Raw genomic sequence first — 57,028 nt, 5'->3', positions numbered from 1 at the left:
CCAGCAGGCCGACGACCACCACCAGCACCGAGATGCTGACGATCCACACCAGGCGCGCCGAGGCGCTCTCGACGAAGGCGAACGCGGGATCGTCGGTGCCGAAGGAGCTCAGCCGGCCTGCCAGGTCCGGGTCGTCCTCTTCGAGGCGCCGCTCGATCTCGGCCAGGATCCGCTCTTCCTTCCTGCGCAGGCCCATCACAGCACCTCCGGTGAACCAGGAGCGGGACCCCCGTCCGGCGGGAGTGCGTCCCGCCCCGCCTAGTAATTGTTCTATCCACCGGAGGGGGCGTTGTCCCATCGCTTTCCAGGAAAGAGGGATCCCGGGGGGGGAACCGGGCCCGCACGGCCGGCGGTCCCGGCGCCGCGGAGGCCGCCGGAGGCGCGGCCGGACGCCCGGCGCGCCCGGCCGGGCGGAGGCGGCGGAGCGGTGTCCCGCCCTCCGGGGGGCCGGGGGCGGCCTCGGAAAGGGCCGGCCTCACCCCGGGGTGGCATCTCGGTCACCCGGCGGCCCGCTTCCGGAGGGGCCGGGGGCCGGGGTCAGTCCTCTGCGGCCCGGTCCCCGGACGCGGGGACCTCGGCGCCGCCGCCGGGGGCGCTCTCCGCCCGGTAGCGGTCCAGCGCCGTCACGTGGTACCGGTACGCCCCGGAACCGGCCTCCTCGTCGGTGAAGCCGGGCGAGCCGGCCACCCCGATGAGCCGGTCCCGTCCGGCCAGTTCGCAGGGGTCGTCGGGGGCGTCCGCGGGCAGCCGGTAGACCGCGTAGCTCCGGGCGCCCTCCACCGGCTCCCAGTCCAGTGCGACCCCGCCGGAGCCGTTCCGCTCGGCGCTGAGCCCGGCGGGCGCCTCCGGGCGCCCGTCGCCCCCGCCGGCCTCCGGGGGCAGCGCGGGGGCGGCGTAGTGGTCCTCGCCGAGGCGCTCCATCGCCTTCTCGGCCTTGCCCAGCACGTCGCGCATCCCGTAGTAGACGTCCCCGCCGACCTGGGGGTGCTCCAGGTTGAAGTCGAGCTGGCGGGCGAGCGCGTCGTCGCCCTTCCAGCCGTCCTCGCCGACCCGGTAGGCGGCCTGGCCGATGTAGAGGTCCACGCCGGTCCCCTCGACCTCTTCGGCCCACCACGGGACGAGCTCCTCGTAGTCGGCGGTGCCGAAGCCGCGCTCCCAGTAGATCTGCGGCACGAGGTAGTCGACGCTGCCCTGCTCGATCCAGGACCGGGTGTCGGCGTACTGGGCGGAGTAGGACTCCAGGCCCTTGGTGTCGGAGCCGGTGGGGTCGCTGGCGGCGTTGCGGTAGATCCCGAAGGGGCTCACCCCGAAGCGGACCCACGGCTTGGTCTCGCCGATCCGGCCGTGGATGTCGGCGAGCAGCGCGTCCACGTTGGCCCGGCGCCAGTCGGCCCGGTCGTCGAAGCCGTCGCCGTGCGCCTCCCAGCTGGCGTCGTCGTCGAAGTCGTCCTCCCCTTCGGCCGGGTAGGGGTAGAAGTAGTCGTCGAAGTGGACGCCGTCGACGTCGTAGCGGTCCACCACGTCGAGCACCACGTCGGAGACCCACTCCTGGACCTCGGGGTCGCCCGGGTCGAGCCACCCCTGGTCGTCGTAGGTGACGAGCCAGTCCGGGTGCTCCTTCGCCGGGTGGTCGTCTGCCAGGCCCTCCAGGTCGGGGTCCTTCCAGCCGACCCGGTAGGGGTTGAACCAGGCGTGCAGTTCCAGGCCGCGGGCGTGCGCCTCCTCGACGGCGAACTCCAGCGGGTCGTAGCCGGGGTCGCCGCCCTGCTTCCCGGTGAGGTAGCGGGCCCAGGGCTCCTTCTCCGACTCGTACACCGCGTCCGCGGTCGGGCGGGCCTGGAAGAAGACGGTGTTCAGGCCGAGCGCGGCGGCGCCGTCGAGGCGCTCGCGCAGCTCCTCCTTCTGCTCCTCGGCGCTCAGGTCGTCGGCGGAGGGCCAGTCGAGGTTGCGCACCGTGGTCAGCCAGGCGCCGCGCATCTGCCGCTTGGGGTGCTCGGCGGCCTCCTCGCACTCGGCGGGGATCGGCTCCGGCGCGGCGGCGTCCGCCTCCTCCCCGGTGCGGCCGCCGCCGGCCGGCGGGGCGGTGCAGCCCGCGAGCAGCCCTGCGGCGACGGCGGGCGCGGCCCACCGCGCCCATCTCCGCCTGCCCGTCTTCCGCACTCCGCATCCCCCGTTCTCCGGCGGTCCCCGGGACAGGGTAGCCGCGGCCGGGGAGCACCCGGACCACGGCGGAACGCGCCGATTCGACCCGATTGCCCCCGGCTGCTTCTAGACTCTGGTGCGTGGACGCCGCCTTCGATTCCCCGCCCCGCCTGACCGTGCGCACCGTCGAGCTGCGCGACCGGCGCGGGCTGCTGAACCACCTGCCCGCCTCCGCGCCGCTGTGCTGGCTGCGCTCCGGTGAGGGGCTGGTGGGCTGGGGCCGGGCCGCGCGGATCGACCTCCCGGCCGAGGAGGACCCGCAGGGCACCTCCCGGTTCACCGAGGGCGCGCGGAGGCTGGCCGAGCTGTTCGACGGCGCGGCCGTGGACGACCCGGTCGACCTGCCGGGCACCGGGCCGGTGGCGTTCGGCGCGTTCACCTTCGACCCGCGGTCGAGCGGGTCGGCCCTGGTGGTACCGAGCGTGGTGGTGGGGCGGCGGGACGGCCGCACCTGGCTGACCACGATCGGCGGGCACCGGGCCGGCGCGCACCCGGCGGAGCTGTCCGCGCCGCGCACCCCGCCCCGCCCGGTCGGCCCGGTCACCTGGGGCGAGGGGGCGCTGTCCGCGGATGCCTGGGGCGGCGCGGTGGCCGAGGCGGTGCGCCGGATCCGCGGCGGCGCCCTGCGCAAGGCCGTGCTCGCCCGCGACCTGGTCGCCGACGCCGAGCGCGGCATCGACCCGCGCACCCTGCTGGAGCGGCTCTCCGAGCGGTACCCGGACTGCTTCACCTTCTCCATCGACGGCATCCTGGGGGCCACCCCGGAGCTGCTGCTGCGCCGGTACGACGAGCGGCTGAGCTCGCTGGTGCTGGCCGGCACCCGGCCGCGCGGCGCCGACCCCGCCGAGGACGCCCGGCTCGCCGCCGACCTCCAGGGCTCCGCCAAGGACCTGGAGGAGCACGCCTACGCCATCGACTCGCTGCGCCGCACGCTCGCCCCGATCGCGGAGCGGGTGGAGGCCCCCGAGCGCCCCGGCCTGCTGCGGCTGGCCAACGTCCAGCACCTGGCCTCCCCCGCCTCGGCCGAGCTGCGCTCGGGCGTCTCCTCCCTGGACGCGGTGGCCGCCCTGCACCCGACCGCGGCCGTCGGCGGGACGCCCACCGCCGAGGCGGTCGAGGCCATCCGGGAACTGGAGCGGATGGACCGCGCCCGCTACGCCGGCCCCGTCGGCTGGGTCGACGGCCGGGACCGCGGGGAGTGGGGCATCGCGCTGCGCTGCGCGGAGGTCTCCGGCTCCCGCGCCCGGCTCTTCGCCGGCTGCGGCATCGTGGCCGACTCCGACCCGGCGGCCGAGACCGCCGAGGCCGACTCCAAGTTCCGCGTGATGCGCGAGGCCCTCACCGACTGACCGCCGCGCCTTCCCCCGCGATCTCGACGCTGCGGCCCCGGCGAACCGCGTCGACGAAGCCGCCGCGTCGAGATCGCCGGGGATCCGGGGGCGTTCGCCGGGTCAGTCCGGGACCGCCTGGAAGTCGGCGAAGTCGAAGCCCGGGGAGACGAAGCAGCTGACCACGGTCTCCCGATCGGAGACCGGCCGGGCGGCCTGCCAGGTGCCGGCCGGGACGAGGACCTGGAGCAGCTCGCCGTCCTCGACCGCCGGGCCCAGCACCGCGGATCCGGCCGGCTCCGGGGCCCTCCCGGCGCCGCCGAAGTCGATCCGGAGCGGCCCGCCCCGGTTGAACACCCACACCTCGTCGGAGCGGACCCGGTGCCAGCGGGACTCCTCCCCCGGGTGGAGCAGGAAGTGGATGCCGGTGGCGGTGGGCCGGGACCCCGGGTAGCCCTCCGGCCGGACCTTCGGGGCGGCGCACCAGGTCTGCCGGTACCAGCCGCCCTCCGGGTGCGGCAGCAGGTCCAGGGCCTCGGCGGTGGGCGAGCGCTCCTCCGCCGCGGTGTACTCGCCCCACGGGCCGCGGCGCAGGTAGCGCACCCCGGTCACGGCGCTCCGCCGGATCGGGCCGTAGACGTGCGGGAAGAGCACGCCGTCCGGGACGCCGGGCGGCGGCGCCGGGTCGGCGGCCTCCCAGCGGACCTCGGCGTCCAGCGCGGCGGTGTCCACGACGAGCGCGACGAGCTGCCCCGCCGCCCCGGTGTAGAGGGTGTTGGCGACCGCCAGCAGCGTCGGCTCGTCCGGGGAGGCGTGCACGAACCCCTGGGTGCGCAGGGACTCGGCTTCGACGTCGCCGCCGGCCGTCCAGCGTTCGAGTTCGGTCATGTGCAGCACATGGGCCATGCCGACGACGGTATACCAGCGCCGGGCCCCGGTCTGTGATGCTCGACACCGGAGGGCGGTCGTGCTTCACTCCCGGCCGAGGACGGGAATAGCCTGCCGTCAACGGCGATTGGTCGGACCTTTCGCCGCACAGCCACCCCGCACGGACGGGCGCCCCGGGCGCCCGATGAGGAGAGCCGACATGGCACAGCACTTCGACGTGGTCGTCCTCGGCGCAGGACCGGGCGGCTACGTCGCCGCGATCCGCGCCGCGCAGCTCGGGCTGTCCACCGCGGTCGTCGAGGAGAAATACTGGGGCGGCGTCTGCCTCAACGTGGGCTGCATCCCCTCCAAGGCGCTGCTGCGCAACGCCGAGCTGGCCTACATCCTCAACCGGGAGGCCGACGCCTTCGGCATCTCGTTCGGGGACGGCGTCAGCTTCGACTACGGCAAGGCCCACTCGCGCAGCCGCGACGTGGCCGACGGCCGGGTCAAGGGCGTCCACTTCCTGATGAAGAAGAACGGCATCACCGAGCTGCACGGGCGCGGGACGTTCACCGGCGACCGGAGCCTGCGGGTGCGCGCCGAGGACGGCTCGGAGACCGAGGTCTCCTTCGACAACGCGATCATCGCGGCCGGCGCCTCGCCGCGGCTGCTCCCCGGCACCTCGCTCTCCGAGCGCGTGGTCACCTACGAGGAGCAGATCCTCAGCGACGAGGTCCCGGAGAGCATCATCATCGCCGGCGCCGGCGCGATCGGCGTGGAGTTCGCCTACGTGCTGGCCAACTACGGCGCGAAGGTCACCATCGTGGAGTTCCTCGACCGGATGGTGCCCACCGAGGACGAGGAGGTCTCCAAGGAGCTGGCCCGGCACTACAAGCGGCTCGGCGTGGAGGTGCTCACCTCGACCCGGGTCGAGTCGGTGGAGGAGGACGGCGGCCGGGTCCGCGCCACCGTCACCGGCCCGGACGGCGCCTCGCGCACCCTGGAGGCCGACCGGCTGCTGCAGGCCATCGGCTTCGCGCCGAACACCGAGGGGTACGGCCTGGAGGCCGCCGGGGTCAAGCTGACCGAGCGCGGCGCGATCGACGTCGACGCGCGCGGCCGCACCAGCACCTCCGGGATCTACGCCATCGGCGACGTCACCGCCAAGCTCATGCTGGCGCACACCGCCGAGGCGATGGGCATCATCGCCGCGGAGACCATCGCCGGGGCGGAGACCCAGGAGATCGACTTCCGGATGATCCCCCGGGCCACCTACTGCCAGCCGCAGATCGCCTCGTTCGGCTACACCGAGGCCCAGGCCCGCGAGGCCGGGTTCGACGTGCAGGTGGCGAAGTTCCCGATCATGGCCAACGGCAAGGCGCACGGCCTCGGCGACACCCGCGGGTTCGTCAAGGTGCTCTCCGACGGCAAGTACGGCGAGCTGCTCGGCGCGCACATGATCGGCCCGGAGGTCACCGAGCTGCTGCCCGAGCTCACCCTGGCCCAGCAGTGGGACCTGACCGTGCACGAGGTGGCCCGCAACGTGCACGCGCACCCCTCGCTCAGCGAGGCGGTCAAGGAGGCGGTGCACGGCCTGGCCGGGCACATGATCAACCTCTGAGCCGGTGATCCGGACCGGCCGTCTCCGACCCCGGCGGCCGGTCGCCCCTCCCCGGCCGGAAACGGGCCGGGGCTCGGCGGGAGCACCGGGGCGGCCGGCCGGGCGCGAGGAGGCGTCCGGAGACGGGCGGGCCGCCCGCGGCCGGTCCGCTCGCCTGCCCGTTCGGCGCCCTCCCCCCCCGTGGTCGGGGCGGCGGGGACAGGTCGGACGGGTCAGCCGGCCAGGGCCCGCTCCACCGCCTCCTGCATGCGGGCGCGCAGCTCCGCGGAGTCGCTCCGGCCGGTGCGCACCTCGATCATCCGCAGCCCGTCGCCGAGCAGCGCCTTGGGCAGGTCGCTCGCCCACTCCAGCCGGGTGTAGGGGATGTCCGCCATGGCCGCCACCCGCTCCATGGACACCCCGTGCGGGGTGCCGAAGACCCGCTCGAAGTCGGGGTGGCCGGCCTGCTCCAGCCCGGAGAAGATGCCGCCGCCGTTGTTGTTGACCACCACCACGCTCAGCTCCGGCCGGGGCTCGCCGGGGCCGATGACCAGGCCGTTCTGGTCGTGCAGCAGGGCCAGGTCGCCGAGGAGGGCGTAGCCGCGGCCGCCGCCCTCGCCCTGGTGCGCCAGGGCCGCGCCGACGGCGGTGGACACGGTCCCGTCGATGCCGCTGACGCCGCGGTTGCCGATGATCCGCAGCCCGCACCGGGGCGCCATCGCCGCGTCCAGGTCGCGCACCGGCATGCTGGAGCCGGCGAACAGCAGCGACCCGGCGGGCAGCCGCGCGGCCAGGTCCCGGGCCAGCCGCGGCTCGCTCAGCGCCTCCTCCGCGTCGAGCAGCGCGTCCATCGCGGTGCGCGCCGCCTCCTCGGCGGCCCGCCAGGACGCCGCCCAGGCGGTGTCCGGCGCGGCGCCGGGCGGGGGCGCCACCGCGGGCACCGCCTCGCAGGCGGTGCGCACCGGGTCGGCGAAGTACCGCGGGTCGCCGACCGCGATGTGCCGCCGGGCGGAGCGCAGGAAGGACATCAGCTGGCGGGAGAGGCCGGGGCGGCCGACCGTGACGACCAGGTCGGGCGCGTGCCCGGCGGCGAAGGCCGGGGCGGCGAGCAGCTGCCGGTAGGCGGAGAGCGCATCGGACCGGCGCGCGTTGGAGGTCGGCTCCGCCAGCAGCGGCCACCCGGTGGCCGCGGAGAGCGCGAGGTAGGGGACGGGGTCGTAGTCGCCGTCGCCGCACACGATCGCGCCGCGCTCCACCGCGGGCAGCGGCACCGGGGCCGGCTCGCCCGGGACGGGGCCGGCCGAGGTCCAGGGGGCGCCGCCGGGGCGGCCGTCCAGCGGTTCGGGCCAGTCCGGGGTGCAGTCCGCCCCGGGCACCAGCGGCTCGCGGAACGCCATGTTGAGGTGGACCGGCCCGGGGCGGCCGCTCCCGGTCTCGGCCCAGGCCCGGCAGGCCAGCGAGCGCCAGTAGGCCGTCATCCCGGGCACCGCCTCGGCGACGCCGACCTCGGCGAAGAAGCGGACCGCGGTGCCGAAGAGGCGGATCTGGTCCACGGTCTGGTTGGCGCCGGTGTCGCGCAGCTCGGGGGGCCGGTCGGCGGTGAGCACCAGCAGCGGGACCCCGCCGTGGTCGGCCTCCATCACCGCGGGGTGGAAGTTCGCGGCCGCGGTCCCGGAGGTGCAGACCAGCACGACCGGGCGGCGCGAGGCGCGCGCCAGGCCGAGCGCGCAGAACCCGGCGGAGCGCTCGTCGATGCGGACGTGCACCCGGATCCCGGGGTGGGCGACCAGGGCCAGCGCCAGCGGTGTGGAGCGCGACCCCGGCGCGATGACCGCCTCGGCCAGCCCGCACCGGGCCAGCTCATCGACGAAGACGCGCGCCAAGGCGGTTGACGGATTCATCCAGCACTGCTCTCAAATCGTCGGGTACGGGGCGGGTATCGGAGGGTGCCCGCACCCCTTCATCCTGGACAACGGCCACCTTGGACAACGCTTCTCGCCGAGCCGACCGTACCCGCTGGGCGTGTGCGACGGCTCCCACTCAGCCGGCGGCCGCCTCCCGCGCCGCGGCCATCCGGGACCGCCACGGGCCCGGGTCGGCCTCCACCTCGGCCAGCCGACCGGGGTCGACCCGGGGGCGGCGGACCGGGAGGTACCCGTCCTCGGGCAGCAGCGGCCGGTCGGCCACGTCCCGCTCCAGCAGCTGCAGGGTGGCCAGCCCGCAGGCGTAGGGCAGCTCGGGCAGGGCGGCGGCCAGGGCGACGCCGGCGGCGAGGCCCACCGACGTCTCGACGGCGCTGGAGACCACCACCGGCAGCCCGCACGCCTCGGCCACCCGCAGTGCGGGGCGCACCCCGCCCAGCGGCTGGACCTTGAGCACCACGATGTCGGCCGCCTCGGCGGCGCGGACCCGGAGCGGGTCGGCCGCCTTGCGGATCGACTCGTCCGCGGCGACCGGGACCGAGGTGCGGCGGCGCACCTCGCCCAGTTCTTCCAGGGTGCGGCAGGGCTGCTCGACGTACTCCAGGCCGAAGCGGTCCAGCTCGCGGACCATGCGGACCGCGGTTTCGGCGTCCCAGCCGCCGTTGGCGTCCACCCGGATCCGGCCGGAGGGGCCGATCGCGTCGCGCACCGCCTCGACCCGGTCGATGTCCTCGGCCGGGTCCTGGCCGGTCTCGGCGACCTTCACCTTGGCGGTGCGGCAGCCGCCCGCGGCGACGATCCGGGCCGCCTGCTCCGGGCCGACCGCGGGGACGGTGACGTTCACCGGGACCCGGTCGCGTACCGGCTCCGGCCAGCCGACCCGGGCCGCCTCGTCGCAGGCGGCCCACCAGCGGGCGCACTCCTGGGGCCCGTACTCGGGGAACGGCGAGAACTCGCCCCACCCCGCGGGGCCGCGCACCAGCAGTCCCTCGCGCACCTCCACCCCGCGGAACCGGGTCCGCATCGGGACGGAGAACGCGCGGCCCAGCGCGTCGGCACCGGTCATCCCGGCCGCCTCCCATCGTCAGCTCTCGGCCGCGGTCGGGGGCGCGGCCGCCCCGGCCCGCGCGGGGCCGGGGCCGGGTTCTGCTAGGGCCTGCGGGGGAAGCGGTCGAACTCCGGACGCCGCTTCTCTTTGAACGCGTCCCGGCCCTCCTGGGCCTCCTCGCTCATGTAGTAGAGCATCGTCGCGTCCCCGGCGAACTGCTGCATCCCCGCCGCACCGTCGCTGACCGCGTTGATCGCGCCCTTGACCATCCGCAGCGCCAGCGGGGACTTCTCCAGCATCTCCCGCGCCCAGGCCACGGTCTCCTCTTCGAGGCGCTCCAGCGGCACCACGGTGTTGACCATGCCCATGTCCAGGGCCTCCTGGGCGCTGTACTGGCGGCACAGGTACCAGATCTCGCGCGCCTTCTTCAGCCCCACCGTCTGGGCCAGCAGCCAGGACCCGTACCCGCCGTCGAAGGAGCCCACCTTCGGCCCGGTCTGGCCGAACTTCGCGTTGTCGGCGGCGATGGTCAGGTCGCAGCAGACCTGCAGCACGTTGCCGCCGCCGATGGACCACCCGGCCACCATGCAGATCACCGGCTTGGGCAGCCGCCGGATCTGCACCTGCAGGTCCAGCACGTTGAGCCGGCCGATGCCCTGGCGGGCCACCGCGTCATCGCCCAGGTAGCCGTCCTCGCCGCGGATCTTCTGGTCCCCGCCCGAGCAGAACGCCTGATCCCCGGCCCCGGTGAAGATGATCACCCCGACCTCGGAGTCGTCCCGCGCGATGTTGAAGGCCTGCTGCAGCTCGAACAGGGTCTGCGGGCGGAAGGCGTTGTGCACCTCGGGCCGGTTGATCGTGATCTTGGCGATGCCCTCGGCGGTCTCGTAAACGATGTCGGTGTACTCGCCCGACCGCTTCCAATCGACGCCACTCACGATCTTCGTCATCTCCTCACTGGAACTCACGCGTCCGCCGCGCATCCGGGCCGCTCCGAGGGCCGGACACCGGGCGGTCGAATCACGTCAACCTTAGTAGTCCCGAGCTGCGGAACCGTACGCAGCCCCGGCGGCCGGACCCGCGCGTCCGGGCCGCGGCGCAGGCCCGCGAGCGGCCCGATACCCTTGGGGGCCGTGCAGGAACGACCACTCCAGGCCGTCATGGGCCTGGCCCCAGGGCAGCTCACCGAACTCCTCTCCGCCGCGCTCGACGGGTCCGGTCCGGCACTGCTGCCGCTCGACGCCTCCCTTCCCGAGCCCCGGCTGCGCACCCTGCTGGAGGCGATGCGCCCCTCCTCCCTGCGCACCCCGGACGGCGTGCGGGAGCTGCCCGGCGGCGAGCCGGTCGCCGGCGGCACCGCCCTGACCATCGCGACCTCCGGCTCCACCGGGACGCCGAAGGGCGCGGTGCTGCCCGCCTCCGCGCTGCTGCACTCGGCGCGCGCCTCCAGCGCGCGGGTGGGCGCGCGCCCCGGCGACACCTGGCTGTGCACCCTGCCCACCGCGCACATCTCCGGGCTCCAGGTGGTGCTGCGGGCGCTGGTCGGCGGCACCGAGGCGGTGCACGTCCCGTTCGACCCGGCCGCGCTGGCGGAGGCGGCGGCCGGGTACCGCCGCCCGCACGTGTCGCTGGTCCCCACCCAGCTGCGCCGGCTGCTGGCGCACGGCGCCGACCTGTCGCTGTTCGGTTCGATCCTGCTGGGCGGGGCGGCGGCCGAGGCCCCGCTGCTGGAGGCGGCCCGCGCGGCCGGCGGCCGGGTGGCCACCACCTACGGGATGAGCGAGACCTGCGGCGGCTGCGTCTACGACGGGGTCCCGCTGGACGGGGTGCGCGCCGAGACGGACGGCACCGGGCGGGTGCTGCTCTCCGGGCCGGTGCTGTTCTCCGGGTACCGGCTCGCGCCCGGGGCCACCGCCGAGCACCTGGTGGCCGACGCCGGGGGCCGGATCCGGTTCCGCACCGGCGACCTGGGGGAGCTGGACGCCGGCGGCCGGCTGCGGATCCGCGGCCGGATCGACGACGTGATCAACACCGGCGGGCACAAGGTGGTCGCCGGGGAGGTCGCCGGGGTCCTGGCGGACCTGCCCGGGGTCGCCGAGGCCGCGGTGGTGGGCCGGCCCGACCCGGAGTGGGGCGAGCGGGTCGCCGCGGTGGTGGTCCCCGCCGACCCGGACCGCCCGCCTGCGCTGGAGGAGCTCCGCGCCGCGGTGCGCGCCCGGCTGCCCCGCTACGCGGCCCCGCGCGAGCTGGAGCTGCGCCCCCGGCTCCCGCTGCTGGCCTCGGGCAAGCCCGACCTGGCCGCGCTGCGGGCGGCCGCCCCCGCGGAGCCCGCGGCCGAGGGCTGAACCGGCCCCGGATCCCCGGGGCGAACCGGGGGGAATCCACCGAATCGGCGGATCGAGGGAACTTCCGGCGCGCCGGAGGCGTCTATCAGGACACCCAGTCCCTGAGTCGCCCCCAGGAGGTCGGTGGTGCGAACCCCGGGTTCCCCCGCCGATGCGCGAGGCAGCGCCCTACCTGCTCTGCGGACCGGTCGGAACACCCGCGACCGTGATGTGTTCCACGGCGGACGATATCCAATCGAGACCGGGAACATTTGACTCTCTGACACGTTAGACATAATGGCGCGCCGAGTCGGCGGTTCCAGAGGTCGCCGCGCGCCTCACGTCTTGGAAGGGAGGGAGGTGCCTTCATGACGCGCACTGCCCTAGCCACTTCTCCTGCGATCACGGAGACCGGGGACGCCGCATCGGCGGCTCTCAACGAGCTGATCACCCGGGGGCGCTCGCAGGGACACCTGTCCCTGGCGGAGCTCCGGGGCGCGTTCTCCGCAGCGGGCATCAGCCCGTCCGACGGCCGCTCCATCCTGCGTGAGCTCACCGACGCCGGGGTGCGGCTCGCCAACGGCGAGGACGCCTCCGGAGTGGAGTCGGTGGACGCCGACACCGAGGACGAGGCCCTCGAAGAGGCACTGGACATGGTGAAGGCCCCCGCCGCGCGCGGCAAGGGCGCCAAGGCCTCCGGCGGCGAGGTCGAGGCCGACCTCGACGACCAGTCCCCCGCCATGGGCGACTCCGTCCACACCTACCTGAAGGCGATCGGCCGCCGCCAGCTGCTCACCGCCGAGCAGGAGGTGGACCTGTCCAAGCGGATCGAGGCCGGCCTGTACGCCGACCACCTGCTGGGCAACCTCCCCGGTTCGCCGGCCCCCGAGGCGCTCGGCGACGCCGAGCGGGCCGACCTGGAGTCGATCGCCGAGGACGGCCGCCAGGCCAAGCAGCACATGCTGGAGGCCAACCTGCGGCTGGTGGTCTCGGTCGCCAAGAAGTACAGCGACCGCGGCATGTCCCTGCTGGACGTGGTCCAGGAGGGCAACCTCGGGCTGATCCGCGCGGTGGAGAAGTTCGACTACGCCAAGGGCTACAAGTTCTCCACCTACGCCATGTGGTGGATCCGGCAGGCCATACAGCGCGGCTTCGCCGACTCCGCCCGCACCATCCGGCTCCCGGTGCACGTGCTCGAACTGCTCAGCAAGGTGAGCAGGCTGGAGCGGGAGATGCACCAGACCCTGGGGCGCGAACCCTCCCCCGAGGAGCTCGCCCACGAGCTGGACAAGACCCCGGCCCAGATCGAGGAGCTGCTGCGCGTCACCCGCCAGCCGATCAGCCTCGACTCCACCATCGGCGAGGACGGCGAGACCCGGATCGGCGACCTCATCGAGGACATCGACGCCTCCGAGGCCTCCGAGGTGGTCGACCGCCAGCTCATGGCCGACCAGCTGCGCCGGGCCCTGGAGGACCTGGAGCCGCGCGAGGCGACCATCATGTCGCTGCGGTTCGGCCTGATGGACGGCCGCCCGCGGACCCTCGACGAGATCGGCAAGCACCTCGGGCTGACCCGGGAGCGCATCCGCCAGCTGGAGAAGCAGTCGCTGTCCAAGCTCCGCCACCCCAGCCGGGCCCGGCAGCTGCTGGACTTCGCCAGCTGACCCCGCCGGAGGCGGCACAACCGAACACTCCTTAGGCCCCGCGCCCGCCCCCGGCGGGCGCGGGGCCTTTTCCGCGCCGCCCTTCCGCGGTGACCGGGGAGGGGCAGGGCCCGGGATCGGGGAACCCTGATTCTTCCCTGGTCGTCCCCTGAGCCGGCGGGTACCGGGGCCCGCCCGGGTGGACAATGGCGGCATGGAGCGACAGACCCCGCCGAAGGCCCCTCGCGACGAGGTGGCGGCCGCCCTGCAGACCAGCCGGGAGCTCGGCCCCGACTACGACGACGCGATCGCCGCCTCGCTCGTCGAGCGGATCGACTCCGCCGTTGAGGCGCGCGTCGACGCCCACCTGGCGGGCCGGCTGGGCGGGAGGGAGCCGAAGCAGCGGGTGAGCTACGACGAGCAGTGGAAGAGCCCCCGCCTCATCCTCGGGCTGATCGCGATGGTGCTGTCCATCCCGCTGACCGCGGTCTCCGGAGGGCTGCTGGGGCCCGCCGGGGTACTGCTCTCCTGGCTCGGCATGCTCATGCTCTATCTGATCGCCGTGGTCGGCCTGGGCCGCCGCTGACCTCCCCGCCGAGGCCCCTCCCCCGCCCGCCCCGGCGCGGCGCACGACCGCGGTGCAGGGCCCGCGGACCCGCCTCGGCACCGCCGCGGGATCGCGCCGCGAAACCGCGGCGGGGGCGCGGAGGCGGCGCTCCGGGGGCGGCTGCGCTAACGTAGCGGACGCCGATCCAGCCGGGGGCCGACCGCCCCCCGCGCCGGCCTTCCGCGGCACCGCGGCGGAGGCCTGCCGCGACGCACCGGGGCCCACCCGCAGCCCCTTCGCAGACCCGGGGAGAACGTGAGCGCGCACCACGCCGAGCAGCACCTCACCGCCAGGGAGCGCAACGAGCGGCGGCGGCGCGAGCGGATCACCCGGGCCGCGGCCGCGCTCGCCGCCCGCGGCGGCCTGGAGAGCGTGCACATGCGCGACGTGGCCGAGCGGGCCGACGTCGCGCTGGCCACGCTGTACCGCTACTACCCGTCCAAGACGCACCTGATGGTCGCGGTGCTGGCCGGGGAGATCGCCTCCCTGGACGCCTCGATCCGGCGGCGGCCGCTGCTCGGGGAGAGCCCCGGGGAGCGCGCCGCGGGCGTACTGGTCCGCACCGCCCGCTGGATCCTGCGCGAGCCCGAACTCGCCGACGCGATGCTGCGCGCCGCGAACTCGGCCGACGCCTCGGTGGTGGACTGGCGCTCGGCCGTCCAGGACCGGCTCACCTCGGTCGTGCTGTACAGCGCCTACGGGCCGGAGACCGCCGAGTCCCCCTCGGAGCGGGCCCGGCTGCTCGCCCGCGCCCTGCACGAGGTCTGGACCCAGGAGCTGGTCCTGCTGCTGCACGGGTCGACCACACTGGAGGACCTGGAGCGCACCATCGCCGAGGTGGCGCCGCGCCTGCTCGACGACGGCCCGCCCGGAGACTGACCCGGAACCGCGCCCCGGCGCCCGCCTCGGCACCCGGCCTGCTCCGCCGTCACCGCGCCCTGCCCTCAGGGCCCCGCGTCGGCGGCCGGGCCGCCGGCGCCGCCCGGGACCCTCCCGGGCGCGGAGAGGAGGGGCCGGCGATCGGCCCCGATGGAGCGCGCCGCCTGGCGGCGGTGCCGGGGCCGCGCCGCGGAGCCGTCGGGGAGGGGATCGGGTGTTCTCCCGCGCACGCCGGGCTTCTCCCGTCGGCGGCCTTCGGGGCGGGGAAGGGGCGCGGGGCGGTCAGCGGTCCGCGGCGGGGGTGCGGCGGTCCGGGTCCGGGACGCCGCCGGACTGGAGCAGGGCCGCGGCCACGATGTCCAGCGCCTCCTTGCGCTGCAGGCCCAGCCGGGAGACGACGTCGGCGTAGGCGCGGGCCGCGGTGACCGCCTCCGCGCGCTGGTCGTCGCCGCCGGCGGCGACGAAGGTGCCGGAGCGGCCCCGGGTCTCCAGTACGCCGGCCTGCTCCAGCTCCCGGTAGGCCCGGGCCACGGTGTTCACCGCGACCGACAGGTGCCCGGCCAGGGCGCGCACGGTGGGCAGCTTGTAGCCGACCGGGATCTCCCCCTCGGCCGCGGCGTTGGCGACCGCGGAGCGGATCTGCTCGTAGGGGGGCACCTTGGACTCTGGGTCGATGCGGATGAAATCGGGCCCGTCGGTCGCCACTGTCGGTCCTGCCGTCGTCGTCCGCCCCCGCGCGTCCGCGGGGCTTGCGCGGCCGGCCGCCGGGTGCGGGCGGTCCGGCCGGGGCGCGGCACCGGGCCGACCCCTCCCCTAGATCCTGCCATCGCGGGGAGGGGCGCGCATCCTCAGACCCCGGCGGGGCGGCGCGGAATCCGCTGCACGCCGTGCAGGCGGTGCGTCTCCCTGGCGGTGAGCAGCAGCTCGGCGCGCTCGGTGGCGGCGCGCACGTCCGGGCGGGCCAGGCGCTTGCGCCGGTAGATCCGGTCGGTGTAGCCGCGCGCCCCGACCAGCAGACGCTCCTCGGCGTAGGCGGCGCGCATCGCCGCGGTGAGCGCCGCGTCCAGCGCCGTGCCGAGCCGGTTCATCTCCTCGGCGCCCGCCCCCGCGTCCTGCGCGGCGACCAGCGCCCGCTCGGCTTCGGACACCTCCGCCAGCAGCCCGGGCAGGCGCCCGGCGCTGCGCTCGTCCTCCTCGCGGCGGCGCCGCAGGTTCTCATCGCCCTTGCGGCCGATCGGTCCCCAACCCACTCCGAGGCTCCTCACTCTCGTTCGCGGTCGACGCGCCCGCCGCGCCTCCGCGGCGTTCCCGGACGGCGGGCGCATCAACCATAGTGTGCCCGGCGTCACTTCGGGTAGGGCGTGCCGTCATCCGGAACCGGTGGCGGACTTTACGGCGTATGCCTAGGCTGATCGCTTGTGAGCCGTAACAACGCAGGTCTGAGCACCGACCGGATCATCATCGAGGCCCTCCGCATCATCGACGGCCAGGGGCTGCGCCGCCTGACCATGCGCCGCCTCGGCGACGCGCTGGAGGTGGAGGCGATGGCGGTCTACCACCACTTCCCGCTCGGCAAGGAGCAGCTCTTCGATGCGATCGCCGCCTACATCATCGACCTGGACCGCCCCGACCCCGAGGAGGAGGCCGCCGCGGAGCGGGACGGGGAGGGGGACCCGGAGGAACCGGAGGAGCGCGCGGAGGAGCCGGAGGACATCCCCTGGGACGAGCGGCTCCGGGTCTGGGCGCACCGCTACCGCTCCGCCCTGCTCCGCCACGCCGGCGCGCTGCAGCTGCTGATCAACCGGCAGCCGGACACCGTACCCGCGCTGCGCTCCACCGAGCTGCTCTACGGCGCCTTCGCCGAGGCGGGCCTGGACGGCGGCGCGGTGGTCTCCGCCGCCGCGGCCTTCGAGTCCTACGTCACCGGCGCGGTGGTCCGCGAGGTCCGCTCCCGGGGCCTGGAGAGCCCGTCGCCCGCCGCCCTGGACGGCCGGTTCCCCACCGTCACCGCGCTCCGCGACGTCCCCGTCGACCACGCCCGCCAGTTCGGCGAAGGGGTGGAGGCGCTGATCGCCGCCCTGGTCCCGGTCCGCGCCTAGCCGGCGGGGGAAGGGCGGCCGGCCCCGGAACGGCGCCCCGCCGGCCGCTCCCTCCCGCCGGTCCCGGCGCCGTCGCCGCCCCGACCGGCTTCGGGGCGGCGGCGACGCCGGGATCATCGCCCAGGGGGGCCGCCGTGCAGGCCGGGGCTCTCCTGGGCGACGATCGCGGCCTGCACCCGGCTGCGCAGGTCCAGCTTGGTGAGGATCCGGCTGACGTGGGTCTTGGTGGTGGTCTCGGTGATTCCGAGCCTGCGCGCGATCTGCCGGTTGGACAGGCCCTCGCCGATGCAGGCCAGCACCTCGCGCTCGCGGGCGGTGAGGTCGGCGAGGGCCTCCGGGGCCACCCGGGGCCGCTCCGGCGCGGCCCCGGGCCCGGGGCCGGCGAACTCGGCGATGAGCCGCCTGGTCACCGCCGGGGCGATCATCCCGTCGCCCCGGGCGACCACCCGGACCGCCTCGATCAGCGCGTCGGCCTCGATGTTCTTCAGCAGGAACCCGGCGGCCCCGGCGCGCAGTGCGCCGAACACGTACTCGTCCAGGTCGAAGGTGGTCAGCACGAGGACGTCGGTGGAGGTGCCGGCCAGCTCGCGGGCCGCGGCGATGCCGTCCTTGCGCGGCATCCGCACGTCCATCAGCACCACGTCGGGGCCGGTGCGGCGGACCGCCGCGACCGCCTCCTCGCCGTCCCCGGCCTCGGCCACCACCTCGATGTCGGGGGCGCCTTCGAGGATCATCACCAGCCCCGAGCGGACCGCCCACTGGTCCTCCGCCACCACGACCCTGATCATCGGCCCGCCTCCGCTCCGCCGCCCTCGCCGCTCCGCCCGCCGGTCCCGCCGGTCCCGCCGGTCCCGCCGGTCCCGCCGCCGCTCTCCCCGCCGCACGGCAGCTCGACCCGCACCCGCCAGGTCCCGTCGCCCACCGGTCCGGCGGAGAAGTCGCCGCCCAGCAGCACGGCGCGCTCGCGCATGCCGACCAGGCCGACCCCGGCGCCGCCGCCGTCCCACCGCTCCCCCGGCTCCCCGCCGACCGGGTTGTCCACCTGCACCACCAGCCGGTCCGGGGCCGCGCCCGGCGCCGGAGGGTACTCCACCGCCACCCCGGCCCGGGCCGGTTCGGCGTAGCGCAGCGCGTTGGTGAGCGCCTCCTGGACGACCCGGTAGGCGGCCGCCTCGACCTGGGCCGGGAGGGCACGGGGGGTGCCGCGCACCTCCGCCTCCACCTCCAGGCCCGCCTCGCGCGCGGTGCGCACCAGCAGGTCGGTCTCGCTGAGCCGGGGCGCCGCAGGGTCGGCCTCGCCGTTTCCGGCCCGCAGCACGCCGATCATCCGGCGCATCTCCTCCAGCCCCTGCACGCTGTTGTCCCGGACGATCTCCAGCACCCGGCGGGTCCGCTCGGGGTCGAGGTCGCGGCGGGAGAGCGCCGCGGTGGACTGCACCGCGACGGCGCTGAGGTGGTTGGCGATGACGTCGTGCAGCTCCCGGGCGACCCGGCCGCGCTCCTCGGTGATCGCGCCGGCGCGGTCCAGCTCGGCCAGGCGCACCCGCTGCTCGGCCTGGCGGCGGAGGAGCTCGGCCCGCTCCCGGTGCTCGCGCACGGTCAGCCCGGTGATCATCGGGGTGACGAAGAGCAGCGCGAACAGGCCGACCCCCTGGAGGAAGCCGGCCAGGCCGCCCTCGGTGCGGAAGAACATCACCCAGACGAGCAGCACCGCGGCGGTGGCGGAGAGCAGTCCGACGCCCACCGCGGCGGTCCACATGGTGCGCCGGCCGCCCAGTGCGCACGCGGCGTAGAGCAGGTCGCCGAAGCTCAGCAGCACCCCGCTGGAGGGGCCGAACCACATGTCCACCGCGAGCACCGCGAACCCGGCGACCAGGGCCGCGCCGGGCCGGGTCCGGCGCACCAGGACCAGCAGGCAGATCGCGGTGAGCGTGCAGAGCAGGACGGCGGGCTCGGTGTTGGAGTGCTGGATGTAGAGGCCCACCCGGAGGAGCAGCAGCCCCAGGGCGAACTGGCCGCACGCCCAGAGCAGGCTGCCGAGGTAGAGCCGGCCGCCGAGCAGCCGGCGGTCGGGGTCCAGGGGGCCGCGGATCGTTCTCACGGGGTCCATCCCAGCATGTCCGCACGGCCGACGCGTACTCCGAAGGTCGTACGGCGATCTCCTCGCCTCCGCCGATGACCGCGCCGGGCCCGCGCGGGAGGATCGCGGTGATCCGGTCCCCGGGTCCTTGGCGAGAGACGTGCAGGAGGCGCTTCCCGATGATCGTGGCCTTCATCCTGGCCTGCGAGGTCCTGTTCTGGGTCCTGGTGCTGGGCGGGCTGGCCGTCCGCTACCTGCTGCGGATGCCCAGGACCAGCACCGCGCTGCTGCTCTCGGTCCCGGTGCTGGACGTGGTGCTGCTGGGCGCGATCGCCCTGCACCTGGCCGGCGGCGGAACCGCCGAGCTCGGCCACGGGCTGGGCGCCCTGTACCTCGGCTTCACCGTGGCCTTCGGCCACACCGTCATCCGCTGGGCGGACGTCCGGTTCGCGCACCGCTTCGCGGGCGGCCCGCCGCCGGCCCGGCCGCCGAGGAAGGGCGCCCCCGCGATCCGCCGCGAGGCGCTCGGCTGGCTGCAGACCACCCTGGCCTGCGCCATCGGCGCCGCCGTGCTGGTCGGGCTCATCCTGTTCACCGGGGACCCGGAGCGCACCGCCGTGCTGAACGGCTACTTCACCCCGCTGGGGATCGTCATGTTCTGGAACACGGTGATCGCGGCGTGGGGGATCCTGTCCGCCCTGACCGGCGGGGACGGGGAGGAGGCCCGGGAGCGGCCGGTGCCGGTCTCCGCGGCGGCGGCCCCCGCGGGCCCCGGGGCGCCGGCGGCGGAACCGGCCGCGGCCCGTCCCGGCGCCCCCGGGAACGGCGCCCCCGAGCGCGGTGCCGGGCGCCGGGGGTCGACCACGGCGCTGTGGGCGGGGGGCGTGCTGCTCACCGTCGCCGTCCTCTCCCTCGGCGCGCAGTACCTGCCCGCGCTGTTCACCGCCGCGGCGTTCGACCCGCCCCGGGCGTTCCAGCTGGTCCAGGCCGGCGTCGGGGCGGCGCTGCTCGCCTGGGGGCTGACCGGCCGCCGGGCGAACTGACCCGGGGCCCTCGGAAGGAGAGAGGGGCGCCGCGCGGACCGGTCCGCGCGGCGCCCCTCTCTCGCTCTCCCGTTCTCCGCGGTTCCGCGCGCTTCTCCGCGGCCGCTCCTCCCCGGTGCCGGTCAGGCCGCCGTGGACTTCTCGGCCCGGAGCCGGATCCGCTCCGCGCGGTGGGCCCGCGCCTCGTCGGGGTCGAGCACCGGCGCCGCGTTCAGCAGCGAGCGGGTGTACTCGTCCTGCGGGGACTCGTACACGCTGTCGCTGTCGCTCATCTCCACGATCTCGCCCTTGCGCATCACCGCGACCCGGTCGCTGACCTGGCGGACCACCGCGAGGTCGTGGGCGACGAAGATGTAGGTGAGGTCGAAGTCGTCCTGCAGCTCCGACAGCAGGCGCAGCACCTGGTCCTGGGTGGAGACGTCCAGCGCGGAGACCGGCTCGTCGCAGATGACCAGCTTGGGGCGGAGGATCAGCGCGCGGGCGATCGCGATGCGCTGGCGCTGGCCGCCGGAGAAGGCGTGCGGGAAGCGGTTGTAGTGCCGCGGCTCCAGCCCGACCCGCTCCAGCAGCTCCTGCACCCGCTGCTTGATCTGCTTGGTGTCCTTCTCGCCCTGCACCCGCAGCGCGGTGCCGATCGAGTCGCCGATGGTGACCCGGGGGTTGAGCGAGGAGTAGGGGTTCTGGAAGACCATCTGCACGTCCCGGCGGAGCGGCCGGAGCTGCCGCTCGGAGATCCGGGTGATGTCGCGGCCCTCGAAGACGACCTTGCCCGAGGTGGGCTGGAGCAGCCGCATGACCATCCGGGACAGGGTGGACTTGCCCGACCCGGACTCGCCCACGATGCCGAGCGTCTCGCCCTTGTACAGCTCGAAGGAGGCGTTCTTGACCGCGAAGAAGTCCGAGGAGCGGCCGAAGGCGCCGCCGCGGACCTTGAACTTCATCACCAGGTCCTCGGCCTTGAGCAGCGGCTGGTCCGGGGTCCAGGCGCCGTCGCCCGCCGGGCTCGCCGCGGTCCCGGTGCCCGCCGGGGCCTCGGCCGCCTTCTCCTGCTCCTTCTTCTCCGCGTCCTCGGCCGGGAGCTCCCGCCCCTCGGCCTTGGCCCGATCGGCGCGGACCTCGGCGCGGCGCTGGGCGCGCGAGACCTCGACCCGGGGCACCGCGGCGAGCAGCGCCCGGGTGTAGGGGTGCTCGGGCTCGGAGAGCACCTGGCGGACGTCGCCGTGCTCGACCGCCTTGCCCTTCTGCATCACCAGGACCTCGTCGACCGAGCCGGCCACCACCGCGAGGTCGTGGCTGACCAGGATGAGCGACATGTTCAGGTCGCGGCGGAGGTCGTCGAGGAGGTCGAGGATCTGCGCCTGCACGGTGACGTCCAGGGCGGTGGTCGGCTCGTCGGCCAGCAGCACCGTCGGGTCGCACATCAGCGCCATCGCGATGACCACGCGCTGGCGCATGCCGCCGGAGAACTCGTGCGGGTAGGAGTTGATCCGGCGGGCCGGCTCGGGGATGCCCACCCGGTCCAGCGACTCGATGGCGCGCTTCTTCGCCTCGGCCTTGGCGGCCTTGGGGTTGTGCGTCCGGTAGGCCTCGATGAGCTGGTCGCCGATGGTGTACTGCGGGTGCAGCGAGGACATCGGGTCCTGGAAGACCATGGCGATCTCGTTGCCGCGCATCTGCCGGATCCGGTCGTTGGACGCGGTGACGATGTCGGTGCCGGCCACCGAGATCTCGCCGGTGATCTTGGCCTTGGTGCCGCGGTGCAGGCCCATCAGCGCCAGCGAGGTCGCGCTCTTGCCGGACCCGGACTCGCCGACGATGCCCAGGGCGCCCCCGCGGGCCACCTCGAAGGAGAGCCCGTCGACGGCGTGGACGTCGCCGTCCAGTGTCGGAAAGGTGATGCAGAGGTCCTGGACACGGACCGCCGCGTCGGCGGAGCCCTGCCCGTTTCCGGGGGTCGTCATTACCGGTTCTTCCTTCGGCTCGGGCCCCCGGCCGCCTGCCGCGGCTCGGGGAGCGGGAGAACTGCTCGTTGGCGGATGGGCCGGCCGCCCCGCCCGGGGCGGCCGGGCCCGGTCAGCCGGCCACCCGCACCCGGGGGTCGACCCAGGCGTAGAGCAAGTCGACGATGAGGTTGCAGACCACCACGAAGAAGGCGCCGAGGAGGGTGACGCCGAGGATCACCGGGAGGTCCTGGGAGATGATGGCCTGCACCGCGTAGCGGCCGATGCCGTTGAGCGAGTAGACCTGCTCGGTGAGGACCGCGCCGCCCAGCACCAGGCCGATGTCCAGGCCGAAGATGGTGACGATGGGGGTGAGCGTGGGGCGCAGGCCGTGCTTGAGGATGACCTTGCGCTCCGGCAGCCCCTTGGCCCGGGCGGTGCGGATGTAGTCCTCGCCCATGGTCTCCAGCATGCCCGCGCGGGTCTGCCGCGCGTACTGTGCGGCGTGCAGGAAGGCCAGGGTGAGCCAGGGCAGGATCATCCCGGTCATCCAGGCGACCGGGTCCTCGGCCAGCGGGGTGTACCGCGGGGTCTCGAAGATGTCCCAGGCGTGCACCAGGAAGGCCAGCATGAGCAGGCCGGTGAAGAAGACCGGGAGGGAGACGCCGGCCAGGGCGACGCCCATCGCCAGGCGGTCGAAGATGCTGCCCTTCTTGATCGCGGAGATCACGCCGACCGCGACGCCGCCGATCAGCCAGATCACGCCGGCGCCGAGGCCCAGCGAGAAGGTGATCGGGAGCCGGGCCATGAGCTCCGGGAAGACCTCGGTGTAGTTCTGGAAGGAGTACCCGAAGCAGGGGGCGGAGCAGACGACCTCGCGGCCGCCGAAGCTGTAGGTCGCCCCGACGAAGATCCCCTTGACGAACTCCCAGAACTGCAGCGCGACCGGTTGGTCGAGGTTCAGCCGGTCGATGGTGGCCTCGATGGCCTCCGCGGTGGGCGCCTTGCCGACGTACATGGTCGCCAGCTGCTGCACGGTCTGGCCCGCCATCCGGGGGACCACGTAGAAGATCATGAAGGTCACCAGGGTCACGATGGCCAGCAGGAGGACGCCGGCGCCCAGGCGACGAAGAATGTATGTGACCAACGTGTCCGGCCGTGGAGGCCGGCCGGGCCCGATCCGGGCCCGGCCGCCCCCGCGGCCTTCACCTGCCTAACTCTCGGCTCGAAGGGTCAGGGGGTCCGCCACCGTCAGGATCCGGTGGTCCCCAGCGTCATGTAGTCGTACATCGAGTAGCCCTGGCTGAAGTGGACGTTCGTCAGGTTGTCCGGGCGGTACAGCACGGACTTCTCGAAGACGATGGGCAGGATCGCGCCGGTCTCCATGATCCGGCGGTCGATGTCGGAGTAGAGGCGGGCCTGCTCGTCGGCGTCCTCGGTGCGGACGGCCTCGTCGAGCATCTCGTTGATCTCCTTGTCGTCCAGCTCGGAGATGTTGGAGTTGCCCGCCTTCTTGATGTTGTCGCCGTGCGCGATGTAGCTGAGGAAGCCGTAGCCGGTCGGCCAGTCCGGGATCCACCCGTAGATGTTCAGGCCCAGCTCGTTCTCGTGCACGAAGTCAGGGGAGCCGGCCTGGGTGTTGGTGAAGGTGTCCGACGGGAACTGCTTGATCTCGACGTCGATGCCGACCCGGCCCAGGCTCTGCTGGACGGCCTCGGCGGCGGCGACCTCGGTCGGACGGTCGGCGCGGACGCCGAGGTTGGTGCTGAAGCCGTCCTCCTCGCCGCACTCCTTCAGCTTCTCCTCGGCCTTGTCCAGGTCGCCCTTGTCGTCCTTGGACGGGTACAGGTCGAGGTCCGGGTCGTGCCCGGCGATCTGCGGCGGGATGACGTCGTTGGGGATCTCGCCGCCGGCGGCGCCGCCCCAGGCGCGCTGCATCGAGTCGTGGTCGGCGGCGTACATGATCGCCTGCCGGCAGGCCTCGTCGTCCAGCGGCTCGACCACGGTGTTGACGGCCACGTACCGCAGCGACCCGTTCTCCGGGTTGTCCAGGCGGGCCTTCTCGTCCTCGCCGCTGAGGACCTCGCCCTTCTTCGCCGGGCCCAGGCCGGTGCCGCCGAGGTCGACGTCGAGCTCGCCGTTGATCAGCCGCTGGTCGATCTCGTTCTGGTCCACGCCCTCCTGGACCGTGATCTGGTCCGGCAGCGCGGTGCGGATCGGGTCGGAGTCGGCGTTCCACTCCTCGTTGCGGACCAGGGTCAGGCCGTTGCCCGGGGTCCACCCGCCCTCGAACTTGTACGGGCCGGAGGAGACCACGTTCTCCTGGTACTGCTGGCCCTTGTCCGCCTCGGCCGGGACCGGGGCGGTCTGCGGCTGCACCAGCACGTAGGGGAAGTCGGCGAACGGCTCCTTGAGGTGGAACACGATCGTCTTGTCGTCCGGCGTCTCGATGCCGCCGAAGCCGGCCAGCGGGTCCGAGGGGTCGGCGTTGACGCCCTCGTAGTCGTCGCTGTCGGCGAGCAGCTCCTTGAAGTAGCGCGGCCCGTTGGGCAGCGCGTCGTCGCCGTAGTTGCTGCGCGCGATGCCGTACTTGATGTCCTCGGCGACGATCGGCGAGCCGTCCTCGTAGGTGAGGCCGTCGCGCAGGGTCAGCGTGTAGCTCTTGCCGTCGTCGCTGACCTTCGGCATCTCGGTGGCCATGTCCGGCACGGGCTCGGTGGTCTTGCCCGGCTCGGGGCTGTAGGTGAGCAGGGTGCGGGCGTAGTACCGGCTGAAGTTCCAGACGTAGCCGTAGTAGGTGTTGCCCGGGTCGGTGCTCTCGATATTGGCCGAGATGGCGTAGCGGAGCGTGCCGCCCTTCTCGTCCGAGGCGTTGACCACCTCGGTGGTGGCCTGGTCGTAGGTGCCGGCCGCGTCCCCGCCGCCGGTACCGCCGCCCCCGCCGCAGGCGCTCAGGAAGAGTGCCGAACCGACTCCCAGCGCCGCCAGCCCCAGTGCTCGTTTACTCAAGATCCTTGCCTTTCTCGTTGCCGCGTGCCCATCGCCGTGCCCGGACGCCTCCGCGACCGAACCGAGCTCGCCGCTCAGTCGGAGGAGCGGGGGTCGAAGGCGTCCCGCAGTCCGTCACCGAAGAGGTTGAACGCCAGGACCGTGATGAAGATGGCCAGGCCGGGGATGATCACGTAATGGGGCGACGTGGTGTAGTAGTCCAGCGAGTTGGACAGCATGCCGCCCCAGCTCGGGGTGGGGGGATTGATGCCGACACCCAGGAAGGAGAGTGAGGCTTCGAAGATGATGTTGGTCGGGATGAGCAGCGTCGAGTAGACGAGGATGGGCGTGACCAGGTTCGGCAGCAGCTCCCGGAAGAGGATGTGGCCGTTGCCCGCGCCCAGGCTCCGAGCGGCCTCGACGAACTCGCGCTCCTTGAGGGTGAGCGTCTGCCCGCGGACGATGCGCCCGATGTAGGGCCAGTTGAAGAAGCCGATGATGAAGATCAGCAGGGCCACCCGGAGGCCGTTGCCCTGGAGGCCGAAGGCGCCGTCGGGGATGACGCCGGCCAGCGCGATGGCGAACAGCAGCAGCGGGAAGGCGAGGAAGATGTCCATCGCCCGGCTGATCACGGTGTCGACCCAGCCGCCGAAGTAGCCGGCGACGATGCCGAGCACGGTGCCGATGACCACGCAGAGCACGGTGGCGCCGAAGGCCACCAGCAGGGAGATCTGCGCGCCGTAGACGATGCGGCTGAACATGTCGCGCCCGGTGACCGGTTCCAGGCCCAGCAGGTGGGTCCCGGACATGCCGCCCCAGGGGTCGATGCCGGAGGTCGGGTTCGCCGGGTCGTTCAGGGCGCCGCCGGTCAGCGGGTCCATCAGGTCCTGGTGGAACTCGTTCGGCGGGAACCCGAAGAGGCGGGTCAGCAGCGGGGCCAGTACGGCCATCGCGATGAGCAGCACCACCACGACGGCGCCGGCCATGGCGACCTTGTCCCGGCGGAAGCGCTGCCAGGCGATCTGGCGGAGCGACCGCTCGGCGGCCACCCATCCCTCTTTGGCAGGGCCGGTTTCCTCTGCCTGGTCGGGTGCGTGCGAAGGCGCGCTCATGGCACCACTACTCCCCCACTACTCCGCTTGTGTCGCGGTCCTGGCTCCGGCCCGGCGACCGGCGGCCTTCCGCCGCACCGGCCTGTGGGCCGGCTCGTTCGGACCGGCCGGATCCGTCCACGGGGTTATGCCCCGGCTCGGGACCTGCCAGCGCAGCCGACTTAACACCAAAACTCGACGTGGCTAACAGGATTCGTGCAGCTCAGTATGCACGGCGATCAATGTACGCCAGCTCACATGTCGTAACGTCCAATTCCCGACGTTGTGGCTGAATCGTGACGACTATCCGATGGATCCGTCATGTCACGAACAACGCCCGACCGATCACCGATCGTCACCGAGTCTGCCTGAACAGGGGCGGCCGACCGGCAAGGCGCGCCTTGCGAAGGTCTTGCCGCCGCCTTGACCGACATAATACGCACATAAAAGCCGCAAATCAGCACTTTTCAGACATAAAAAACGCCCCGTTTCCCGCGGGGCGGGAAGGGGCGGTTCCGGCGGAGCGGCTCCGCGGCCCGACAGGCGGGCCGCGGAGCGCCGTTCAGCCCGGCTTACCGGGTCCGTTGCGCAGGTCACGCCGGCTCCGGGCCGCCGGGCGGCCGGGGAGCCGGCGGGCGCTCACTCGATCCCGTGCTTGCGGAGCAGGTCCTCGATGTCGCCGAGGTCGTCGTCTCCCCCGGAGGGCCCGGCCTTCTTCCCGGCCTTCCCGGGCTGCTGCGCCTTCGGCTGCGGAGCGGTCGGCGCCGGCCCCGCGATCCCCTCGGCCCGGCCGGCCCCGGCCGCCTCGGGCTTCCCCTCCGCCTTGGCGCCGCGCACGCCCATCCCCCGGGCGCGCATGAAGCCCGAGGCCACGAAGAGCACCGCGGCGATGCCCGCGACCACGACCCCGGCCCAGACCATCGGGTCGAACAGCAGCCCGGCGAGGATCCCGACGATGTCGGCGACCGCCCGCCACACCGTGGCCATCAGCCCCAGCAGGCCCGCGGCGAGCGGGACCAGGGACCAGGCCACCCCGCGCAGGCCGGCCGCGGCGCCGCGGCGGCGCCACACCAGCCACGAGATCAGCAGCCCCACGACGGTGATGGCCGCTCCAAGCATCGGACCCGCGATCGGCAATGTCTCCGGCATGCCTCCAGTCTCGCATTCCGCCCGCCCGCGCACATCCGGCCGTTCCCCTAGGTGGGACGCTCCGGGGCCGCGGCCCTCCCCGATGGTCTTGACGTTGCGGCCCTATCAGAGCGCTCTGATAGGGCCGCAACGTCAAGACCATCGGCCTGGGGCGGAGCGGGCGGGCCGCCCGCTCCGCCGGCTCCGGGTCACTCCTGCGCGGTGGTGCCCAGCGCCATGTAGTCGTACATCTTCCAGCTCGGGTTGAAGTAGGCGTTGGTCAGCGTCTCCGGCCGGTAGAGCACGGCCTTGCTGTACACCATCGGCACGATCACGGCCTGCTCCATGACCAGCCGGTCGATCTCGGCGGCCGCCTCGGTCCGCTCGGCCTCGTCCTCGATCCCGACGATCTCGTCGAAGCGCTCGTTGATCTCCTCGTCGTCCAGCTCGGCCAGGTTGGAGTTGCCGGCCTCCTTGATGGCGTCGCCGTCCAGGATCTGGCTCATGTAGCCGTAGCCGGTGTCCCAGTCCGGCAGCCAGCCGTAGATCATCAGCGCCAGCTTGTTCTCGTGCACGAAGCTCGGCGATCCGGCCTGGGTGGTGGTGAAGGTGTCCGACGGGAACTGCTCGATCCGCACCTCGATGCCGGCCCGGCCCAGCGCCTCCTGGATCGCCTCGGCCGCGGAGACCTCGGCCGGCCGGTCGGCGCGGACGCCCAGCTTGGCGGTGACGCCGTCCCCTTCACCGCACTCGGCGACCAGTTCCTCGGCCTTGGCCGGGTCGCCCTCGTTCTTCTCCGGGTCGGCGGCCGGGTAGACGTCGCTCTCCGGGTCGTGGCCGGGCGTGCCGAGCGGGAGGACGGTGTTGGCCGGCTCGCCGCCGGCCGCGCCGCCCCAGGCGCGGTGCACCGCGTCGCGGTTGAGCCCGTACTGCACCGCCTGCCTGCACTCCAGCTCGTCGAACGGCTCCACCTTGGTGTTGACCGCGAGGAAGTAGTGGCCGCCGTTGAGCGGGTTGTCCAGGAGGGGGCGGACGTCCTCGTCTTGGAGGACCTCGCCCTTCTTCGCCGGGCCCAGGCCGGTGCCGCCGAGGTCGACGTCGAGCTCGCCGTTGATCAGCCGCTGGTCGATCTCGTTCTGGTCCACGCCCTCCTCGACCGTGACCCTGTCCGGCAGCGCCTTGCGGATCGGGTCGCTCTCCGGGTCCCACTCCTCGTTGCGGACCAGGGTCAGGCCGTTGCCCGGGGTCCACTCCCCTTCGAACTTGTACGGGCCGGAGGAGACCACCTTCTCCTGGTACTGCTCGCCCTTGTCCGCCTCGGCCGGGACCGGCGCGCTCTGCGGCTGGACCAGCACGTACGGGAACTCGTAGAACGGCTTCTTCAGGTGGAAGACGAGGGTGTGGTCATCGGGCGTCTCGACGCCGCCGAAGCCCTCCAGCGGGTCGTCGGCCCCGGTGTAGGGGCCCTCGTAGTCGTCGCTGCCGGCGAGGTGCTCCTTGTAGTACTTCGGGCCGTTCGGCATCGCGTCCGGGCCGAAGTTGCTCCGCGCGATGGCGTAGGCGATGTCCTCGGCGACGATCTCCGAGCCGTCCTCGTACTTCAGCCCCTTTTTGAGCTTGACCGTGTAGGTCTTGCCGTCCTCGCTCACCTCGGGCTCGCCCTCGGCCAGGTCGGGGACCACCTCGCGGCCCTCCTCGCCGGGCGCCGCCTGGTAGGTGTAGAGGGTGCGGGCGTAGTACCGGCTGAAGTTCCAGACGTAGCCGTAGTAGGTGTTGCCCGGGTCGGTGCTCTCGATGTTGGCCGTGATGGCGTAGCGGAGCGTGCCGCCCTTCTCCTCGGAGGGGTTGACCACTTCGGTGGACCCCTGGTCGAACTCGGTGTCGGCGTTCCCGCCGCCGCCACCGCCCCCGCAGGCGGACAGCAGCAGGACGGCCGCGGTCGCGGCCGCCGTGGCGCGCAGAGCTGAACCTTTCAATGTTCGCCCTCTCATCGGCACTTCTCGGAAGCATCACCCGCGTCGCCCCGCCACCCCCCGGGTCACGACGATCGAGGCCGATGTCTCGCCGCTGATGCACGTGGCGGTCAATCTAAGAGCGGTTCTGTAACGATTCGTCCAAGCTCCGGTAACCAATGCGCGCCGAAAGGCCCCGGGAACACGGAGGCCCGGGGGCGGCAGGACACCGCCCCCGGGCTCATTCAGCCGCTGCGACCTGGGAGTCCGCTACTCCGCGGTGGTCCCCAGCGCCATGTAGTCGTACATCTTCCAGCTCGGGTTGAAGTAGACGTTGGTCAGCGTCTCCGGCCGGTAGAGCACGGACTTGTGGTAGACCATCGGGACGATCACGGCCTCCTCCATGGCCAGCCGGTCGATCTCGGTGTAGGTCTTGTTCCGCTCTTCCTCGTCCTCGATCCCGACGACCTCGTCGAAGAGCTTGTTGATCTCCTTGTCGTCCAGCTCGGAGATGTTGGAGTTGCCGGCCTCCTTGATGGCGTCGCCGTCCAGGATCTGGCTCATGTAGCCGTAGCCGGTGTTCCAGTCGGGCATCCAGCCGTAGATGTTCAGCGCCATCTCGTTGTCGTGCACGAAGTCGGGCGAACCGGCCTGGGTGTTGGTGAAGGTGTCCGAGGGGAACTGCTCGATCTGCACCTCGATGCCGGCCCGGCCCAGGCCCTCCTGGATCGCCTCGGCCGCGGAGACCTCGGCCGGCCGGTCGGCGCGGACGCCCAGCTTGGCGGTGACGCCGCCCTCCTCGCCGCAGTCGGCGAGCAGCTCCTCGGCCTTGGCCGGGTCGCCCTCGTTCTTCTCCGCGTCGGCGGCCGGGTAGATGTCGCTCTCCGCGTCGTGGCCCGGGACGACCGGGGGCAGGATGGTGTTGGCCGGGTCGCCGCCGGCCGCGCCGCCCCAGGCGCGGTGCACCGCGTCGCGGTTGAGCGCGTACTGGACGGCCTGGCGGCACTCCAGCTTGTCGAACGGCTCCACCTGGGTGTTGACCGTCAGGTAGTAGTGCGCGCCGTTCTGCGGGTTGTCCAGCATCCGCTTGGCGTCCTCGTCCTGGAGGACCTCGCCCTTCTTCGCCGGGCCCAGGCCGGTGCCGGCCAGGTCGACGTCGAGCTCGCCGTTCATCAGGCGCTGGTCGATCTCGTTCTGGTCGACGCCCTCTTCAACGGTGATCTTGTCCGGGAGCGCCTTGCGGATCGGGTCGCTCTCCGGGTCCCACTCCTCGTTGCGGACCAGGGTCAGGCCGTTGCCCGGGGTCCACTCGCCCTCGAACTTGTACGGGCCGGAGGAGACCACCTGGGCCTGGTACCGCTCGCCCTTGTCCTTGTCCGCGGGCACCGGGGCGCTCTGCGGCTGGACCAGCACGTACGGGAAGTCGTAGAAGGCGCCCTTGAGCTTGAAGACCAGGGTGTGGTCGTCAGGGGTCTCGATGCCGTCGAAGCCCTTGAGCGGGTCGTCGGTGTCCTCGTAGGGGCCCTCGTAGTCGTCGCTGTCGGCGAGGTGCTCCTTGTAGTACTTCGGGCCGTTCGGCAGGGCGTCGGGACCGAAGTTGCTCCGCGCGATGGCGTACTTGATGTCCTCGGCGACGATCTCCGAGCCGTCCTCGTACTTCAGCCCCTCCTTGAGCTTGACGGTGTAGGTCTTGCCGTCGTCGCTCACCTCGGGCTCGCCCTCGGCCAGGTCCGGCACGATGGTGCGGCCGTCCTCGCCCGGGGCGGTGTCGTAGGTGTAGAGGGTGCGGGCGTAGTACCGGCTGAAGTTCCAGACGTAGCCGTAGTAGGTGTTGCCCGGGTCGGTGCTCTCCATGTTGGCCGTGATGGCGTAGCGGAGGGTGCCGCCCTGCTCTTCAGACGCGTTGACGACCTCGGCGATCCCCTGGTCGAACTCGGTGTCCGCGGCGTCACCGCCGCCGCCACCGCCACCGCAGGCGGACAGCAGGAGGACGGCCGCGGTCGCGACCGCGGCACCGCCCAGCGCTGAGCTTCTCAATGTTCGGCCTCTCATCAGCACTTCTGGTGGAAGCATCATCGGCGCCGACCTGCCCTCCCCGGGATCCCGACGGATGGGGTCGATGGCTCGCATCTGATGCACGTGGCGGCCAATTTAGAGCCGGTTAAGTCACGATTCATCTAAGTTGCGGTAACCAATATGATCCGAATCACCGTCGGTGATCAGGAGTCACCCGGCCGCCACCCAGGGTGCCTCCGGAAGGGCGCGGGGAGAGGCCTTCCCGCGCCCGCGGGTCAGCCGCGGCCGAAGTGCTCCGCGGCGGCGGCGCGCACCCAGGCCAGGTCCACGCCGTCCAGGGTGTCCAGCAGGATCAGCCCATCGGCGGGCTCCACCGGGACCATCATCGGGACCGCCACGGTCAGGCAGCCCGCGGCGAGCGCGGAGGCCACCCCGGTCGGCGAGTCCTCGAAGGCCACGCAGCGGGCCGGGTCCACCCCGAGCAGCCGGGCGGCCTTCAGGTAGGGGCAGGGGTCGGGCTTGTTCCGCTCCACCTCGTCCCCGGCGACCGAGAGATCGAAGTTCTCCAGGCCGATCGCGCCGATCGCGGTCTCCACCAGCATCCGCTCGGTGGAGGTGACCAGGGCGGACGGCACCCCGGCGGCGGCCACCTCGGTGACCAGCTCCTTGGCGCCGGGGCGGGCGGGCGCGCCCTCGGCCAGCCGGCGGCCGAACGCCTCCTGCATCCGGGCGATGATCTCCCGCGGGCCCAGCGCGCTCCCGGTCAGCTCGGCGATGTACCGCCCCACCTGCTCGGCCGCGCCGCCGACGTTGCGCCGGTGGTCCTCGGCCGTCCACACCCCGCCGAGGCCGGCGACGACCTCCGCCTCGGCCTCGCCCCACATCCCTTCGCTGTCGATGAGGGTGCCGTCCATGTCGAACAGGACCGCCTCGGGCAGGGAAGCGCTGCGGGGTGGGGTCATCTCCGGTGGGGCGCCCCCGGCGGTGCCGGCGGGCGCCCCTTCCTCCTCGTCGGTGTCGGTTCGGTGCCGGCGCCCGGCGGCGCCGGCCGGGGTCACACGTTGAAGTACTTCGCCTCGGGGTGGTGCACCACGATGGCGTCGGTGGCCTGCTCCGGGACGAGCTGGAACTCCTCGGAGAGGGTCACCCCGACCCGCTCCGGCTCCAGCAGCCGCATGATCTTGGCCCGGTCCTCCAGGTCGGGGCAGGCCCCGTAGCCCAGGGAGAACCGCGCGCCCCGGTAGCCGAGCTTGAAGAACTCCTCGATCTGCGCCGGGTCGTCGCCGGCGAAGCCCAGCTCGGCCCGGACCCGGGTGTGCCAGTACTCCGCGAGCGCCTCGGTGAGCTGCACCGAGAGCCCGTGCAGCTCCAGGTAGTCGCGGTAGGCGTTCTTCTCGAACAGCTCCTTGGTGGCCCGGCTGATCGCCGAGCCGACCGTGACCACCTGGAACGCGACCACGTCGGTCTCGCCGGACTCCTTGGGCCGGAAGTAGTCGGCCAGGCAGAGGTGGCGGTCGCGGCGCTGGCGCGGGAAGGTGAAGCGGGTGCGCTCCCCGCCGTTCTCGTCCAGCACGACCAGGTCGTCGCCGTCGCTGTGGCACGGGTAGTAGCCGTAGACCACCGCGGCCTCCAGCCAGCCCTCGGTCTGGATCCGGTCCAGCCACATCCGCATCCGCGGCCGGCCCTCGGTCTCGACCAGCTCCTCGTAGCTCGGGCCGTCGCCGCGGGAGCCCTTCAGCCCCCACTGCCCCATGAAGGTGGCGCGCTCGTCCAGGTAGGCGGTGTAGTCGGCGAGCGGGACGCCCTTGCTGATCCGGTCGCCCCAGAACGGCGGCTCGGGCACCGGGTTGCCGGTGGAGACGTCGCTGCGGGCCGGCATGTCCTCGGGGGCGGTGACCTTCAGCTTGGCCTTGGTCTTCACCCTCCGGGTGCGCAGCGCGGGCAGCTGAGCGCCCTCCTCGCCGCGCTTGACCGCCATGAAGGCGTCCATCAGCCGCAGGCCCTCGAAGGCGTCCTTGGCGTAGCGCACCTCGCCGCCGAACATCGAGGCGAGGTCCTCCTCCACGTAGGAGCGGGTGAGCGCGGCACCGCCGAGCAGCACCGGGTAGCGCTCGGAGAGCCCGCGGGAGTTCATCTCCTCCAGGTTCTCCTTCATGATGACCGTGGACTTCACCAGCAGGCCGGACATGCCGATGATGTCGGCCCGGTTCTCCTCGGCCGCCTCCAGGATCGCCGACACCGGCTGCTTGATGCCGATGTTGACCACGTCGTAGCCGTTGTTGGAGAGGATGATGTCGACCAGGTTCTTGCCGATGTCGTGCACGTCGCCCTTGACGGTGGCGAGCACGATCCGGCCCTTGCCGTCGTCGTCGCTCTTCTCCATGTGCGGTTCGAGGTAGGCCACCGCGGCCTTCATCACCTCGGCCGACTTGAGCACGAACGGCAGCTGCATCTGGCCGGAGCCGAACAGCTCGCCGACGGTCTTCATCCCGGCCAGCAGGGTGTCGTTGACGATGGCCAGCGCGGAGCGCTCGGCCAGCGCCTCGTCCAGGTCGGCCTCCATGCCGACCAGCTCGCCGTCGATGATCCGCCGCTCCAGCCGCTCCCACAGCGGCAGCGCGGCCAGCGCCTCGGCCCGGGAGGCCTTCATCGCCTTGGCGTCGACGCCCTCGAACAGCTCCATGAACGCGGCGAGCGGGTCGAAGTCGCCCTCCCGCCGGTCGTAGATCAGATCGAGGGCGGCCTTGCGCTGCTCCTCGGGGATCTGGTTCATCGGCAGGATCTTGGAGGCGTGCACGATCGCCGAGTCCAGCCCGGCCTCGACCGCCTCGTGCAGGTAGACCGAGTTGAGCACGATGCGCCCGGCCGGGTTGAGGCCGAAGGAGAGGTTGGACAGGCCCAGCGTGGTCTGCACCTCGGGGTAGCGCCGCTTGAGCTCGCGGATGGCCTCCAGCGTCTCGATGCCGTCCCGCCGGGTCTCCTCCTGGCCGGTGGTGATCGGGAAGGTGAGGCAGTCGATCACGATGTCGCCGGTGCGCATCCCCCAGGAGCCGGTGAGCTCGTCGATGAGCCGGGAGGCGACCCGCACCTTCCAGTCGGCGGTGCGCGCCTGGCCCTCCTCGTCGATGCAGAGCCCGACCACCGCGGCGCCGTGCTCCGAGACCAGGCGCATGATCCGGGCGAACCGGGAGTCGGGGCCGTCGCCGTCCTCGTAGTTGACCGAGTTGATCACCGCGCGGCCTCCGACCAGCTCCAGGCCGGCCTCCAGCACCTCGGGCTCGGTGGAGTCCAGCATGAGCGGCAGGGTGGAGGCGGTGGCCAGCCGGGAGGCGAGCTCGCGCATGTCCCGGGAGCCGTCCCGGCCGACGTAGTCGACGTTCAGGTCGAGCAGGTGGGCGCCGTCGCTGATCTGCTCGCGGGCGATCTCCACGCAGTCGTCGTAGCGCTCCTCCAGCATCGCCTCGCGGAACTTCTTGGAGCCGTTGGCGTTGGTCCGCTCGCCGACCGCGAGGTAGCTGGCGTCCTGGCGGAACGGCACGCTCTGGTAGAGCGAGGCGGCCGAGGGCGGGTTGGCCGGCCTGCGGTCGGCGATGCCGCGGCCCTGCACCCGCTCCACGACCCGGCGCAGGTGCTCCGGGGTGGTGCCGCAGCACCCCCCGACCATGGACAGCCCGAACTCGGAGGTGAAGGTGTCGTGCGCGTCGGCGAGCTCGCCCGGGCCCAGCGGGTAGACCGCGCCGTCCGCGCCGAGCTCGGGCAGGCCCGCGTTGGGCATGCAGGAGATCGGCACCCGGGAGTGCTGCGCCAGGTAGCGCAGGTGCTCGCTCATCTCGGCGGGCCCGGTGGCGCAGTTGAGCCCGATCATGTCGATGCCGAGCGGCTCCAGCGCGGTCAGCGCCGCGCCGATCTCCGAGCCCATCAGCATGGTCCCGGTGGTCTCGATGGTGACCTGGGCGATGATGGGGATGTCGGAGCCCAGGGCGGCCCGGGCCCGCTTGGCGGCGATCACCGCGGCCTTGGTCTGCAGCAGGTCCTGGCAGGTCTCGATGAGGATGGCGTCGGCGCCGCCGTCGATCAGGCCGCGGTGGCACTGCTCGTAGTAGTCGCGCAGCAGGGCGTAGGGGGCGTGCCCGAGGGAGGGCAGCTTGGTACCAGGGCCGACCGAGCCGAGCACGTACCGGTCGCGGCCGTCGGTGTAGGAGTCGGCGGTCTCGCGGGCCAGCCGGGCCCCGGACTCGGCGAGCTCGTAGGTGCGGTCGACGATGTCGTACTCGCCGAGGTTGCCGTAGTTCGCCCCGAAGGTGTTGGTCTCAACGCAGTCGACGCCCACGTCGAAGAAGGCGGCGTGGGTGGCGCGGACCACGTCGGGGCGGGTGACGTTGAGGATCTCGTTGCAGCCTTCGTGGCCTTGGAAGTCGTCCAACCCGAGGTCGTGGGCCTGGAGCATGGTTCCCATCGCGCCGTCTGCGACGATGACGCGCTGAGCGAGGGCATCCCGGAAGGAGAGTCGAGAGCTCATGACCCTTCACTGTAGTCTCGGCGGTTCTCGGAATGCGCGCATGGGGGTGGCCCGGCGCAGGCCCTCCCGCGAACGCGCGGGTCGGGCGGCCGGGGACTGCGGTGTCCGATCGGCCGTGCGCGGCCGTGCTGCTGTCGCCGACGTTTCCGAGTGGCGGGGTGCGGACGCGGGCGCGACCGCTGCTGTGCACGATAGCGCACCGCGTCTCGCCACGGGCGACCGCCCCCGCTCCGGGGGCCGGCGGAGCCGGATCCCCGCCCCGGAGGGGCGCCCGGGCGGGGCCCCGGCCCGCAGCGGCCGGGAAAAGGGAGTGCCCCCGCCGAGCACCGACCGCGTAGGGTGGACGTGTCCGCAGGAGAGGAACGACGGTCCTGCCGCGGCGCGGCAGGTGAGTGAGGAGGCGGCCGGTGCCTGAGCTCGACAGGGTTCCCGAGCTCGTCGAGCCCGTCATGGTGGCCGCGTTCGAGGGCTGGAACGACGCCGGCGACGCCGCCAGCGGCGCGGTGGCCCACCTCGCGTCGGCGTGGGGGGCCGAGCTGCTCGCCGAGATCGACGCGGACGACTACTACGACTTCCAGGTCTCCCGGCCGCGGATCACCGTCACCGGGGGCCGCCACCACGGCCTGTCCTGGCCCGCGACCCGGATCTCCATCGCCCGGCCCGGGAGCGGCCCGGACGTGGTGCTGGTCAGCGGCTCGGAGCCGAACATGCGCTGGCGCGGGTTCAGCGCCGACCTGCTCGCCGCCGCCCGGGAGCTGGGCGTGCGCCGGGTGGTGCTGATGGGCGCCCTGCTCGCCGACTCCCCGCACACCCGGCCGGTCCCGGTCACCGGGGTGGCCACCCCCGAGGAGCTGGGCGCCGAGTTCGGCCTGGAGCCGACCGACTACGAGGGCCCCACCGGCATCGTCGGGGTGCTGCACGACGTCTTCTCCGCCGCCGGGATCGAGACGGTGTCGCTGTGGGCGGCGGTGCCGCACTACGTCGCCCAGCCGCCCAACCCGAAGGCCTCGCTGGCCCTGCTGCGGCGGGTGGAGGACGTCCTGGACCGCCCGGTCCCGATGGGGGAGCTGCCGGAGGACGCGCGCGCCTGGGAGCACGGCGTCGACGAGCTGGCCGCCGAGGACTCCGACATCGCCGGCTACGTGCGCAGCCTGGAGGAGGCCAAGGACGCCGCGGACCTCCCCGAGGCCAGCGGCGAGGCGATCGCCCGCGAGTTCGAGCGCTACCTCCGCCGCCGGGGCAAGGGCTAGGCGCGCCTCCCCCGGGCCCACCGCTCTCTCCCGGCAGGGCCGGGAGGCCCCGCCCCGTCGTCCGGCGGGGCGGGCCGGCGCCCGCCGCCCGGTTCACAGCCGGATGGAGCGCCACTCCCCGGTCGCGGCCAGCGCGGCCCAGGCGGCCGCGATCCGGGCCAGGCCGCGGCGGACCTCGTCCACCACGGCGGGGGCCAGCACGTCGCGTCCGGGCTCCTCCGGGTCGAGCCGGACGGTGACCCGGAGTCCGTCCAGCACGCGCTGGCCGCGGGCCAGCACGTCGGGGTCGGCGGCGTGCCCCTCGGCGCGGCGGATCTGTGCGCGGATCCCGTCGCGCAGCGCGAGCGCCTCGTCGAAGTCGGCCAGGGTGATGGGGATGGCGCCGGCCGAGACCAGGCCGTGCTCCCGCAGGAAGCGGGCGAGGTCGGCCCGGTCGCCCAGGTCGCCGGCGGTGGCGGCGAAGGACCGCACGAGCGTGGCCGCGGCGGTCGGTCGGATCGTGGTCGTCATGCCACCATCCCACCACGGAACGCCACGCCCTGATGGCGTTCCGCAGGTTTCGGACCACAATCGGCCGATCACGGCCGGAACGGAACCGCCCGCCCGCCCGATTCGTACCGCCGCCCCGGTCGGCCCTCGCGGGCGGGGCCGGGGCGGCGGGCGGGGCGCTGCGGGGCCGTCTACAGGGCGATGCCGAGCAGGGTGTCGGCGGTGTCCCGGAACAGGGCGGGGGCGGCGGGGTCGCCGCCGGGGGCGGAGGCGGCCGCCTCGGCCCAGGAGTCGAGGGCCGCCAGCGCGGCGGCGGTGTCCAGGTCGGCGGCGAGGGCCTCGCGGACCGCGGCCAGCGCGGGCGCGGCGTCCGGGCCGGCGGGCAGCGCTGCGGCGGCGCGCCAGCGCTCCAGGCGCTCCCGGGCCTCCTCCAGGCCCTGCGCGGTCCACTCCCAGGAGTCCCGGTAGTGGTGCGCGAGCATGGCCAGGCGGACCGCCATCGGGTCGGCGCCCTCCTTGCGCAGCCCGGAGACGAACACCAGGTTGCCCAGGGACTTCGACATCTTCTCGCCGTCCAGGGCGACCATGCCGACGTGCATGTAGTTCTGCGCCTGCGGGTGCCGGCCGGTGGCCTTGCGCGCCTCGGCCGCGCCCATCTCGTGGTGCGGGAAGACCAGGTCGTTGCCGCCGCCGTTGAGGTCGAAGCCCATGCCCAGCTCGCTCAGCGAGATGGCGCTGCACTCCACGTGCCAGCCGGGGCGGCCGCGGCCCAGCGGGGTGTCCCAGGCGGGCTCGCCCGGGCGCTCGGCCCGCCACAGCAGCCAGTCCAGCGGGTCCTTCTTGCCCGGCCGGTCCGGGTCGCCGCCGCGCTCGGCGAACAGCCGCAGCATCTCCTCCCGGTCCAGGCCGCTGACCTCGCCGAAGCCCTCCGCCGCCTGCACCGAGAAGTAGACGTCGCCGTCGACCTCGTAGGCGGCGCCGGTCTCGCGCAGGCCGGCCACGAAGTCCGCGATCAGGCCGACCGACTCCACCACCCCGACGTAGGCGCGCGGCGGGATGATCCGCAGCGCCTCCATGTCCTCGCGGAACACCTGGATCTCCCGGGCGGCCAGCTCGCGCCAGTCCTCGCCGTTGGCCTGCGCCCGCTCCAGCAGCGGGTCGTCGACGTCGGTGGTGTTCTGCACGTAGTCGACCTCGTGGCCGGCGTCCCGCCACACGCGGTTCACCAGGTCGAAGGTGAGGTAGGTGAAGGCGTGGCCGATGTGGGCCGCGTCGTAGGGGGTGATGCCGCACACGTACATCCGGGCGGTCGGACCGGGCTCCGTGGCGCGCAGGGTCCCCGTGACGGAGTCGTGGACGCGGAGGGGGCCGCCGCTCCCGGGCAGGCGGACGGTTTCAGGCGCAGACCAAGAACGCATGGCATTGAGACTATCCGTCCAACACCGGCGAAACCTCCCCGGACCGGCGGTGCGCCGAGGAGAGGTTTTCCCTCGCCGAAGCGGGAATAGCCGGGGCCGGTCCGCCCGCCCCTTCCCGATGATCCCGACGTCGCGGCCCTGCCAGGGCGCCCTGGTAGGGCCGCGACGTCGGGATCATCGCCCTGGGTGCCGTCCCGGTGGCGGCCGGTGCGTCTGGTCGGCGGTGCGGGAGACCTGCACGATGAAGTGGACCGCGGAGGCCGCGGCGGCCAGGCAGATCAGCGCCAGCAGCAGGTTGCCCGTCCGCCAGTGCAGGAAGGCGCCGGACAGCCCCACCACGTAGAGCAGCCAGTAGCAGGCCGTCTCGCCGATGGAGGCCGGTCCCCCGGGGGGCGGCCCGGGGTCGAACGCGGGGCGGCCCCCGGTCCACCCGCGGAGGAATCGCCGGTCGGGCACGGTGCCGTCCCTCCCTTCCTTGACCCGTCGTCGAGGTGTCGTCGCTGTTCAGACGTTGGGAGAAAGAGACCGGTTTACCCGCTGTGGCAGCCGCCTCACCCCGGCCTCCGGGGCGCCGCCGGGCCCTTCCGGGGGCGCCCGGGGCCGGCCTCGCGGGCCGCTGAGGGCGTCCGCCCAGGCCGCGCCCGCTCCCCGGCGTCCCGGGGCGGGGTCCCGGCGGAGGTGCCAGCCCCACCCGGCACGGAGGTGCGGTCCTGACTGCACCCGCCCCTCCGCGTCCCTTAGGCTCGCTGTCCGACGGGCGCGCCGCCCGCGCCGGCCCCCGGCCGGCCCCGCGCCCCCGCGTGCCCGAGAGGCGGACCCCCGCCCCGATGACACATCCCCATGGAGCGCACATGCCCCACCACGGCGACCGGCCGGCCCCGGCCTCCACCGTGCTCGACCCCGAACACGGGCTGACCTCGGCCCAGGTCGCCGAGCGGATCGCCGCCGGCCGCACCAACGACGTCCCGGTCCGGGCCAGCCGGAGCCTCGGGGCGATCATCCGGGGCAACGTGTTCACCCGGATCAACGCGATGGTCGCGGTGCTGTTCGCGATCATCGCGGTGATCGGCCCGGTGCAGGACGGCCTGTTCGCCATGGTGATCGTGGTCAACACGCTCATCGGCATCGGGCAGGAGCTGCGCGCCAAGCGCACCCTGGACAGACTGGCCATCGTCAACGCCGCCCGCCCCCGGGTGCTGCGGGACGGCGAGGTCCGCGAGGTCACCTCCCAGGAGATCGTGCTCGACGACGTGGTCGAGGCCGCCCAGGGCGACCAGATCGCGGTGGACGGCGAGGTGGTCGCGGCCACCGCGCTGGAGGTCGACGAGTCGCTGCTCACCGGCGAGGCCGACCCCGTGGTCAAGGGCCCCGGCGACCCGGTCATGTCGGGCAGCTTCGTGGTCGCCGGCAGCGGCCGGTACCGGGCCGCCAAGGTGGGCCGGCACGCCTACGCGGCGCGGCTGGCCGAGGAGGCGAGCCGGTTCACCCTGGTCCGCTCCGAGCTGCGGTCCGGCATCGACCGCATCCTGAAGTTCATCACCTGGGCGCTCTTCCCGATCGGCGGCGTGCTGATCTTCAGCCAGCTGGCGCTGCACGGGGAGGCCGGCATCCAGGAGTCGATCGGCGGGGGCGCCGTCTCCGGTCCGGTCGCCGACGCGCTGCGCGGCATGGTGGCCGCCCTGGTGTCGATGATCCCCGAGGGCCTGGTGCTGCTGGTGAGCATCGCCTTCGCGGTGGGGGTGATCCGGCTGGGCCGACGGCAGTGCCTGGTGCAGGAGCTGCCCGCGATCGAGGGGCTGGCCCGGGTCGACGTGGTGTGCACCGACAAGACCGGCACCCTCACCGAGAACGGGATGCGCCTGGCCGAGGTCCGCGAGTGCGGCGGCGGCGAGGACGTGCGGCCGGTGCTGGCCGCGCTCGCCGCGGCCGACCCGCGCCCCAACCCGAGCATGGCCGCCCTCGCCGAGTCCCTGGGCGCGCCGCCGCCGTGGGAGCCGGTCGCGGTCGCCGCGTTCTCCTCGGCGCGCAAGTGGAGCGGCGCCTCGTTCGCCACCCCCGAGGGCGAGCGGCACTGGGTCATCGGCGCCCCCGACGTGCTCGCCGCGCCGGGCGGCCCGGAGGCCGCGGAGGCCGAGCGGATCGGCGCGCAGGGCATGCGGGTGCTGCTGCTGGCCCGCGCGGCCGAGCGGGTGGACTCCGGCGGCGCGCCGGGGCCGGTGGCGCCGGCCGCGCTGGTCGTGCTGGACCAGCGGCTGCGCGGCGACGCCAAGGACACCCTGGACTACTTCGCCGGGCAGGGCGTCGAGGTGAAGGTGGTCTCCGGGGACAATGCCGCCTCGGTGGGCGCGGTCGCCCGGGAGGCCGGCCTGCCCGGCGGGGACCGGCCGGTCGACGCGCGGGCGCTGCCCCCGGGGGCGGACCCGGAGTTCGCCGCGGAGGTGGAGCGGACCGCCGTGTTCGGCCGGGTGGCCCCGGAGCAGAAGCGGGACATGGTGCGCGGCCTGCAGGGGCGCGGGCGCACCGTCGCGATGACCGGGGACGGGGTCAACGACGTGCTGGCCCTCAAGGAGGCCGACATCGGCGTGGCGATGGGCTCCGGCAGCCCGGCCTCGCGCGCGGTGGCCCAGATCGTGCTGCTGGGGAACAGGTTCTCCGCGCTGCCGGCCGTGGTGGCCGAGGGGCGCCGGGTGATCGGCAACATCGAGCGGGTCGCCAACCTGTTCCTGACCAAGACGGTCTACTCGATGACGATGGCCACCGTGGTCAGCCTGCTCACGGTCGCCTACCCGTTCTTCCCCCGGCACGCCACCCTGATCAACGCGGTGACCTTCGGCATCCCGTCGTTCTTCCTCGCGCTGGCGCCCAACCTGGAGCGGGCCCGGCCCGGTTTCGTCCGCCGCACCCTGCGGCTGGCCGTCCCCTCCGGGCTGATCAGCGGGGCCGCGGCGATCACCACCTACCTGATCGTGCTGGACGGCGCCTCGGTCCCTGAGCTCACCGACCGCACCGCGGTGGTGATCACCCTGTGCGCGACCACGCTGTGGGTGCTGCTGCTGGTCGCCAAGCCGTACGTGTGGTGGAAGGTCGCCCTGGTCGGCGGGATGGTCGGGCTGCTGCTCACCGCGATGCTCACCCCGCTGGGGCAGGAGTTCTTCGCGCTGGACGTGAGCGACCCGGGCAAGATCACGGTCGCGCTGTCGGTCGCCGCGGCCGCCGCGGCGCTGATCACCGCGGTGCGGCTGGTCGACGACCGGCTGATGCGCCGCTCCGAGGAGCGCCGCGCCGCCGCCCCGGAGGCCGAGGAGGACTCCGGCGAGCTGCACCGGGTCGGCTGACCCGCCTCCTCACAACGCAGAGGGGCGGTCAGACCGGGGGCCAGGGCACCGAGGGCCAGGCCGGCGAGGGGTAGGGGTGCACCCGGTGCTCCAGCAGCAGCTCCACCCGGCGGCGCAGCGCGTACCGCTCGGGCTCGGTGAGGCGGGCGGCCAGCTCCTCGGCGAGCGGGCCGCCGGCCATCCGCTCGGCCAGCCGGGCCAGCCCGTCCAGCGCCTCCCCGGTGAGCGGCTCGCCCTGCCACTGCCACAGCACGGTGCGCAGCTTGTACTCCTCGGCGAAGGAGACCCCGTGGTCGCAGCCGTACAGGTGGCCGCCGGGGGCGGGCAGCAGGTGGCCGATCTTGCGGTCGGAGTTGTTGATGACCGCGTCGAAGACGGCCATCCGGCGCAGCCCGCCGTGGTCGGCCCGCCGGGACAGGGCGACGAGTTCGACTTCGGGGTCGCCGTCCACCCACAGCTGCACCATGCCCTCGCCGAACGGGCCGTCGCGGTGCACGGTGGGCGGGACCACCCCCCACCCCAGGGCCTCGGAGACGGCGAAGGCCGCCACCTCCCTGCCGGCCAGGGTGCCGTCCGGGAAGTCCCACAGCGGGCGCTCCCCGGACACCGGCTTGTACACGCATGCGGCCTCGGCGCCACCGCCCGCGACGGTGGCGTAGAAGGTCGCGTTGGAGGCGGCGGTGAGCCTGCCGACGACCTCCAGCCTCCCGCCGGCCAGCAGCTCCAGGGCCTCGGCGCCGGGCGGCACCTCCAGCGGTTCCGTCACCCGCTCCCTCCTGCCGCGCTCAGGACTCGGCGGGGCGGTAGCCGTTCTGCCGGGGGCAGATGTGGCCGGCCGGGTCGAGCGGGAGGCCGCACAGCGGGCAGTCCGGCCGGCCCGCGGCCACCACGCGCATCGCGCGCCCGGCGAAGGCGCGCGCCGCGCCCGCGGTCAGGTGGACCCGGAGCACGTCCCGGTCGGCCGGGCCGGTCTCGCTGAACACCTCGACCTCCTCGGTCTCGGCGCCGGGGTCGGCCTCGACCGCCTCCTGGGCCTCGACGATGACCCGGGAGGACTCGGCGTCCCAGGCCAGGGCGAGCGTGCCGACCCGGAAGTCCTCCTCGATCGGCTGCTCCAGCGGTCCGTCGTCGACGTCGCCCGGGTCCCCGGCCCCCTCGGCCGCCAGCGGGTCGCCGAACCGCAGCCGCACCTCTTCCAGAAGCTGCTCGATGCGTTCGGCCAGCGCGGAGACCTGCGCCTTCTCCAGTGCCACGGAGGTGAGCCGGCCCTCGCCGCTCGCCTGGAGGAAGAAGGTGCGGTCGCCGGGCCGGCCGACGGTCCCGGCCACGAAGCGCGCGGGCGGGTCGTACAGAAACACGGACATGGGTTGAACCCTAGATCATCGCGGTCCCGCGGTGCGACGCCGGTCAGGCGCGCGCCCGGCCCGCGCCGCCGCCGACGACGGCGTCGCTCCGCACCTCCTCGGGCGGGGCCAGCCCTTCGGCGGTCTCCCCCACGTCGTTGAGGCGGAGCAGGAAGGGGCGCATCGGGGTGTAGCGGATCGCGGTGACCGAGCAGGGGTCGGCCTGGATCCGCTGGAAGAGGTCGAGGTGCAGGCCGAGCGCGTCGGCGGCCAGGGCCTTGATGACGTCGCCGTGCGTGCAGACCAGCAGCACCGGGTCGCGCGGCTCCTCCCGCCCGGCGAGCAGGCGGCCGCTCCAGTCCCGCACCGCCTCCACCGCCCGGGCGGACATGCCGGCCAGCGACTCGCCGCCGGGGAACCGGGCGGCCGAGGGGTGCGCCTGCACCACCGGCCAGAGCGACTCCTCGGCCAGCTCTTCGAGGGTCCGCCCGGTCCACTCGCCGTAGTCGCACTCGGCGAAGCGGGAGTCGGTCCGCACCGGCGCCCCGAGGGCGCGGGCGACCGGTTCGGCGGTCTCGGCGCAGCGCTCCAGCGGGCTGGTGACGACCGCGTCGACCGGCAGCCCGGCCAGCCGGCGCGCGGCCCGCTCGGCCTGCTCGCGGCCGCGCTCGTCCAGATGCAGCCCTGGCGCGCGGCCGGCGAGCACGGTCCCGGTCGCCGCGGTGAGGCCGTGCCTGAGGAGCAGGAGGGTGACGGAGCGGTGCTGCGGAGTGCCCATGGTGGACCACCCTAGTGCCCGCCCCGCCGCCGCCCGGCCCGGTTCAGCCCGCGGGGACGCCCTGCTCCTGCTGCGCGGTGCCCTCCTGGCCGGGGGCCGCGCCCTCCTGGCCGGGCTGGGCGCCCTGCCCGGCGCCTTCGCCCTGCGTCTCGCGCGGGTCGTAGGTCTGGCCGGTCAGCGGGTTGACCGGCAGGCCGCTCTGCTGGTCGATGTTCACGTCCATGCCCAGCTCGGGGTCGTGGTGCAGGCCGGTCTCCGGGTTGCGCGGCAGGCCGACCTCGGGGTCGATCTCCCAGCCGGTGGCCGGGTCGGTGCTGGGCGAGGGGCTCGGCTCCGGCTCCTCGGACTTCTCCGGGGCGGGCTCCTCCTTCTTCTCCTCCTCGGCGGAGACCTCGCTCTGCGCCGGCTTGTGCTCCGCGCCGCCCGCGGGGTCCAGCAGCCCGAAGCTGACCAGGGTGAGGATCAGGATGCCCAGCGCCACCCGGTAGTAGACGAACGGCATGAAGCTGTGCGTGGAGATGAACTTCATCAGCCAGGCCACGCAGACGTAGCCGATGACGCCCGCCACCAGGGTGCCGACGATGGTGGCGCCCCACCCGGCGTACTCGTCGCCGCCGATGTCGGTCAGCTTGTACAGGCCGGAGGCGAACACCGCGGGCATCGCCAGCAGGAAGGAGAACTCGGCGGCGTCGGTGCGCTTGAAGCCCATCAGCATGCCGCCGGTGATGGTGCCGCCGGAGCGGGAGACGCCCGGGATCAGCGCGAGGCACTGGAACAGGCCGAAGGTCACGCCGCGCTGCACGTTGAGGTCGGAGACCGTCCGGTGCTTGCGGCTGTACTTGTCCACCACGCCGAGCAGGACGCCGAAGACGATCAGGGTGAGCGCGATGATCCGCAGGTCGCGGAAGACGGTGTCGATCTGCTCCTCGAAGAGCAGGCCCAGCACGCCGATGGGGATGGTGCCCAGGATGACGTACCAGCCCAGCCGGGCGTGGATGTCCCGGCGCAGCTCGGACTTGAACAGCGACCGGGTCCAGGTGGACAGGATCGCCCAGATCCGCTTGCGGAAGTAGACCAGCACCGCGAGCTCGGTGCCGATCTGGCTGACCGCGGTGAACGCCGCCCCCGGGTCGGGCCAGCCGAAGAACGCGGAGAACACCCGGAGGTGCCCGCTGGAGGAGATCGGCAGGAATTCGGTCAGGCCTTGGATCAGTCCAAGGATGATGGCCTCGATGAGGGACACGGCTGGCTCGGCTCCTGGTGGCGGCGTACGGGCGGGCGCGGACGGGGCGCGCGGTTGCTCGGGGCGCCGACCGGGGGCGGGGTATCGGGAGACCCCATCCGGCACCCGGTGGCGGCTGCCGGAAAGCTTACTGCCTACCCAGCGCCCTCGGCATTCCCACTCCGCCCGGCGTCTCCGCGCGCCTCCGCCGCCCCGACGGGGCCGCCGCGCCGCCCCGCCGCGCCCGCCCGGACGGCGCCCGGCCGGGCTGCCCTCGGCCTGCGCCGGTCGGACCGGGTACTCTCGCTCGCCATGGAACAGCGACAGGCGGGCGGCTCGGGCCTGTGGGTGTCGTGCACCGCCCTGGGGACCATGACCTGGGGCAACGACACCGACGAGGAGTCGGCCTCGGAACTGCTCACCACGTTCGTGGACGCCGGCGGGACCCTGATCGACACCGCCGACATCTACAACGGCGGCGAGGGCGAGCGGATCCTCGGACGGCTGCTCAACGGGGTGGTCCGGCGCAGTGATGTGATCATCGCCACCAAGGCCGGGCACGCCACCGACGGGCACCGGCCCTTCGACGCCTCCCGCCGCCACCTGCTCTCTTCGCTGGAGTCCTCGCTGCGCCGGCTGCAGACCGACCACGTCGACCTGTGGCAGCTGCACGTGAACGACCCCGCCACCCCGGTGGAGGAGACGTTGGCCGCACTCGACGCGGCGGTCTCCTCCGGCAAGGCCCGTTACATCGGGGTGGGCGACATGACCGCCTGGCAGTTCGCCACCTACGCCACCTGGCAGCAGGCCGCGCCCGGCTCCGGCCGCAACCCGGTGCTCACCGCCGGCGCGGAGTACTCGCTGCTCAACCGGTCCGCCGAGCGCGACCTGCTGCCCGCCCTGCGGGCCCGGCGGGCGGGTCTGATCGCCTGGTCCCCGCTGGGCCGCGGGGTGCTCAGCGCCAAGTACCGCAACGGCGTCCCGCCGGGTTCGCGGGCCTCCCGCTCGCACATGGCCTCCTACGTGGAGCCCTACCTGAACGACTCCAGCCGCAGGATCGTGGAGTCGGTGTGCACCGCGGCCGACGGCCTCGGCGTCTCGCCGCTCTCCGTCGCGCTGGGCTGGGTCCGGGACACCCCGGGGGTGGTCTCGGTGGCGGTCGGCCCGCGCACCGCCGCCCAGCTGGAGGAGATCCTGGCCGCCGAGGAGGTGCGGCTGCCCCGGGAGATCCGCGAGGCGCTGGACGACGCCTCGACCCCGCCCCGGCGCTGACCCGGGGCCAGCGGACCCCGCCGGCGATCCGGCGCCTTCCCTCACCGCCTCGGATGCCGGGCCCGTGCGACCGGCCGGTACGGGGCGCCGGTCTTCCCGGCCCGGCCCGTCTCCGCCCCGAGCGGTCCCCGGTCCTCGCTAGGCTCCCGGTGACCGACGTTGGCCCCATGGAGAGGACCTTCCCGCATGTCAGACGCTCCCGACGAGCGGACCCGCGCCGTGCTGGCCGGCATGGGCGCACCGGAGTCCCTGGCCGGTCCCCTGATCGGCGCGCTCGGCCCGCAGGCCGCCGAGGAGCTCGCGGAGGACCCCTGGCGGCTGCTGGCGCTGCCCTCGATCACCCCGGACCAGGCCGACTACTGCGCCCGGCGTGCGCTGGGCGACGCGGCCTCCCCCGACGACCCCCGGCGCGGCCGCGCGCTGGTGGGCCGGCTGCTCTCCGCCGCGGTGCGCGAGGGCTCCACCGCCGTGGAGGAGCGGGAGCTGGGCCGGGCGCTGCGCTCGATGCGGATCGCCGACCCGGGCCCCTCCATCGAGGCGGCCCTGGACGACGGCGCGGTGATGGCGTTCGAGGTCTTCCCGGAGGACGCCGAGGACGACTTCACCGGCGGGGAGGCGCCGGAGATGCCCGACCCCGACCGGTTCTTCGCGCCCGCCCGGATCGGCCTGGCCGAGCAGGACCTGGGCGAGGGGATCGCCCGGCTGGTCGGCACCTCCGAGCCGATCATGGACCCGGCGACCGCCGCGGAGACGGTCGAGGCGGCGGCCGAGCGGCTGGGAGCCGGGATCCCGGCGGAGACCGCCGCGGCCGCGGTCGCCTCGATCATGCGCGGGGTCACCGTGCTGCAGCACGGCGCCGCCTCCGCCGAGGCGCTCCGGCAGGTGCTGGCCTGCCTGGCTGAGGCGGCCGCGGACAGCCGCGTGGGGCTCGCGGTGGCCTCCCCCACCGCGCAGACCGCCGCCTACGTCAACGCGGTGCTCGGCGACGCGCTCCGGGTCGGCGCGGCCGTAGAGGAGCCTGCCGGGGAAGGGGAAGAGGCCGAGGAGAAGGGGGCCGCCGAGGAGCCGGGCGGGGAGGCGCCCGAGGGCGCGCCCGCCCCGGAGCACCCCTCCGCCGAGGACGGGGACGGGGACGGCCCCGGCGACCCGGTGGCGGCGGCCGCAGCGGACCTCGCCGCTCTCGGCGAGCGGGCCCCCGGGGCCGTCGCGCAGGAGGCGGCCGCAGCGGACGGCGCCGGACGGGACGGAGCCGGACAGCTCGGGGACGCGCAGGCCGGGGACGGCGCGGAGGCCGCCCCCGCGGTCGCCTCCGCCTCGGTGCCGCTGGGGCGGCTGCTGGAGGCGGGCGTCCCGATCCCGGCCGGGATCGTCGCGGTGACCGACGCGATGGCGCTGGACGTCGAGCGGGCGGCGGCGCTGGTGGAGGCGTGCGAGGACGGCACCCACCTGGTGCTGTTCGCCGACCCGGCGGAGGCCCCCTCGGCCCGCCCCGGCCAGGTCGTCCCGGACCTGGTGCGGTCGCGGCTGGCGGCCGTCGCCGAGCTGCCGGCCGACCCCTCCGCCGGCCCGCTGGGCGCACTGGCCGCGGCGGTGGCCGGAGGGGAGCTGGCCCAGGTGGACGCCCCCGGCCGGGAGGTCGTGGTGGTGCCCGCCGGCTCCGGCGCGGAGGCCGCGCACCGGGCGGTCCAGCTGGTCGGCGACTCGATCCCGCGGGCGCTGGGCATCTCCGCCGAGCACGTGCAGATCGTCGCGGCCACCCGCGGCGGCGAGGCGGGCGCCGACGCGCTCAACCGGGCCTGCAAGGAGCGGTTCAACCCGGGCCCCGGCGCGCTGCGCGGCCTCGACCCCGGCGACCGGGTGCTGCTCGGCGGGGACGGCCCGGGCTACTCGGCGGGCGACATCGGTTACCTGCGCGCCTCCGGGGAGGACGGCGGCCGGCCGGAGGTGGAGCTCTCCGGCGGCGCGGTGGTCCCGGTCGACCCGGCGCACCTCCGTCCGGGCTGGGCGGTGACGGTGGCCGCCGCGCACGGGTCGCGCTGGCCGGCCGCGGTCGCCGTGTTCGGCCCGGAGACCAGGGGCTCCCGGCCCCAGGTCTACACCGCCCTGACCCGGGCCACCCGGCACCTGTCCATCGTGCACGCCGCCGGCCCCGACCTGGCCCGCGCGGTCGCCGAACGCGCCTCCCTCCCCCGCACCACCCGCCTGGTCGACGTCATCCGGGAGGGCTGACCGGAAGCGCCCGGGAGGCGAGGGCGACGGGCTCCCCGGAGAACCTCAGGGGCCCGGTCCCGCCCCGGGCCTCCCGGCCCCGGGCGGTTCACCGGGCGGCTCGGCCGCTCCCCTCGGATCCGGCCAGTGCGCGCAGGGCCTTCTCGGTGAAGTCGTCGAGGGGGTAGAAGAGCTCGATCGCCAGTTCGGAGAGGGTCACGTCGGCCGGGGCGCCGAAGGTGGCCAGGGTACTGAACATGGACAGCTCGCCGAGCGGGGTGCGGACCCGCAGCGGGAGGCTGATCGGCCCGGAGGGCGGCTCCGGGGCGGCAGGCTCCTCGTCCGCGCCGGCGGGGAGCGGGTAGGCGCTCACCTCCGCGTGCAGGGCGCGCAGGTCGGGGTCGCCGGTGGCCTCGGCCTGGGTGCGGAGGCGGTTCAGGAGCAGCTCCCGGGTCCCGGCCGGGTCGGCCAGCCGGGAGACCAGTCCGTCGGGGTGCAGGACCAGGCGGTACACGTTGGGCTCGGGGTCCGTCAGGTACCCGGGGACGCCGCCGGTGAACACCGCCATGGCCCGGTTGAGCGCGACCACGTTCCACAGCCGGTCGACCGCCACCGCCGGGTAGGGCTCGTGCGCCGCCAGCATGGTCTCCAGCGCGGAGCGGATCGGCTCCATGCCCGGGTCGGTGAGGCCGCTCTCCCGGTAGGCGGGTGCGTAGCCCGCCGCCACCAGCAGGGCGTTCCGCTCCCGCAGCGGGACGTCCAGCGCGCCGGCGAGGCGGAGCACCATCTCCCGGCTGGGGGCGGCGCGTCCGGTCTCCACGCAGGAGAGGTGCCGGGCGGAGCTCTCCGCGAGCAGGGCCAGGTCGAGCTGGCTGAGCCTGCGGCGCCGGCGCCACTCCCGCAGCAGCGCGCCGACCCGGGACGGCTCCCGGGCCGCCTCCGCCGCCGAGGCGGGCCGCCCCCGGTTCGCCGCCCGGTCCCGCTCCGTCCGCCCGCCCGCCGTCCGCGAGCCCTGCCGCACGTCCATGCCGGGAGGGTAGCGCCCGGCCGGGCAGAGCGGCCATGACCTCCGGGGTCATTGAGTCCGTGACCCCGCGGCCGCCAGGGTCGTTCCGGACCGGGGCCGGGTGCGCCCCGGCGACGACCGACCCCAGGAGGACCGCCATGGCCGCCCTTTCCTCTCCGACCGCCGCCGACCGCTCCGGCAGCGCCGAGCAGCACGCCGGCGGCCCGGAGGACCCGCTCCGCGCCGTGCTGCGGGTCGACGGGTGGAGCACGCTGCTGTTCGGCATCGCCCTGCTGGGCACCGCCCCCTGGCTGGCCGGCCCGCTCGGGATGCCCGCCTCCTGGCTGGTCCCGTTCGGCGTCGCGATGCTCGGCGGCTCGGCCGCGCTGCTCCTGATCGCGGGCTACCCGCGGATCCCGCCGCGGCTCTCCGCTGCCGTCGTGGCGGGCAACGCGCTGTCCGGCGCCGCGCTGGCGGCCCTCGTGTTCTCCGGGATCCTCCCGCTGACCGGCCTGGGCACCGTGTTCCTGCTCTCCGGGGCGGCGGTGGTCGCGGTCTACGCCGGGCTGGAGTTCACCGCCCGCCGCCGCTCCCGGTGACCCGCCGGGCGCCCCCGGCGGGGATCCGGCGGATCCACAGGCCCACCGCGCCGGGGCGCCGGCGGCCGCGCCGGTCAGCCGGGGTCGACGGGGAGCCGCGCTGTGTCGACGACGAGCCCGCCCATGGGGGACGGCAGGACGACCTCCCCTTCGTAGGGCCGCTCCTCGCGACGCAGGTAGGCACCGGCCTCGGGCGACCACATCTGGACGCAGACCGCGCGGTAGGGGTCGAAGAGCACGTAGAGCGGTATGCCGGCGACCGCGCAGAAGCCCGCTTTGTCCTCGTAGTCCCGCCGGACGCTGCTGGGAGAGACGATCTCGACGGCGATCTCGATGAGGTCAGGAGGGTACTCCGCCAGGTTCTTCGCCTCCTCCTCCCGGGGGATCAGCGCCAGGTCGGGGCAGAGCTCGCCGTCCAGTTCGGGGAAGGGGAACCTGACGTCGCTGATGAACTCCCATTCCGCGCCGACCTGCGGGTCGAGCCGGTTCCAGAGCAGGTGCACCGTCTTGTTGCGCACCGGCCGGACCGGGGTCATCACGATGCTCCCCGGATGATCTCCACCTTGTAGCCGTCGATCTCTTCGCCGAGCCGGCGCAGCGTGAAGTGCGCCCGGTCGAGCGCAGAGGACATCGGGCCGCCTCCTCTCGTCTCGGCTCCGCCGCAGGCCGGTGCCCGGGGCGCGGAGCGGGTCTCAGGGCAGCAGCCCGTGCCTCCGGGCCTCGGCGACCGCTTCGGTGCGGGTGTGGGCGCCCAGGCGGCGCATGGCCGAGCGAAGGTAGGACTTGACGGTCTCCGGGCTCAGGTCGAGCCGGGCCGCGGTGTCGGCGTTGGTGCAGCCCAGGGCGGTGCAGGCGAGCACGTCGAGTTCGCGCGGGGCGAGCCGGGGGGCGTCCTCGGCGGGGGCCGGGGAGGCGGCGGCGTCCATCCGGGTGCACACCTCCAGCAGCCGGTCGCGCAGCGCCGGGTCGCCCACCTCGGCGGCGGCCGCGCGGAGTTCCGCGTTGAGCGCGCGCACCTCGGTCCAGTGCGGGGCGGCCGGGCCGGAGTCCGCGGCGGCGGCGCGGGCCCGCTCCACCTCGGCGGCGCGGCGGCGGGCGTCGTCCCGGACGGCGATCCGCTGCCCGGCGTCGCGGGCGGCCGCGGCGAACGCGGCGACGGTCCGCTCGCCCAGCGGCACCGATCGGCGCAGGCCGCCCAGCAGCACCCCGCGCGACCGCCCGGCCACCACCACGGGCGCCGCGACCAGCGCCTTCAGCCCTTCGGCGCGGACCGGGCCGTCGTACTCGTGGCTGATCTGGCGGGCCGCCAGGTAGTCCGGCACCCACAGCGGCCGCAGCTCGGTCAGCGACTTGCCGCCCAGGCCGCGGCCCGGGTCGATGACCAGGCCGCGCAGCACGTCGGTGTCGGCGCCGGAGAGCTCGGTGTAGTGGGCGCGGCCGGTGGCCTGCACCGCGCCGCCGAACACCACCGGCAGCCCGCTCTCCCGGCGCAGCCCGGGCAGCGCCGCCCTGATCTCCGCGGCGTCCTCACGTGCGGCCATGGACCTCATCGCGCTCTCCGGGAACGGGGGCCGCCCGCCGTGCGCGGGGGCCCGGCACTCCCCCCGTTCGGGGGTACTGAGACGTGGTTCACATCGGTGACGATCGTAGTGCGTCCGCGCGCCCGGAGCCACGCGCGCGGATTCCGACGGCGATCCACGGGAGCAGACCATGCCGAAGTCCTACGCGAGCGGCGTCTCGGACACCCCCCTGCTCGGGGAGACGATCGGGGAGAACCTGGACCGGGCGGTGGCCTCGTTCGGGGAGCGCGAGGCCCTGGTCGACGTGGTCTCGGGGCGGCGGTGGACCTACGCCGAGTTCGGCCGGGCGGTGGACGAGGCGGCCCGGGCGCTGCTCGCGGCGGGCGTCGCCAAGGGCGACCGGGTGGGCGTCTGGTCGCCGAACCGGCCGGAGTGGACCCTGGTGCAGTACGCGACCGCGAAGGTCGGCGCGGTCATGGTCAACATCAACCCGGCCTACCGCCGGCACGAACTGGAGTACGTGCTGAACCAGGCCGGGGTGCGGATGCTGGTGTCGGCGCAGCGGCACAAGACCAGCGACTACCGGAGGATGGCCGAGGAGACCGCCCCGGCGGTGCCGTCGCTGAAGGAGCTGGTCTTCTTCGACGACCCGTCGTGGAACCGGCTGCTGGCCGGGGCGGCGTCGGTGGACTGCGCCGAGGTCGACGCGCGCGCCGCGGAGCTCTCCTGCGACGACCCGATCAACATCCAGTACACCTCGGGCACCACCGGGTTCCCCAAGGGCGCGACGCTGTCCCACCACAACATCGTGAACAACGGCTTCTTCGTGGGCGAGCTGCTGCGCTACACCGAGGAGGACCGGATCTGCCTGCCGGTGCCGTTCTACCACTGCTTCGGCATGGTGATGGGCAACCTCGCGGCGACCAGCCACGGCGCGTGCATGATCATCCCGTCGCCGTCCTTCGAGCCGGCCGCCGCCCTGGCCGCCGTCTCGGCGGAGCGCGCCACCTCGCTGTACGGGGTGCCGACCATGTTCGTCGCCGAGCTGGGCCTGCCCGACTTCGCCTCCTACGACCTGTCCACGCTGCGCACCGGCATCATGGCCGGCTCGCCGTGCCCGGTGGAGATCATGAAGCGGGTGGTCTCCGAGATGAACATGTCCGAGGTGGCGATCTGCTACGGGATGACGGAGACCTCGCCGGTGTCCACCCAGACCCGGGTCGACGACGACCTGGAGCGGCGCACCGCGACCGTGGGCCGGGTGATGCCGCACGTGGAGGTGAAGGTGGTGGACCCGGCGACCGGGGTGACGGTGCCCCGCGGCGAGGCCGGCGAGCTGTGCACCCGGGGCTACTCGGTGATGCTGGGCTACTGGGACGACCCGGAGCGCACCGCCGAGGTGATCGACTCCGGCCGGTGGATGCACACCGGCGACCTGGCGGTGATGCGCGAGGACGGCTACCTGTCGATCGTCGGGCGGATCAAGGACATGGTGATCCGCGGCGGGGAGAACGTCTACCCGCGGGAGATCGAGGAGTTCCTGCACACCCACCCGAAGATCGCCGACGTCCAGGTGATCGGGGTGCCGGACGCGAAGTACGGCGAGGAGGTGATGGCCTGCGTCGTACCGGCGGACCCGGCCGACCCGCCCACCGCCGAGGAGATCGCCGCGTTCTGCGCCGACCGGCTGGCGCACTACAAGGTGCCGCGCTACGTGCGCACCGTGGACTCCTTCCCGATGACGGTCAGCGGCAAGGTCCGCAAGGTGGAGATGCGCGCCTGGGCCGCCCGGGAACTGGGCCTGGACGGCGGCGCCTGAGCCGGCGCCGGGCAGGCACCGGTTTCGGCGCCGCCGCCGTCCCGAAGCCGGTCGAGGCGGCGGCACCGGGGTCGGCGCCCGGGGAGCGCGGCCCGGCCCGCCACGGGGGCGGCGGGCCGGGCCGGGCTCAGACCCGGTCCAGGAAGCCGCCGTCGACCACCAGGTTCGCGCCGCTGATGAAGGAGGACGCCGGGCCGGCCAGGAAGGCGACCGCGCGGGCCACCTCCTCGGGGCGGCCCAGCCGTCCGGCCGGGATCGCCGAGCGGATCGAGTCGTAGAAGGCCGGGTCGTTCTCCTTGCGGCGGGCCCAGCCGCCGCCGGGGAACTCGATCGGCCCCGGGGAGACCGTGTTCACCCGGACGCCCTCCCGGGGCAGGGTGCGGGCGAGCGAGGCGGCGTAGTGGTTGAGCGCCGCCTTGACCGGCCCGTAGGGCTTGGGACCGGACGGCGGGCCGGTGTGCAGCGCCGAGGTGGTCGAGATGAGCACCACCGAGCCGCCGCGCTCCGAGGCGGCCAGGTGCGGGCGGGCCCGCTCGGTCATGTGCACGAACGGCATCAGGTCGGTGTCGTAGGAGGCCCGCCAGTCGGCCGAGCTGCCCGCCGAGACGTTGGAGACGAGCACGTCGATGCCGCCCAGTTCGGCGGCGGCGCCGTCCAGGAAGGAGTGGAGCGCGCCGGTGTCGGCGACGTCCAGCGCCCGCTGGAAGACGCGCGCCCCGGTCTTGCGGAGCTCCTCCGCGGCCTCGGCCAGCGGCTCCGGCGAACGGGCGCACAGCGCCAGGTCGGCGCCCTCCTCGGCGAGGACCTGCGCGATGGCCCGGCCGATGCCCCGGCTGGCACCGGTGACGACGGCTCTGGCCCCCTTGAGGCCGAGATCCATGGCTCCTGCTCCCTTCACGTCGGTCGGTTCCCGACGGAGAACGGGCGGGCGCCCCCTCACGGTGAAGGGGGCGCCCGCCCGTGTCGTCCGGTGCGCCCAGGCTACGCGGCCGCGGCGGGGCCGCGCCAAGCGGGCCCGGTCAGGCGCCGGTGGAGTGGAAGCCGCCGTCGACGTGCACGATCTCGCCGGTGGTGGCGGGGAACCAGTCGGACAGCAGCGCCACCACGGCCTTGGCGGCGGGCTCCGGGTCGGTGGTGTCCCAGCCCAGCGGGGCGCGCTCCGGCCAGTGCTTGGCCAGCTCGTCGAAGCCGGGGATGCTGCGCGCCGCCATGGTGCGCAGCGGGCCGGCCGAGACCAGGTTCACCCGGACCCGCTGCTCGCCCAGGTACCGGGCGAGGTAGCGGGCGGTGGAGGTGAGCGCGGACTTGGCGACGCCCATCCAGTCGTAGATCGGGTAGGAGATGCTGTTGTCGAAGTCCATCGCGACGACCGAGCCGCCGTCCTTGAGCAGCGGCAGCACCGCGGTGGTCAGCGACTTCAAGGAGAAGGCGGAGGTGTGCATCGCGGTGGCGACGTCCTCCCACGGGGTCTCCAGGAAGTTGCCGCCCAGGCCGGTCTGCGGGGTGAAGCCGATCGCGTGCACGATCCCGTCCAGCCCGTCGACGTGCTCGGAGACGCGCTCGGCGAGGCTGGCCAGGTGCCCCTCGTCGGTGACGTCGAGCTCCAGCACCGGCGGGGCGTCGGGCAGCCGCTGGGCGATCCGCTCGACCAGGCTCAGCCGGCCGTAGCCGGTGAGCACCACGGTGGCGCCCTGCTCCTGGCAGAGGCGGGCCACGTGGAAGGCGATCGACGAGTCCGTGATCACCCCGGTGACCAGGATGCGCTTGCCCTCGAGAATTCCCATGAAAATCCTTCTCAGCTGTTCTACGCGTGGGGCCCGGAGGCGGTGCTCAGTGGCCCATCCCCAGGCCGCCGTCGACCGGGATCACCGCGCCGGTGATGTAGGCGGCGTCCTCGCTGGCGAGGAAGCGCACCGTCTTGGCGATCTCCTCGCTGGAGCCGTACCGGCCCAGGGGGATGTTCTTCTTGATCTCCGCCTGGCGCTCCTCGGGCAGGGCGGCGGTCATGTCGGTCTCGATGAAGCCCGGCGCCACCACGTTGACCGTGATGTTGCGCGACCCCAGCTCGCGGGCGAGGGAGCGGGCGAAGCCGACCAGTCCGGCCTTGGAGGCCGCGTAGTTGGCCTGTCCCCCCGAGCCCATCAGGCCGACGACCGAGGAGGTCAGGATGATGCGGCCGGTGCGCTTGCGCATCATGCCGCGGACCGCGCGCTTGGCGACCCGGAAGGCGCCGGTGAGGTTGGTGTCCAGGACCGAGGAGAAGTCCTCCTCGCTCATCAGGGCGAGGAGCTGGTCCTTGGTGATGCCGGCGTTGGCCACCAGCACCTCGACCGGGCCCTGCTCCTCCTCGACCCGCTTGAAGGCCGCGTCGACCTGCGCGGAGTCGGTGATGTCGCAGTGCACGCCGAACAGCCCCTCCGGGGGTTCGCCGGAGCGGTGCGTGACGGCGACGGCGTCGCCGCCGGCGGCGAGCTCTCGGGCGATGGCCAGGCCGATCCCCCGGTTTCCACCGGTGACCAGTGCCGAGCGGGTCATGAGTCGGGCACCTCCGTACGCGCCGGCGGGGCGCGATAAGACCTTGTCAGAACGGACAGCAGCGTATCCGAGCTACCGAGCGGTAGGAGAACGGGCGGAGTCCCGGCCCCCTCCCGGGGGGCAGGGGTGGGGTACCGGTGATCGCCCGGGTGCGAAGCCTCACAGGGTGAAGGTTCAGACCGGCGGCGACGGCGAAGGCAGGGACGGGGCCGGGCGCCCCACCCGAGCGCGGCGCCTCACGGGGCGCAGGTTCAGGCGGGCGCCGACGGCGGGAGGGGACCGGCCGGTCGGTCGGGTTCGGCGCCCCACGGGGCCGGGGCTCAAGCAAGCAGCGAAGGCGGGAGGGCGTGCCGGCCGGCCGGTCGGGTGCGGCAGAGCGGGTCGGGGCGGTCGAGGCGGGTCGGGGGCGGGATCACCATGCCCGCGTCGCCCCGGGCACCGGGGCCGGCCGCTCGGAAACCACCACCTCTCCCTGACCTGGGCGAATACGCAGGGTGATGGTGGGGTAAGGCGCCCTGCGCACCGCGAGAGCACCCCAGTGATTCCCGGGCGCGCATCCCGGGCCGGATCGGCCTTCCAGGGGCCCGAACGGCCCCGATCAGGCTGGTGACCGGGAGTTCGAGCCGCCCGCAAGGCCGGGAAGCAAGGGGCCGAAACCCGAGGAGGGCAACTACGGAGGTGAGATGTCGCATTTACTCTCCCAGAAGGCCCTACTTGACCACTCTGGGTAACCAGGAAGGGGGTGGTGGGCGCTTCAGGGCTTACTACTCGCTGGTAGATGTAATCGGGGTGCCGCCGAGGTGCGCAGGGTGCCCCCGCCCCCGCCCCCGCCCGACCCTCGCCGCTAACCCGACACAAGGGATATAACCCCCCTCGGCGGCGCGAGCATGCTCGGTGATGTCAATCGGTTGTTGCAACGAGGAAGTCGTTGAGGGCCTCGGCCGGGGTGCGGTAG

The 57,028-nt window shown here is 74.0% G+C and carries 46 protein-coding genes (1 of these 46 cut by a window edge); 14 read left to right on the top strand and 32 right to left on the bottom strand.

All coding sequences use genetic code 11. The annotated features are described in order from the left end of the window. Both D459_RS32265 and D459_RS0120255 read right to left on the bottom strand, forming a co-directional pair. On the bottom strand, window positions 1–196 hold the 5' portion of the coding sequence (locus D459_RS32265; RefSeq protein WP_017594830.1) for a DUF3040 domain-containing protein. It extends 98 nt beyond the left edge of the window; the window shows 196 of its 294 coding nt (coding positions 1–196); it begins with the start codon at window positions 194–196; its stop codon lies off the left edge, out of view. A gap of 341 nt (window positions 197–537) precedes the next feature. Continuing rightward, window positions 538–2,160 (bottom strand): glycoside hydrolase family 10 protein, encoded by a 1,623-nt coding sequence (locus D459_RS0120255; protein ID WP_017594829.1) that lies wholly within the window; start codon window positions 2,158–2,160, stop codon window positions 538–540. A 122-nt stretch (window positions 2,161–2,282) separates the two neighbouring features. Here D459_RS0120255 and D459_RS0120250 point away from each other — a divergent pair, with 122 nt between their 5' ends. Further along, a complete protein-coding gene (locus tag D459_RS0120250; RefSeq protein ID WP_017594828.1) occupies window positions 2,283–3,551 on the top strand; it encodes an isochorismate synthase in 1,269 nt (422 codons plus the stop codon). Between the two features lie 102 nt (window positions 3,552–3,653). On the opposite strand, the gene D459_RS0120245 is transcribed toward D459_RS0120250, so the two are convergent. After that, window positions 3,654–4,436: a cupin domain-containing protein gene (locus D459_RS0120245; protein WP_017594827.1), complete on the bottom strand. Its 783-nt coding sequence runs from the start codon at window positions 4,434–4,436 to the stop codon at window positions 3,654–3,656. A 181-nt stretch (window positions 4,437–4,617) separates the two neighbouring features. Here D459_RS0120245 and lpdA point away from each other — a divergent pair, with 181 nt between their 5' ends. After that, window positions 4,618–6,021, top strand: coding sequence for a dihydrolipoyl dehydrogenase (gene lpdA, locus D459_RS0120240; protein ID WP_017594826.1), 1,404 nt, complete (start codon window positions 4,618–4,620; stop codon window positions 6,019–6,021). Between the two features lie 212 nt (window positions 6,022–6,233). On the opposite strand, the gene menD is transcribed toward lpdA, so the two are convergent. From menD to menB, 3 genes are all read right to left on the bottom strand, one after another. Further along, window positions 6,234–7,901, bottom strand: coding sequence for a 2-succinyl-5-enolpyruvyl-6-hydroxy-3-cyclohexene-1-carboxylic-acid synthase (gene menD, locus D459_RS0120235; protein ID WP_026120584.1), 1,668 nt, complete (start codon window positions 7,899–7,901; stop codon window positions 6,234–6,236). A gap of 139 nt (window positions 7,902–8,040) precedes the next feature. Beyond that, window positions 8,041–8,988 (bottom strand): o-succinylbenzoate synthase, encoded by a 948-nt coding sequence (locus D459_RS0120230; protein ID WP_017594824.1) that lies wholly within the window; start codon window positions 8,986–8,988, stop codon window positions 8,041–8,043. An 83-nt stretch (window positions 8,989–9,071) separates the two neighbouring features. Then, window positions 9,072–9,911 carry a 1,4-dihydroxy-2-naphthoyl-CoA synthase gene (gene menB, locus D459_RS0120225; RefSeq protein WP_026120583.1) on the bottom strand — a complete coding sequence of 280 codons (840 nt, stop codon included), beginning with the start codon at window positions 9,909–9,911 and terminating at the stop codon, window positions 9,072–9,074. 219 nt (window positions 9,912–10,130) lie between these two features. Between menB and D459_RS0120220 the strand changes: the two genes are divergently transcribed. The 4 genes from D459_RS0120220 to D459_RS0120205 all read left to right on the top strand — a co-directional run bounded on the left by D459_RS0120220 (window position 10,131) and on the right by D459_RS0120205 (window position 14,423). Beyond that, window positions 10,131–11,315 (top strand): AMP-binding protein, encoded by a 1,185-nt coding sequence (locus tag D459_RS0120220; RefSeq protein ID WP_017594822.1) that lies wholly within the window; start codon window positions 10,131–10,133, stop codon window positions 11,313–11,315. A gap of 347 nt (window positions 11,316–11,662) precedes the next feature. Next, window positions 11,663–12,958 (top strand): RNA polymerase sigma factor, encoded by a 1,296-nt coding sequence (locus tag D459_RS0120215; RefSeq protein ID WP_017594821.1) that lies wholly within the window; start codon window positions 11,663–11,665, stop codon window positions 12,956–12,958. Window positions 12,959–13,151: 193 nt separating this feature from the next. Beyond that, complete coding sequence (locus D459_RS0120210) at window positions 13,152–13,523, top strand: hypothetical protein (protein ID WP_017594820.1); 372 nt, start codon at window positions 13,152–13,154, stop codon at window positions 13,521–13,523. A 276-nt stretch (window positions 13,524–13,799) separates the two neighbouring features. Beyond that, window positions 13,800–14,423 carry a TetR family transcriptional regulator gene (locus tag D459_RS0120205; protein ID WP_017594819.1) on the top strand — a complete coding sequence of 208 codons (624 nt, stop codon included), beginning with the start codon at window positions 13,800–13,802 and terminating at the stop codon, window positions 14,421–14,423. A 282-nt stretch (window positions 14,424–14,705) separates the two neighbouring features. Here the strand turns inward: D459_RS0120205 and D459_RS0120200 are convergent, their stop codons facing one another. Together D459_RS0120200 and D459_RS0120195 are read right to left on the bottom strand one after the other, a co-directional pair. Then, entirely contained in the window at window positions 14,706–15,128 is a 423-nt protein-coding gene (locus D459_RS0120200) for a GntR family transcriptional regulator (RefSeq protein WP_017594818.1), read from the bottom strand. A 143-nt stretch (window positions 15,129–15,271) separates the two neighbouring features. After that, window positions 15,272–15,673, bottom strand: a complete 402-nt coding sequence (locus tag D459_RS0120195; RefSeq protein WP_017594817.1) for a hypothetical protein — start codon at window positions 15,671–15,673, stop codon at window positions 15,272–15,274. Between the two features lie 168 nt (window positions 15,674–15,841). Here D459_RS0120195 and D459_RS0120190 point away from each other — a divergent pair, with 168 nt between their 5' ends. After that, window positions 15,842–16,522, top strand: a complete 681-nt coding sequence (locus D459_RS0120190; RefSeq protein ID WP_017594816.1) for a TetR/AcrR family transcriptional regulator — start codon at window positions 15,842–15,844, stop codon at window positions 16,520–16,522. A gap of 113 nt (window positions 16,523–16,635) precedes the next feature. Here D459_RS0120190 and D459_RS0120185 read toward each other — a convergent pair whose 3' ends face one another. Both D459_RS0120185 and D459_RS0120180 read right to left on the bottom strand, forming a co-directional pair. Continuing rightward, window positions 16,636–17,310 carry a response regulator gene (locus tag D459_RS0120185; RefSeq protein ID WP_026120582.1) on the bottom strand — a complete coding sequence of 225 codons (675 nt, stop codon included), beginning with the start codon at window positions 17,308–17,310 and terminating at the stop codon, window positions 16,636–16,638. Next, window positions 17,307–18,632: a sensor histidine kinase gene (locus D459_RS0120180; protein ID WP_017594814.1), complete on the bottom strand. Its 1,326-nt coding sequence runs from the start codon at window positions 18,630–18,632 to the stop codon at window positions 17,307–17,309. Before D459_RS0120180 ends, D459_RS0120185 begins: the two co-directional genes overlap by 4 nt. 149 nt (window positions 18,633–18,781) lie before the next feature. Here D459_RS0120180 and D459_RS0120175 point away from each other — a divergent pair, with 149 nt between their 5' ends. Beyond that, window positions 18,782–19,645, top strand: a complete 864-nt coding sequence (locus tag D459_RS0120175; RefSeq protein ID WP_017594813.1) for a hypothetical protein — start codon at window positions 18,782–18,784, stop codon at window positions 19,643–19,645. A gap of 122 nt (window positions 19,646–19,767) precedes the next feature. On the opposite strand, the gene D459_RS0120170 is transcribed toward D459_RS0120175, so the two are convergent. From D459_RS0120170 to metH, 9 genes are all read right to left on the bottom strand, one after another. Beyond that, window positions 19,768–21,606: a dipeptide ABC transporter ATP-binding protein gene (locus D459_RS0120170; protein WP_017594812.1), complete on the bottom strand. Its 1,839-nt coding sequence runs from the start codon at window positions 21,604–21,606 to the stop codon at window positions 19,768–19,770. 112 nt (window positions 21,607–21,718) lie between these two features. After that, window positions 21,719–22,732: an ABC transporter permease gene (locus tag D459_RS0120165; RefSeq protein ID WP_026120581.1), complete on the bottom strand. Its 1,014-nt coding sequence runs from the start codon at window positions 22,730–22,732 to the stop codon at window positions 21,719–21,721. Between the two features lie 104 nt (window positions 22,733–22,836). Beyond that, window positions 22,837–24,594 (bottom strand): ABC transporter substrate-binding protein, encoded by a 1,758-nt coding sequence (locus D459_RS0120160; RefSeq protein ID WP_017594810.1) that lies wholly within the window; start codon window positions 24,592–24,594, stop codon window positions 22,837–22,839. Between the two features lie 74 nt (window positions 24,595–24,668). Further along, window positions 24,669–25,685 carry an ABC transporter permease gene (locus tag D459_RS0120155; protein ID WP_026120580.1) on the bottom strand — a complete coding sequence of 339 codons (1,017 nt, stop codon included), beginning with the start codon at window positions 25,683–25,685 and terminating at the stop codon, window positions 24,669–24,671. A gap of 618 nt (window positions 25,686–26,303) precedes the next feature. Then, complete coding sequence (locus D459_RS0120150; RefSeq protein WP_026120579.1) at window positions 26,304–26,783, bottom strand: hypothetical protein; 480 nt, start codon at window positions 26,781–26,783, stop codon at window positions 26,304–26,306. 218 nt (window positions 26,784–27,001) lie between these two features. Then, window positions 27,002–28,783 (bottom strand): ABC transporter substrate-binding protein, encoded by a 1,782-nt coding sequence (locus D459_RS0120145; protein ID WP_040710619.1) that lies wholly within the window; start codon window positions 28,781–28,783, stop codon window positions 27,002–27,004. Window positions 28,784–29,014: 231 nt separating this feature from the next. Continuing rightward, window positions 29,015–30,781 carry an ABC transporter substrate-binding protein gene (locus D459_RS0120140; RefSeq protein ID WP_017594806.1) on the bottom strand — a complete coding sequence of 589 codons (1,767 nt, stop codon included), beginning with the start codon at window positions 30,779–30,781 and terminating at the stop codon, window positions 29,015–29,017. A gap of 254 nt (window positions 30,782–31,035) precedes the next feature. Continuing rightward, entirely contained in the window at window positions 31,036–31,722 is a 687-nt protein-coding gene (locus D459_RS0120135) for an HAD family hydrolase (RefSeq protein WP_026120578.1), read from the bottom strand. 92 nt (window positions 31,723–31,814) lie between these two features. After that, entirely contained in the window at window positions 31,815–35,279 is a 3,465-nt protein-coding gene (gene metH, locus D459_RS0120130; protein ID WP_081620639.1) for a methionine synthase, read from the bottom strand. A gap of 407 nt (window positions 35,280–35,686) precedes the next feature. Between metH and D459_RS0120125 the strand changes: the two genes are divergently transcribed. Next, window positions 35,687–36,529, top strand: coding sequence for a PAC2 family protein (locus tag D459_RS0120125; protein WP_017594803.1), 843 nt, complete (start codon window positions 35,687–35,689; stop codon window positions 36,527–36,529). Between the two features lie 93 nt (window positions 36,530–36,622). Here the strand turns inward: D459_RS0120125 and D459_RS0120120 are convergent, their stop codons facing one another. The 3 genes from D459_RS0120120 to D459_RS32260 form a co-directional block, all read right to left on the bottom strand. Further along, window positions 36,623–37,039, bottom strand: a complete 417-nt coding sequence (locus tag D459_RS0120120; RefSeq protein ID WP_017594802.1) for an ABATE domain-containing protein — start codon at window positions 37,037–37,039, stop codon at window positions 36,623–36,625. 170 nt (window positions 37,040–37,209) lie between these two features. Continuing rightward, the gene (gene mshC, locus D459_RS0120115; RefSeq protein WP_081620638.1) at window positions 37,210–38,436 is read right to left on the bottom strand and encodes a cysteine--1-D-myo-inosityl 2-amino-2-deoxy-alpha-D-glucopyranoside ligase; all 1,227 of its coding nucleotides are present in this window, start codon (window positions 38,434–38,436) and stop codon (window positions 37,210–37,212) included. A 174-nt stretch (window positions 38,437–38,610) separates the two neighbouring features. Beyond that, a complete protein-coding gene (locus D459_RS32260; protein WP_017594800.1) occupies window positions 38,611–38,892 on the bottom strand; it encodes a hypothetical protein in 282 nt (93 codons plus the stop codon). Between the two features lie 395 nt (window positions 38,893–39,287). On the opposite strand from D459_RS32260, the gene D459_RS0120105 reads away from it, so the two are divergent. After that, window positions 39,288–41,771 carry an HAD-IC family P-type ATPase gene (locus tag D459_RS0120105; protein WP_017594799.1) on the top strand — a complete coding sequence of 828 codons (2,484 nt, stop codon included), beginning with the start codon at window positions 39,288–39,290 and terminating at the stop codon, window positions 41,769–41,771. A gap of 28 nt (window positions 41,772–41,799) precedes the next feature. Here the strand turns inward: D459_RS0120105 and D459_RS0120100 are convergent, their stop codons facing one another. The 4 genes from D459_RS0120100 to D459_RS0120085 are packed head-to-tail and all read right to left on the bottom strand — an operon-like array spanning window position 41,800 to window position 45,135. Further along, a complete protein-coding gene (locus D459_RS0120100) occupies window positions 41,800–42,537 on the bottom strand; it encodes an SCO1664 family protein (protein WP_017594798.1) in 738 nt (245 codons plus the stop codon). A 19-nt stretch (window positions 42,538–42,556) separates the two neighbouring features. Continuing rightward, entirely contained in the window at window positions 42,557–43,135 is a 579-nt protein-coding gene (locus D459_RS0120095; protein ID WP_017594797.1) for a DUF3090 domain-containing protein, read from the bottom strand. A gap of 43 nt (window positions 43,136–43,178) precedes the next feature. Beyond that, window positions 43,179–43,892: an MSMEG_4193 family putative phosphomutase gene (locus D459_RS0120090; RefSeq protein ID WP_017594796.1), complete on the bottom strand. Its 714-nt coding sequence runs from the start codon at window positions 43,890–43,892 to the stop codon at window positions 43,179–43,181. 43 nt (window positions 43,893–43,935) lie between these two features. Next, a complete protein-coding gene (locus tag D459_RS0120085; RefSeq protein WP_017594795.1) occupies window positions 43,936–45,135 on the bottom strand; it encodes an undecaprenyl-diphosphate phosphatase in 1,200 nt (399 codons plus the stop codon). Window positions 45,136–45,426: 291 nt separating this feature from the next. On the opposite strand from D459_RS0120085, the gene D459_RS0120080 reads away from it, so the two are divergent. Continuing rightward, complete coding sequence (locus D459_RS0120080) at window positions 45,427–46,386, top strand: aldo/keto reductase (protein WP_193790278.1); 960 nt, start codon at window positions 45,427–45,429, stop codon at window positions 46,384–46,386. A gap of 186 nt (window positions 46,387–46,572) precedes the next feature. Further along, on the top strand, window positions 46,573–48,615 hold the full coding sequence (locus tag D459_RS0120075; protein WP_017594793.1) for a helix-hairpin-helix domain-containing protein: 2,043 nt from the start codon (window positions 46,573–46,575) through the stop codon (window positions 48,613–48,615). An 88-nt stretch (window positions 48,616–48,703) separates the two neighbouring features. Here the strand turns inward: D459_RS0120075 and D459_RS0120070 are convergent, their stop codons facing one another. Next, on the bottom strand, window positions 48,704–49,621 hold the full coding sequence (locus D459_RS0120070) for a helix-turn-helix transcriptional regulator (RefSeq protein ID WP_017594792.1): 918 nt from the start codon (window positions 49,619–49,621) through the stop codon (window positions 48,704–48,706). Window positions 49,622–49,758: 137 nt separating this feature from the next. Between D459_RS0120070 and D459_RS0120065 the strand changes: the two genes are divergently transcribed. Next, window positions 49,759–50,199, top strand: coding sequence for a hypothetical protein (locus D459_RS0120065; protein WP_017594791.1), 441 nt, complete (start codon window positions 49,759–49,761; stop codon window positions 50,197–50,199). A 74-nt stretch (window positions 50,200–50,273) separates the two neighbouring features. On the opposite strand, the gene D459_RS32255 is transcribed toward D459_RS0120065, so the two are convergent. Next, window positions 50,274–50,735 (bottom strand): Uma2 family endonuclease, encoded by a 462-nt coding sequence (locus D459_RS32255; RefSeq protein WP_017594790.1) that lies wholly within the window; start codon window positions 50,733–50,735, stop codon window positions 50,274–50,276. 156 nt (window positions 50,736–50,891) lie between these two features. Next, window positions 50,892–51,749, bottom strand: coding sequence for a response regulator transcription factor (locus tag D459_RS0120055; RefSeq protein ID WP_026120576.1), 858 nt, complete (start codon window positions 51,747–51,749; stop codon window positions 50,892–50,894). Between the two features lie 160 nt (window positions 51,750–51,909). Here D459_RS0120055 and D459_RS0120050 point away from each other — a divergent pair, with 160 nt between their 5' ends. Further along, window positions 51,910–53,538, top strand: coding sequence for an AMP-binding protein (locus D459_RS0120050; RefSeq protein ID WP_017594787.1), 1,629 nt, complete (start codon window positions 51,910–51,912; stop codon window positions 53,536–53,538). A gap of 127 nt (window positions 53,539–53,665) precedes the next feature. On the opposite strand, the gene D459_RS0120045 is transcribed toward D459_RS0120050, so the two are convergent. The 3 genes from D459_RS0120045 to fabG form a co-directional block, all read right to left on the bottom strand. After that, window positions 53,666–54,418 carry an SDR family NAD(P)-dependent oxidoreductase gene (locus D459_RS0120045; protein WP_017594786.1) on the bottom strand — a complete coding sequence of 251 codons (753 nt, stop codon included), beginning with the start codon at window positions 54,416–54,418 and terminating at the stop codon, window positions 53,666–53,668. A gap of 139 nt (window positions 54,419–54,557) precedes the next feature. After that, a complete protein-coding gene (gene fabI / locus D459_RS0120040) occupies window positions 54,558–55,322 on the bottom strand; it encodes an enoyl-ACP reductase FabI (protein WP_017594785.1) in 765 nt (254 codons plus the stop codon). Between the two features lie 46 nt (window positions 55,323–55,368). Further along, entirely contained in the window at window positions 55,369–56,073 is a 705-nt protein-coding gene (gene fabG / locus D459_RS0120035; RefSeq protein WP_017594784.1) for a 3-oxoacyl-[acyl-carrier-protein] reductase, read from the bottom strand. Between the last annotated feature and the right edge of the window lie 955 nt (window positions 56,074–57,028).

This window comes from Nocardiopsis potens DSM 45234, assembly GCF_000341105.1.
GTDB classification, from domain to species: domain Bacteria; phylum Actinomycetota; class Actinomycetes; order Streptosporangiales; family Streptosporangiaceae; genus Nocardiopsis_A; species Nocardiopsis_A potens.
This window is presented reverse-complemented; position numbering and strand designations above follow the sequence as displayed.

Excerpts from the sequence above, each read along its gene's own strand:
- D459_RS0120245 (WP_017594827.1), bottom strand. The coding sequence starts at position 4,436 with ATGGCCCATGTGCTGCACATGACCGAACTCGAACGCTGGACGGCCGGC.
- lpdA (WP_017594826.1), top strand. The coding sequence starts at position 4,618 with ATGGCACAGCACTTCGACGTGGTCGTCCTCGGCGCAGGACCGGGCGGC.
- menD (WP_026120584.1), bottom strand. The coding sequence starts at position 7,901 with ATGAATCCGTCAACCGCCTTGGCGCGCGTCTTCGTCGATGAGCTGGCC.
- D459_RS0120230 (WP_017594824.1), bottom strand. The coding sequence starts at position 8,988 with ATGACCGGTGCCGACGCGCTGGGCCGCGCGTTCTCCGTCCCGATGCGG.
- D459_RS0120220 (WP_017594822.1), top strand. The coding sequence starts at position 10,131 with ATGGGCCTGGCCCCAGGGCAGCTCACCGAACTCCTCTCCGCCGCGCTC.
- D459_RS0120215 (WP_017594821.1), top strand. The coding sequence starts at position 11,663 with ATGACGCGCACTGCCCTAGCCACTTCTCCTGCGATCACGGAGACCGGG.
- D459_RS0120210 (WP_017594820.1), top strand. The coding sequence starts at position 13,152 with ATGGAGCGACAGACCCCGCCGAAGGCCCCTCGCGACGAGGTGGCGGCC.
- D459_RS0120185 (WP_026120582.1), bottom strand. The coding sequence starts at position 17,310 with ATGATCAGGGTCGTGGTGGCGGAGGACCAGTGGGCGGTCCGCTCGGGG.
- D459_RS0120180 (WP_017594814.1), bottom strand. The coding sequence starts at position 18,632 with ATGGACCCCGTGAGAACGATCCGCGGCCCCCTGGACCCCGACCGCCGG.
- D459_RS0120175 (WP_017594813.1), top strand. The coding sequence starts at position 18,782 with ATGATCGTGGCCTTCATCCTGGCCTGCGAGGTCCTGTTCTGGGTCCTG.
- D459_RS0120170 (WP_017594812.1), bottom strand. The coding sequence starts at position 21,606 with ATGACGACCCCCGGAAACGGGCAGGGCTCCGCCGACGCGGCGGTCCGT.
- D459_RS0120155 (WP_026120580.1), bottom strand. The coding sequence starts at position 25,685 with ATGAGCGCGCCTTCGCACGCACCCGACCAGGCAGAGGAAACCGGCCCT.
- D459_RS0120150 (WP_026120579.1), bottom strand. The coding sequence starts at position 26,783 with ATGCTTGGAGCGGCCATCACCGTCGTGGGGCTGCTGATCTCGTGGCTG.
- D459_RS0120145 (WP_040710619.1), bottom strand. The coding sequence starts at position 28,783 with ATGAGAGGGCGAACATTGAAAGGTTCAGCTCTGCGCGCCACGGCGGCC.
- D459_RS0120135 (WP_026120578.1), bottom strand. The coding sequence starts at position 31,722 with ATGACCCCACCCCGCAGCGCTTCCCTGCCCGAGGCGGTCCTGTTCGAC.
- metH (WP_081620639.1), bottom strand. The coding sequence starts at position 35,279 with ATGAGCTCTCGACTCTCCTTCCGGGATGCCCTCGCTCAGCGCGTCATC.
- D459_RS0120120 (WP_017594802.1), bottom strand. The coding sequence starts at position 37,039 with ATGACGACCACGATCCGACCGACCGCCGCGGCCACGCTCGTGCGGTCC.
- mshC (WP_081620638.1), bottom strand. The coding sequence starts at position 38,436 with ATGCGTTCTTGGTCTGCGCCTGAAACCGTCCGCCTGCCCGGGAGCGGC.
- D459_RS0120105 (WP_017594799.1), top strand. The coding sequence starts at position 39,288 with ATGCCCCACCACGGCGACCGGCCGGCCCCGGCCTCCACCGTGCTCGAC.
- D459_RS0120095 (WP_017594797.1), bottom strand. The coding sequence starts at position 43,135 with ATGTCCGTGTTTCTGTACGACCCGCCCGCGCGCTTCGTGGCCGGGACC.
- D459_RS0120090 (WP_017594796.1), bottom strand. The coding sequence starts at position 43,892 with ATGGGCACTCCGCAGCACCGCTCCGTCACCCTCCTGCTCCTCAGGCAC.
- D459_RS0120080 (WP_193790278.1), top strand. The coding sequence starts at position 45,427 with ATGGAACAGCGACAGGCGGGCGGCTCGGGCCTGTGGGTGTCGTGCACC.
- D459_RS0120075 (WP_017594793.1), top strand. The coding sequence starts at position 46,573 with ATGTCAGACGCTCCCGACGAGCGGACCCGCGCCGTGCTGGCCGGCATG.
- D459_RS0120070 (WP_017594792.1), bottom strand. The coding sequence starts at position 49,621 with ATGGACGTGCGGCAGGGCTCGCGGACGGCGGGCGGGCGGACGGAGCGG.
- D459_RS0120065 (WP_017594791.1), top strand. The coding sequence starts at position 49,759 with ATGGCCGCCCTTTCCTCTCCGACCGCCGCCGACCGCTCCGGCAGCGCC.
- D459_RS32255 (WP_017594790.1), bottom strand. The coding sequence starts at position 50,735 with ATGACCCCGGTCCGGCCGGTGCGCAACAAGACGGTGCACCTGCTCTGG.
- D459_RS0120055 (WP_026120576.1), bottom strand. The coding sequence starts at position 51,749 with ATGAGGTCCATGGCCGCACGTGAGGACGCCGCGGAGATCAGGGCGGCG.
- D459_RS0120050 (WP_017594787.1), top strand. The coding sequence starts at position 51,910 with ATGCCGAAGTCCTACGCGAGCGGCGTCTCGGACACCCCCCTGCTCGGG.
- D459_RS0120045 (WP_017594786.1), bottom strand. The coding sequence starts at position 54,418 with ATGGATCTCGGCCTCAAGGGGGCCAGAGCCGTCGTCACCGGTGCCAGC.
- fabI (WP_017594785.1), bottom strand. The coding sequence starts at position 55,322 with ATGGGAATTCTCGAGGGCAAGCGCATCCTGGTCACCGGGGTGATCACG.
- fabG (WP_017594784.1), bottom strand. The coding sequence starts at position 56,073 with ATGACCCGCTCGGCACTGGTCACCGGTGGAAACCGGGGGATCGGCCTG.